Annotated in this window: 50 protein-coding genes (1 of these 50 cut by a window edge); 24 read left to right on the forward strand and 26 right to left on the reverse strand. The window is 68.9% G+C overall.

Annotation, left to right across the window (positions count from 1 at the left end):
- The 5 genes from ACWDTS_RS04235 to ACWDTS_RS04255 form a co-directional block, all read right to left on the reverse strand.
- Positions 1-323: the beginning of an SMP-30/gluconolactonase/LRE family protein gene (locus ACWDTS_RS04235; protein WP_450117641.1), read on the reverse strand. Its footprint begins 625 nt before the window's first position; the window shows 323 of its 948 coding nt (coding positions 1-323); the start codon lies at positions 321-323; its stop codon lies beyond the left edge, outside the window.
- A gap of 212 nt (positions 324-535) precedes the next feature.
- On the reverse strand, positions 536-1,270 hold the full coding sequence (locus ACWDTS_RS04240) for an ABC transporter ATP-binding protein (protein ID WP_450111640.1): 735 nt from the start codon (positions 1,268-1,270) through the stop codon (positions 536-538).
- Positions 1,267-4,056, reverse strand: coding sequence for an ABC transporter permease subunit (locus ACWDTS_RS04245; protein ID WP_450117642.1), 2,790 nt, complete (start codon positions 4,054-4,056; stop codon positions 1,267-1,269). Before ACWDTS_RS04245 ends, ACWDTS_RS04240 begins: the two co-directional genes overlap by 4 nt.
- 28 nt (positions 4,057-4,084) lie before the next feature.
- Positions 4,085-5,326: an ABC transporter substrate-binding protein gene (locus ACWDTS_RS04250; protein WP_450117643.1), complete on the reverse strand. Its 1,242-nt coding sequence runs from the start codon at positions 5,324-5,326 to the stop codon at positions 4,085-4,087.
- A gap of 426 nt (positions 5,327-5,752) precedes the next feature.
- Positions 5,753-7,219: an FAD-dependent oxidoreductase gene (locus tag ACWDTS_RS04255; protein ID WP_450117644.1), complete on the reverse strand. Its 1,467-nt coding sequence runs from the start codon at positions 7,217-7,219 to the stop codon at positions 5,753-5,755.
- 228 nt (positions 7,220-7,447) lie between these two features.
- Here ACWDTS_RS04255 and ACWDTS_RS04260 point away from each other — a divergent pair, with 228 nt between their 5' ends.
- The 4 genes from ACWDTS_RS04260 to ACWDTS_RS04275 all read left to right on the forward strand — a co-directional run bounded on the left by ACWDTS_RS04260 (position 7,448) and on the right by ACWDTS_RS04275 (position 11,064).
- Complete coding sequence (locus ACWDTS_RS04260) at positions 7,448-8,932, forward strand: MFS transporter (protein WP_450117645.1); 1,485 nt, start codon at positions 7,448-7,450, stop codon at positions 8,930-8,932.
- 225 nt (positions 8,933-9,157) lie between these two features.
- Positions 9,158-9,505: a hypothetical protein gene (locus tag ACWDTS_RS04265; RefSeq protein ID WP_197252057.1), complete on the forward strand. Its 348-nt coding sequence runs from the start codon at positions 9,158-9,160 to the stop codon at positions 9,503-9,505.
- The gene (locus ACWDTS_RS04270) at positions 9,498-10,166 is read left to right on the forward strand and encodes a Dabb family protein (RefSeq protein ID WP_450117646.1); all 669 of its coding nucleotides are present in this window, start codon (positions 9,498-9,500) and stop codon (positions 10,164-10,166) included. Before ACWDTS_RS04265 ends, ACWDTS_RS04270 begins: the two co-directional genes overlap by 8 nt.
- A 136-nt stretch (positions 10,167-10,302) precedes the next feature.
- Positions 10,303-11,064 carry an IclR family transcriptional regulator gene (locus tag ACWDTS_RS04275; protein WP_450117647.1) on the forward strand — a complete coding sequence of 254 codons (762 nt, stop codon included), beginning with the start codon at positions 10,303-10,305 and terminating at the stop codon, positions 11,062-11,064.
- Positions 11,065-11,070: 6 nt separating this feature from the next.
- Here ACWDTS_RS04275 and ACWDTS_RS04280 read toward each other — a convergent pair whose 3' ends face one another.
- Entirely contained in the window at positions 11,071-11,703 is a 633-nt protein-coding gene (locus ACWDTS_RS04280) for a PadR family transcriptional regulator (protein WP_450117710.1), read from the reverse strand.
- Between the two features lie 199 nt (positions 11,704-11,902).
- On the opposite strand from ACWDTS_RS04280, the gene ACWDTS_RS04285 reads away from it, so the two are divergent.
- Both ACWDTS_RS04285 and ACWDTS_RS04290 read left to right on the forward strand, forming a co-directional pair.
- A complete protein-coding gene (locus ACWDTS_RS04285; protein WP_450117648.1) occupies positions 11,903-12,292 on the forward strand; it encodes a nuclear transport factor 2 family protein in 390 nt (129 codons plus the stop codon).
- 55 nt (positions 12,293-12,347) lie between these two features.
- Entirely contained in the window at positions 12,348-13,538 is a 1,191-nt protein-coding gene (locus ACWDTS_RS04290; protein ID WP_450117649.1) for an NADH:flavin oxidoreductase, read from the forward strand.
- Between the two features lie 129 nt (positions 13,539-13,667).
- Here the strand turns inward: ACWDTS_RS04290 and ACWDTS_RS04295 are convergent, their stop codons facing one another.
- Entirely contained in the window at positions 13,668-13,826 is a 159-nt protein-coding gene (locus ACWDTS_RS04295; protein ID WP_450111646.1) for a hypothetical protein, read from the reverse strand.
- Positions 13,827-14,058: 232 nt separating this feature from the next.
- Here ACWDTS_RS04295 and ACWDTS_RS04300 point away from each other — a divergent pair, with 232 nt between their 5' ends.
- Genes ACWDTS_RS04300 through bphC form a run of 3 tightly spaced genes read left to right on the forward strand, consistent with a single transcriptional unit; the run spans position 14,059 to position 17,377 of the window.
- Positions 14,059-15,222 carry a Rieske 2Fe-2S domain-containing protein gene (locus ACWDTS_RS04300; protein WP_450111647.1) on the forward strand — a complete coding sequence of 388 codons (1,164 nt, stop codon included), beginning with the start codon at positions 14,059-14,061 and terminating at the stop codon, positions 15,220-15,222.
- A gap of 38 nt (positions 15,223-15,260) precedes the next feature.
- Positions 15,261-16,442, forward strand: coding sequence for an acyl-CoA dehydrogenase family protein (locus ACWDTS_RS04305; protein ID WP_248672901.1), 1,182 nt, complete (start codon positions 15,261-15,263; stop codon positions 16,440-16,442).
- Between the two features lie 26 nt (positions 16,443-16,468).
- On the forward strand, positions 16,469-17,377 hold the full coding sequence (gene bphC / locus ACWDTS_RS04310; protein ID WP_450117650.1) for a biphenyl-2,3-diol 1,2-dioxygenase: 909 nt from the start codon (positions 16,469-16,471) through the stop codon (positions 17,375-17,377).
- Positions 17,378-17,563: 186 nt separating this feature from the next.
- Here bphC and ACWDTS_RS04315 read toward each other — a convergent pair whose 3' ends face one another.
- Entirely contained in the window at positions 17,564-18,016 is a 453-nt protein-coding gene (locus tag ACWDTS_RS04315; RefSeq protein WP_450117651.1) for a hypothetical protein, read from the reverse strand.
- An 84-nt stretch (positions 18,017-18,100) separates the two neighbouring features.
- Positions 18,101-18,499 (reverse strand): lipopolysaccharide assembly protein LapA domain-containing protein, encoded by a 399-nt coding sequence (locus ACWDTS_RS04320; RefSeq protein WP_248672898.1) that lies wholly within the window; start codon positions 18,497-18,499, stop codon positions 18,101-18,103.
- A 112-nt stretch (positions 18,500-18,611) separates the two neighbouring features.
- Between ACWDTS_RS04320 and ACWDTS_RS04325 the strand changes: the two genes are divergently transcribed.
- From ACWDTS_RS04325 to ACWDTS_RS04340, 4 genes are all read left to right on the forward strand, one after another.
- On the forward strand, positions 18,612-19,124 hold the full coding sequence (locus tag ACWDTS_RS04325) for a DUF6790 family protein (protein WP_248672897.1): 513 nt from the start codon (positions 18,612-18,614) through the stop codon (positions 19,122-19,124).
- A 166-nt stretch (positions 19,125-19,290) separates the two neighbouring features.
- Positions 19,291-19,563, forward strand: coding sequence for a hypothetical protein (locus tag ACWDTS_RS04330; RefSeq protein ID WP_248672896.1), 273 nt, complete (start codon positions 19,291-19,293; stop codon positions 19,561-19,563).
- Between the two features lie 39 nt (positions 19,564-19,602).
- Positions 19,603-20,097 (forward strand): flavin reductase family protein, encoded by a 495-nt coding sequence (locus ACWDTS_RS04335; protein ID WP_197252083.1) that lies wholly within the window; start codon positions 19,603-19,605, stop codon positions 20,095-20,097.
- Between the two features lie 100 nt (positions 20,098-20,197).
- Positions 20,198-21,187, forward strand: a complete 990-nt coding sequence (locus ACWDTS_RS04340; RefSeq protein ID WP_248672895.1) for an LLM class flavin-dependent oxidoreductase — start codon at positions 20,198-20,200, stop codon at positions 21,185-21,187.
- Positions 21,188-21,204: 17 nt separating this feature from the next.
- Here ACWDTS_RS04340 and atzF read toward each other — a convergent pair whose 3' ends face one another.
- Genes atzF through ACWDTS_RS04365 form a run of 5 tightly spaced genes read right to left on the reverse strand, consistent with a single transcriptional unit; the run spans position 21,205 to position 27,971 of the window.
- On the reverse strand, positions 21,205-22,911 hold the full coding sequence (gene atzF / locus ACWDTS_RS04345; RefSeq protein ID WP_450108437.1) for an allophanate hydrolase: 1,707 nt from the start codon (positions 22,909-22,911) through the stop codon (positions 21,205-21,207).
- Positions 22,908-24,914, reverse strand: coding sequence for a 5-oxoprolinase/urea amidolyase family protein (locus ACWDTS_RS04350; RefSeq protein WP_197252067.1), 2,007 nt, complete (start codon positions 24,912-24,914; stop codon positions 22,908-22,910). Before ACWDTS_RS04350 ends, atzF begins: the two co-directional genes overlap by 4 nt.
- 3 nt (positions 24,915-24,917) lie before the next feature.
- Positions 24,918-25,565, reverse strand: a complete 648-nt coding sequence (locus tag ACWDTS_RS04355; protein ID WP_197252068.1) for an urea amidolyase associated protein UAAP2 — start codon at positions 25,563-25,565, stop codon at positions 24,918-24,920.
- Positions 25,562-26,410 (reverse strand): urea amidolyase associated protein UAAP1, encoded by an 849-nt coding sequence (locus tag ACWDTS_RS04360; RefSeq protein ID WP_450117652.1) that lies wholly within the window; start codon positions 26,408-26,410, stop codon positions 25,562-25,564. Before ACWDTS_RS04360 ends, ACWDTS_RS04355 begins: the two co-directional genes overlap by 4 nt.
- A gap of 25 nt (positions 26,411-26,435) precedes the next feature.
- Positions 26,436-27,971, reverse strand: coding sequence for an amino acid permease (locus tag ACWDTS_RS04365; protein ID WP_450117653.1), 1,536 nt, complete (start codon positions 27,969-27,971; stop codon positions 26,436-26,438).
- 143 nt (positions 27,972-28,114) lie between these two features.
- Here ACWDTS_RS04365 and ACWDTS_RS04370 point away from each other — a divergent pair, with 143 nt between their 5' ends.
- From ACWDTS_RS04370 to ACWDTS_RS04380, 3 genes are read left to right on the forward strand one after another with little or no spacing between them, the layout of a single operon-like run.
- Entirely contained in the window at positions 28,115-29,023 is a 909-nt protein-coding gene (locus ACWDTS_RS04370) for a putative nucleotidyltransferase substrate binding domain-containing protein (RefSeq protein ID WP_197252071.1), read from the forward strand.
- Positions 29,020-29,799 (forward strand): Fic family protein, encoded by a 780-nt coding sequence (locus tag ACWDTS_RS04375; protein ID WP_450117654.1) that lies wholly within the window; start codon positions 29,020-29,022, stop codon positions 29,797-29,799. Before ACWDTS_RS04370 ends, ACWDTS_RS04375 begins: the two co-directional genes overlap by 4 nt.
- The gene (locus ACWDTS_RS04380) at positions 29,796-30,494 is read left to right on the forward strand and encodes a TetR/AcrR family transcriptional regulator (RefSeq protein ID WP_450108432.1); all 699 of its coding nucleotides are present in this window, start codon (positions 29,796-29,798) and stop codon (positions 30,492-30,494) included. Before ACWDTS_RS04375 ends, ACWDTS_RS04380 begins: the two co-directional genes overlap by 4 nt.
- A 52-nt stretch (positions 30,495-30,546) precedes the next feature.
- Here ACWDTS_RS04380 and ACWDTS_RS04385 read toward each other — a convergent pair whose 3' ends face one another.
- Complete coding sequence (locus tag ACWDTS_RS04385) at positions 30,547-31,335, reverse strand: IclR family transcriptional regulator (RefSeq protein ID WP_248672886.1); 789 nt, start codon at positions 31,333-31,335, stop codon at positions 30,547-30,549.
- 246 nt (positions 31,336-31,581) lie between these two features.
- On the opposite strand from ACWDTS_RS04385, the gene ACWDTS_RS04390 reads away from it, so the two are divergent.
- Positions 31,582-32,190: a TetR/AcrR family transcriptional regulator gene (locus ACWDTS_RS04390; RefSeq protein ID WP_450117655.1), complete on the forward strand. Its 609-nt coding sequence runs from the start codon at positions 31,582-31,584 to the stop codon at positions 32,188-32,190.
- Between the two features lie 29 nt (positions 32,191-32,219).
- Here the strand turns inward: ACWDTS_RS04390 and ACWDTS_RS04395 are convergent, their stop codons facing one another.
- Genes ACWDTS_RS04395 through ACWDTS_RS04405 form a run of 3 tightly spaced genes read right to left on the reverse strand, consistent with a single transcriptional unit; the run spans position 32,220 to position 35,471 of the window.
- A complete protein-coding gene (locus tag ACWDTS_RS04395) occupies positions 32,220-33,050 on the reverse strand; it encodes a mycofactocin-coupled SDR family oxidoreductase (protein ID WP_248672884.1) in 831 nt (276 codons plus the stop codon).
- Position 33,051: 1 nt separating this feature from the next.
- Positions 33,052-33,840: a mycofactocin-coupled SDR family oxidoreductase gene (locus ACWDTS_RS04400; RefSeq protein ID WP_450108447.1), complete on the reverse strand. Its 789-nt coding sequence runs from the start codon at positions 33,838-33,840 to the stop codon at positions 33,052-33,054.
- A gap of 8 nt (positions 33,841-33,848) precedes the next feature.
- A complete protein-coding gene (locus ACWDTS_RS04405) occupies positions 33,849-35,471 on the reverse strand; it encodes a flavin-containing monooxygenase (RefSeq protein WP_450108429.1) in 1,623 nt (540 codons plus the stop codon).
- A 318-nt stretch (positions 35,472-35,789) separates the two neighbouring features.
- Here ACWDTS_RS04405 and gabT point away from each other — a divergent pair, with 318 nt between their 5' ends.
- Positions 35,790-37,139, forward strand: a complete 1,350-nt coding sequence (gene gabT / locus ACWDTS_RS04410; protein ID WP_450108428.1) for a 4-aminobutyrate--2-oxoglutarate transaminase — start codon at positions 35,790-35,792, stop codon at positions 37,137-37,139.
- A gap of 83 nt (positions 37,140-37,222) precedes the next feature.
- On the opposite strand, the gene ACWDTS_RS04415 is transcribed toward gabT, so the two are convergent.
- From ACWDTS_RS04415 to dnaK, 4 genes are read right to left on the reverse strand one after another with little or no spacing between them, the layout of a single operon-like run.
- Positions 37,223-37,630, reverse strand: a complete 408-nt coding sequence (locus ACWDTS_RS04415; RefSeq protein WP_197252087.1) for a heat shock protein transcriptional repressor HspR — start codon at positions 37,628-37,630, stop codon at positions 37,223-37,225.
- Positions 37,630-38,793, reverse strand: a complete 1,164-nt coding sequence (dnaJ, locus tag ACWDTS_RS04420) for a molecular chaperone DnaJ (RefSeq protein ID WP_248672882.1) — start codon at positions 38,791-38,793, stop codon at positions 37,630-37,632. Before dnaJ ends, ACWDTS_RS04415 begins: the two co-directional genes overlap by 1 nt.
- Before the next feature lie 35 nt (positions 38,794-38,828).
- Entirely contained in the window at positions 38,829-39,467 is a 639-nt protein-coding gene (gene grpE / locus ACWDTS_RS04425; RefSeq protein WP_197250939.1) for a nucleotide exchange factor GrpE, read from the reverse strand.
- Complete coding sequence (dnaK, locus tag ACWDTS_RS04430; RefSeq protein WP_197250938.1) at positions 39,464-41,305, reverse strand: molecular chaperone DnaK; 1,842 nt, start codon at positions 41,303-41,305, stop codon at positions 39,464-39,466. The genes grpE and dnaK overlap by 4 nt, the downstream gene beginning before the upstream one ends.
- 397 nt (positions 41,306-41,702) lie before the next feature.
- Between dnaK and ACWDTS_RS04435 the strand changes: the two genes are divergently transcribed.
- Positions 41,703-42,686 carry a hypothetical protein gene (locus ACWDTS_RS04435; RefSeq protein ID WP_450108427.1) on the forward strand — a complete coding sequence of 328 codons (984 nt, stop codon included), beginning with the start codon at positions 41,703-41,705 and terminating at the stop codon, positions 42,684-42,686.
- A 49-nt stretch (positions 42,687-42,735) separates the two neighbouring features.
- Here the strand turns inward: ACWDTS_RS04435 and ACWDTS_RS04440 are convergent, their stop codons facing one another.
- The 3 genes from ACWDTS_RS04440 to ACWDTS_RS04450 are packed head-to-tail and all read right to left on the reverse strand — an operon-like array spanning position 42,736 to position 47,656.
- Complete coding sequence (locus tag ACWDTS_RS04440; protein WP_450108426.1) at positions 42,736-44,187, reverse strand: dynamin family protein; 1,452 nt, start codon at positions 44,185-44,187, stop codon at positions 42,736-42,738.
- Positions 44,184-45,995 carry a dynamin family protein gene (locus ACWDTS_RS04445; RefSeq protein ID WP_450108425.1) on the reverse strand — a complete coding sequence of 604 codons (1,812 nt, stop codon included), beginning with the start codon at positions 45,993-45,995 and terminating at the stop codon, positions 44,184-44,186. The genes ACWDTS_RS04440 and ACWDTS_RS04445 overlap by 4 nt, the downstream gene beginning before the upstream one ends.
- A gap of 56 nt (positions 45,996-46,051) precedes the next feature.
- On the reverse strand, positions 46,052-47,656 hold the full coding sequence (locus ACWDTS_RS04450; protein WP_450108424.1) for an IniB N-terminal domain-containing protein: 1,605 nt from the start codon (positions 47,654-47,656) through the stop codon (positions 46,052-46,054).
- Positions 47,657-47,886: 230 nt separating this feature from the next.
- Between ACWDTS_RS04450 and ACWDTS_RS04455 the strand changes: the two genes are divergently transcribed.
- From ACWDTS_RS04455 to ACWDTS_RS04475, 5 genes are all read left to right on the forward strand, one after another.
- Entirely contained in the window at positions 47,887-49,656 is a 1,770-nt protein-coding gene (locus ACWDTS_RS04455) for an Hsp70 family protein (protein WP_450108423.1), read from the forward strand.
- 8 nt (positions 49,657-49,664) lie between these two features.
- On the forward strand, positions 49,665-52,088 hold the full coding sequence (locus ACWDTS_RS04460; protein ID WP_450117656.1) for a LuxR C-terminal-related transcriptional regulator: 2,424 nt from the start codon (positions 49,665-49,667) through the stop codon (positions 52,086-52,088).
- Positions 52,079-53,695, forward strand: a complete 1,617-nt coding sequence (locus ACWDTS_RS04465; protein ID WP_450117657.1) for a hypothetical protein — start codon at positions 52,079-52,081, stop codon at positions 53,693-53,695. The genes ACWDTS_RS04460 and ACWDTS_RS04465 overlap by 10 nt, the downstream gene beginning before the upstream one ends.
- Before the next feature lie 66 nt (positions 53,696-53,761).
- On the forward strand, positions 53,762-55,078 hold the full coding sequence (locus tag ACWDTS_RS04470) for a S1 family peptidase (RefSeq protein WP_450117658.1): 1,317 nt from the start codon (positions 53,762-53,764) through the stop codon (positions 55,076-55,078).
- Positions 55,079-55,242: 164 nt separating this feature from the next.
- Positions 55,243-56,535, forward strand: coding sequence for a S1 family peptidase (locus tag ACWDTS_RS04475; protein WP_450117659.1), 1,293 nt, complete (start codon positions 55,243-55,245; stop codon positions 56,533-56,535).
- A gap of 76 nt (positions 56,536-56,611) precedes the next feature.
- On the opposite strand, the gene ACWDTS_RS04480 is transcribed toward ACWDTS_RS04475, so the two are convergent.
- Positions 56,612-57,109 (reverse strand): hypothetical protein, encoded by a 498-nt coding sequence (locus tag ACWDTS_RS04480; RefSeq protein ID WP_450117660.1) that lies wholly within the window; start codon positions 57,107-57,109, stop codon positions 56,612-56,614.
- Positions 57,110-57,178 lie beyond the last annotated feature (69 nt).

Genomic DNA, 57,178 nt, shown 5'->3' on the forward strand with positions numbered 1-57,178 from the left:
CCGTTCCCGCCGTGGACGAGGACGAGCTTTTCGTGCATCGAGACGACGATCAGCCGGCCGTCCGGGAGCCAACCGAATCCGCCCAGGACGATCGGCACCTCGGTTCCGGCGCGGCGGCCGGTCGCATCCACGACCACCGCCACATTGCCCTCGGCATCAACGGTTTTCAGGGTCGCGGTGTACATGTCGGAGAACCAGAGGATGCCGTCGTGCCAGCGCGGGCACTCCGGCCATGAGAAGCCGCCCGCGATCTTGCGGGGTTCGATGACACGCGCACCAGCCGCGGCGACGGCGGCGGCGGTATCGGCAACTACGTCGGTCATGTCGGGCCTTCCGGTAAGGGCGTGCGGGCGCAGGGTCCACGAGCAGTAGCGCCGGCCCGATGAATACGGGCCCGGGCCGTGAACTGCGTCACATCAACTTTCATCACGGACGATAGGGTCAGGAAATGTGCGGCGGATGAGTGCCTCCCGCTGAATGGTCACCATCCTCGATGCCGACTCCGGGTCGAGGCCCGACCATGGGATCGGGCTTCTCAGATCCCGGCGTGCGGGCGGGACGACGACCCGAGATAGGCACGTTCGATCCGGTCGGGTTCGGTTCGGAGCGCCTCCGCCGAATCGGTCAGTGCCACGGTGCCGTGCACCAGCACAGCGGCACGGTCGGCGACACCGAGAGCAAGGTGGACGTGCTGCTCGACGAGTACCACCGACATTCCCTCCTCGGTGGCCAGCCTGCGAAGCACCGCCAGGATTTCGTCGACGACGACGGGCGCCAACCCCATGCTCAGCTCGTCGATGAGCAGTACCTTCGGACGCTGCAGGATCGCGCGTCCGATCGCGAGCATCTGCTGCTCGCCGCCCGACAGCCGGCCGGCAGCGACTCCGAGCCGCTTCTCCAGGGCCGGGAAGTACTCGAGCACCTCGTCGAGTGCTCGGCGTCGACGTCGCCGATCGCGGACCGCCAGACGCAGGTTGTCGGTTGTCGTCAATCCCCGGAACAGCGCACGGTCGTCGGAGACCAGAACCAGCCCCGACAACACCGCCTCGCGTGGGCGACCGCCGCCGACGGTCAGGTCGTCGACGACGACCTCGCCATCGAATCGGGGCAACAGACCGGCCAGGGACAGCAGCAGCGTGGTCTTGCCTGCGCCGTTCGGGCCGAGCAGGCTCAGGATCTGCCCACGGTCCACCTCCAGGCTCACGTCCCGGACGCAGGGACGGCCGGAAACGTAACCGGTCGACAGATTCCTGATCGTCAATCCGTTCACGAGTTCGCCTCCTGTGTTTCGTCGATGCGTGCGGCAGCGAGCTCGGGGACAGCTTCGAGAGCGGGATCCACGTCGCGGGCAGGGGCGCCGAGGTATGCGCTGATCACCCGCTCGTCGGACCGAATCTCGTCCGGTGGCCCACATGCCACGACCCTTCCCAGGTCGAGGACGACGACGCGGTCACAGATGGTGAGCACCAATTCCATGTCGTGTTCGACGAGCAGGATCGATGTTCCGGCATTGCGGGCATCGACAAGCCGTTCACCGAGCCGACGGCTCTCCGCGCCGTCGAGCCCCGCTGCCGGTTCGTCGAGCAACGCGACCTTCGGCGACGAGACGAGGACACGCGCGACAGAGACGAGCTGACGCTGTCCCTGAGAGAGGGTCGATACCTCGGCGTCTGCGACGTCTCCGAGTCCGACCGTGTCCAGGACTGCCCGTACTCGGTCCGCTGTGTCGTGGTCGGATCCCGATCTGGCCGCGCCCACCGTCACGTTCTCGGCGACGGACAGGTCGTCGTACAGTTCCACGTCCTGGAAACTGCGGCCGAGTCCCAGCCTGCTGCGCCGATGCGGCCGCAGGCCCCCGATGTCCGTGCCGTCCAGAACGACCGTGCCGCTCGCAGGCGCGAAACCGGTGATCGCGTCGACGACGGTGGTTTTCCCCGCGCCGTTCGGACCTATGAGACCGACGATCTCCCCTGCACAAACGTCGAAGGTCACGTCCGATGCCGCTTGCACCGCCCCGTAGTGCACGCTCAGATCCCGTACCGACAGAATCGGTTCGCCCACGACGGGCGAGGACGACCGCACCGCTGCGGTGGCTGTTCCCTCTACGGGGACCGGGCCCGAGGACGACTTCCTCAGGGTGGGCAGGGGGATCCGGGGCAATTTGCCTGCGATCCCGTCCGGATTGAACATGATGGTGACGATGAGCAGGATGCCGCTGATCACCGCGTAGTACTCGCCGAGGTTCAGGAACCGGTCGACGAAAAGGTACAGAACGCCGCCCGGCGCAATGAGTCCGGCGAGGACGGCACCGGTGACGGAGGTGATCCCCGCGATGTACATGACGGCGAACAAGGTGATACCGAGGAAGACGGTGAACGGTTCCGGTGTCGCCAACGTCTGCTGGTACGCCATGAGGGAACCGGCGAGGCCGGCGAGGAACGCACCGATCGCGAAGGCCGCCAGTTTGGTGCGCGGAACGTTGATCCCCGACGCCGCCGCGGAACGCTCGTTCGCCCGGACCGCCAGCATGTCGGTCCCGAGCCTGCTGCGCCGAACCCACGCGACGCCGAGGGCGGCCGCAACGAGCACGGACAGGCACATCAGACCGAATGCGAGACGCGGATAGTCTTCTCCCGCACCGATTCCGAGGTCGAATCCGAACAGTCGGGGGGTGTCGACCGGAGCACCCGCGACGCCGCCGTTGAGTTGCGGGTTCCGGAACCAGAATGCTTCGAGGAACACTGCCAGCGCCAGGGTGACGACGGTCAGCGGCAGTCCCCGCACCCGCAGGGCCGGCAGACCGATCACAATGCCGATGACCGTCGCGAACAGTGCGCCGATCAGCGGCGCGAAGGGGAACGGTATTCCGAGGTGGGTGTTCAGAACACTGATCGAGTAGGCGCCGACGCCCGCGAGTGTCAATTGCGCCAGGGAAACCTGTCCCGTGTACCCGGTGACGACGACCTGGGACAGAGCGATCACCGCGAAGATGATGCTGCTGACGATCGCGGCGCGATAGCTGCCGCCGGTGACCAGCATCGCGACCACAGCGACCGCGACGGCCGGAATCGCCGGCGCGAGAATCCGATCGGGGCGCGGGGCGTGGCCGAGTCGCTGCCGGACGACGCTGCCGCGGTCGGGTAGCGGCCGCCCCTTGACGACCAGGAATACGAGAATCAACAGCAGCGGGATGGCCTCGGCCATACCCGCGTGCGGAAACCAGTCGAAGGTGACCTGCAGGTTCGTCATTTCCGCCTGCAACGAGCCGATCGCGATGCCCGCTGCGACGGTCAGCCAGATCGAGCTGAAGTTCCCGACGAGCGTCGCTGCGAGTGCGGGGACGATGAACATCGAGTAGGCAACGGGATTCAGTGCAACGATCGGAGCTATGAGAATTCCGCCGAGGCCGGCGACGACCGACGACAGCGCCCAGTTGCTGAACGCGATCCGATCCGGCGACAACCCCGTCAGGTAGGCACCCTTCTCCGACTCGGCCGCCGCCTCCGTCGCGATTCCGAAGCGGGTGAAGCGGAACACCAGCGCAGCCAGAACCGCGATCGCGACGACTGCGACGGCAAGCCAGATCCGGTCCGTCGGAGCTTGACGAGAACCGATGGTAATGCTGTCGAGCGCGAATATCGGTTCGACGGCGACGATCTCGGTGCCCACCCGAAGCGCGATCACAGCCTGGAGCACGATCATCAGTCCGATGGATGCCACCGCTTTGGCGATCACCGGTGCCGTGCGCATCGGCCGGAAGATCAATGCGTAGAACAGAACCCCCAGCAGAGCCGCGACTGCCAACGACACGGCCATGGCCGGTGCCACCCCGAGCGGTCGACCGAGGTCGATCGTTCGGGGCAGCCCCGGGATCGGGACCATCAGCTCACCCGTGCGCAGCAGCGCGTACGTATAGGCGGTGTAGAGGGCCACGGCTCCGGTGGCGAAGTTGACGACGCCGGAACTCTTGAACGTCATCACGAGTGCCAGTCCGATTGCGGCGTACACGGCTCCGTTGCCGAGACCCAGCACGAGATAGGCGAGATGGTCGGTCATGAAATTTCCTTCTGGGGATACGGATCCGTCAGCCGGTGACCGTGAGGTTCACGGGGATGCCCTGATCGTTGATCTCACCGATCAGCATCTGTCCGGAGCAGATCGACGGCATCATCGGGAACGCAGTTCCGTTGCATGTGAAGGTGATTCCGCCACCGGCAGGCATCTCGACGTTCGCAGCGGTACGCAGAGCCTTCTGGATCGACGCGGCGTTCACCTCACCCGAGATGCTGGATGCTGCACCGGCGAGGGCCATCACCGTCTGGTAGCCGGTCGAGCCGTAGCCGGTCGGCGACAGGTCGGGGGCGTACTCGGCGAAGATCGACCGGAACAGCACCGTATCGGGCCGGTCGGACAACGCATCCGTGGCGGTGATACCGATGTTGCCTTCGATCGTGTCGATACCGATCGCCTTGACGACATTTTCGTCGAGGCAGGTCGGGATCAGCACCTTCTTCACCGTCGGCGCGGTCGTCTGAACTGCCTTGAGCACCGAGGTACAGGTGGCTGCATCGCCGATGAAGCTCACGCCGTCGGGGTTGCTCGTCAGCCCGGCCGCGACGACAGGCGTGGGATCCGGTGTACCGAGCGGCACCGGTACCACCTCGAGCTCGACCCCGAACCCCTGGAAGATCGGCTTGCCCATCTGGTCGATCATGCCTGCGATGCCACCGCCGTCACTGGCGAACATCGTGAACTTCGACATACCCTCCTGCTGCGCCGCGGTCGCGGCCGCCGTCAACGTCCCGGGCAGGCCTGCGGACAGTGCCGCGACCTCCGGCGACATCAGTTCGACGGCCGAGACGCCGTTGAGAGTCACGTACGGGATCCCCGCACCGATGACGATCGGAACGATCGCCGGCCCCTGGGAGGTTCCGGGAGAAAGGACCGCGGCAACCTTCTGCTCGACGAACTGGTTCGCGCAAGCGGTCGCCGACGTCGGCTCTTCCTGCTGCTTGCACACCACGAGCTCGATCGGACGACCCGCGAGCCCACCGCCGTTGTTGTTGAGATATTCGACCGCGGCCTCCGCACCTTCGCGCATCTCCGGCAGCGACACCGCCGCACCACCCTCGGTGGAGACGAACCCGATCTTCACCGCCTCGCCGGTCGCCGGATTGCTCGGCAACGCGGATGTCGTACCGGCCGCTGCGCTCCCTCCGTCCGATTCGTCGCCGGCACATGCAGCAGTTCCCAGCATTCCGGCAAGCAGTAGAGCGCTCGCACCGGCAACGGTCCGCAACCGCCGATTCCGACCGCGTGGATTCATAACGTGACTCCTTCACCGAGGACGACTATGGAGGCGAGCGTGGTACCGGGCACATCGAGTACTGAAAGTGAGGTACATCACGTCACATCCGGGTGCTGAATTATGTGAGCGCGAAGCTCTCCGGCGGAGGGGGGCCTCCCATTGAACGGGATATTCGATCAGAGGGAACCGAGAGCTTCGCCGATGACCGAGAGAGATAGGCACACCGCGATATTCGCGGACACCCCAGAGGGCACCCTTTCGAGACCCCAGCACCATCGCGCCACGAAAAATGTTGCCTTATACAGAATCTCGCGATAACCATCGCTGTCATCACCGAGAGTATGTGAAATCCCCTGCCGTGGACAGCACCGAATCGCGGAGCCTCACAACGACGTACGTTGCAGAACTCCGCGATTCGGTGGAGTCGCGTTCGGATCGGCTCTCCTATCTGCGTGCAGCGCTCATACCGGCGCGACGCCCGAAGAAGCTACCGTCACCCAGGCTGGCGCCACTGGCGTAACCACCGGCACATACGCCGGCGGTGCATCGTCCGGCGGCGAAGAGCCCGGGAATCGGCTCCCCCGAAACATGGAGTACTTCCGAGTCGACACTGGTCTTCAAGCCTCCCAAGGGAAATCCAGCCGTCATTCCACGCAGATCGAATGCGGCAATCGGCGTTCGGATGGGCCGCACCCACTTCGCATCCTTGGAGAACAGCGGATCGGCCCCGTCCGCCGCATGGGCGTTGTAGACGTTCACTGTCGAGGTCAAGGCACCGGCCGGCAGTCCCATTTCCGCCTCGAGCTCCTCGGCGGATTCGCATACCCAGGTCGGTTCCGGCCGCCTTGCAGTACCTGTGGCGTCCGGCCCCATCACCTCGTCGTACGCCTGCTGATCGATGATCAGGAAGGCCTCGTTGTTCTGACGGAACAGCATCGCCTGCCCGATCCTGCCCGGGTAGGTGTCCTCCGCGATGAATCTCTGCCCGTGTGCGTTGACGAGGATCCCCCGGACCATCAACTGCGGTGCGGCGTGAACGGCAACCTCCGCAGCGTCCATGTGTGCCGTGGCGGCGCCCAATGCCTGCCCTATCCGGATGGCCCGACCGTCGTGGGCCTCGATCGCGGCGCCCGGCCGCCCCACGAGGACAGGTGCGTGATCGCGCACCATCGCCTCGTCGAAGGCGAAACTTCCCATGGCCAGGACGACGCCGCGACGGGCACGAACGGTGATCGTCCGGCCGTACCGTCGCGCGACCACACCTGTGACCGCCCCACCCTCGTCCACGACCACGGTCTGGACCCGGACGTCGTATTCGGCTTTCACACCCAGCTTCTCGGCCGTCTCGACCAGCGGCTTCATCAGCATGTACCCACCGCCACGTTCCCCGGTCTTCTTGTTGTCCATCCGGGGAAGATGCCCGCGCGGTGCCGGAGGAATCAGGTCCTTGAACGGTGCCGCGTTCTCTCCCCCGGAGTACATCAGCCCTTCGTCGTGCGCCGGCTCCCATCCGGGCTCGCCCCAGAACTCCTCCTTGAACGGAACGCCTGCGTCGACCAGCCAGTTGTAGTGTTCGACGCTGCCTTCGCAGTAGGCATCGATCTTCTCGTCATCTGTGGCCGGACCGAGTGCGGCCTTCATGAACGCCTTCATGTTCTCGACCGTGTCGTCGAACCCGCACGCCTTCTGGAGCGGTGTCCCACCACCGAGATAGATGAATCCACCTGCCATCGAGGCGGCACCGCCCCAGCCTCCCGACCGTTCGAGCACGAGCACCTCGGCGCCCGCACGGGCGGCCTCGATCGCTGCTGCGGCACCTGCGATTCCGTATCCTGCAACGACGACGTCGGCCTCGAGATCCCAATCTGTGATCTCGGATTCGAGGACGGGACGAACCGTTTCGGCAAGCATCTGAATCTCCTCGGGTCTCGCGGACACTGCGGCCGCAAGGTCTCACCGTCCCGGCACCCGACGGGAGCATTCCTCCCACTGAGTGGTCCAAACGGGCAGCGATCGAGGCAACGACCGCAGACACTCGCCCCGGCACATGCTCCGCACCTCGTTGTGCGTGACCGATCACAACGGCTTCGCCGCGTCGGGCGGCGAAGCCGTATTCACCTCGTCCCAGGAGAACAATCGATGTCCGATCCCTCACTCCGGTTGCCGACCGGTCCGATCGACGGTTCCGCAGTATCGAGATCGACGGTCCTGATCATCACCGCGCTCGTCCTCGCGGAATGCTTGAGTGCCTTCGAGGCCGGCATGATCTTCATCGCACTGCCACGGTTCAGCGAGATCTTCGAGGCGCCTGCGTCCACGACCGGGTGGGCCGTGACCGCCTACATGCTCGTGGCGGCAACGACCGCTCTCGTCGGTGGCCGGCTCGGAGACATGTACGGGCGGAAGAAGGTCCTCATCCTCGTGATGCTGGTGTCCACCCTCGGTTCGGCGATCAGCGTCTTCGGTGACTCGATGGGGGCGATCATCGTCGGCCGCGGTGTGCAGGGTGCCGCCGGCGCGATTCTTCCGCTCTGCTACGGCATCGCCCGTGAAGCGCTGCCGGCCGGCAAGGTCTCTCTCGCGGTCGGATTCATCAGCGGTGCCGCGCTTCTCGCGGGATCGGGGGGTTCGCTGATCGCAGGGCTCCTGCTCGACGTGGCGGATTGGCACATGATCTTCGTCTTCGCGGCGGTTCTCGCCGTTGTGGCCTCCATCGTCGCTGCGTTCGCGCTTCCGGGCTCCCACACTCCTGCCGAGCTACCGAGCTTCGACTACATCGGCGCTGCTCTGCTGACGCCGGGTCTCACCGCTCTCCTTTTCGGCATCACGCAAGGACCGAAGTGGGGCTGGACGAGTATCGGGGTCGTCGGACTGATCGTCATCGGCATCGGTGTTCTCGCGGTGTGGACCGTCTGGGAGATGCGCCGGCGCGAACCCCTCGTCGATCTGCGGGTGCTGACGAACAGGCAGATGTCGCTGAACCTGATCGGACTCTCGGTGCTGGCTCTCGGTCCCGTCGGGGCGGTGCAGATCGTCACGCCGATGATCCTGCAGTCTCCGACGTCGCTGCCCGTCGGACTCGGCATGTCGGCAACCGTGACGGGGCTCGTGGCCGGCATCGGCGCGATTGTGGGATTCGGCGCCTCTCCGATAGCCGGGGTGGTCGCCGGTCGATGGGGCGGTAGGACCGTCTTCTTCATCGGCGCCGTCCTGTTCGCCGTCGCCAACCTGATGATCTACTTCGGCCACAAGTCGTTGCCGGTGATGATGGGTGTTTTCGCCGTCGCCGCCGTCGCAACGGCATTCGCCTACACCGGATACCCGAAGATCGTCATCGAATCCGTCCCCGAGGAGGTCACGAGCGTCACGACAGGCGTCTTGTCCACTGCGCGGCAAGCGTTCTCCGCCGTGGGGGTGGCCATCGTGTCGGTCATGCTCTCCCTGTGGACCGTGCCCGGAACGACCGCGCCCGCCCTGTCGGCGTTCGATCTGGCTGTGGGGTGGTTCATCGCGTGCTCGCTCGTCGTGGCCGTCGTCTGCCTGTTCATCGCTCGGCCGAAGCAGACGGATGGTGCCGAGGAAAGTGCACCCGAAAACGCCGAGCCCTCGGCAGCTTCCGCTTGATGCACCTCCCCCATGTCCCCGAACCTTGACGATCGTACGGCCGAGGATCTCGATGTTCGAGTAAATATGTTGCACAGCAGTCGAAGTCACAGGGGACGCGGCTTCCACGCGGAGGGCGGGGCACGCACGGAATTCGGTGCGTGCCCCGCCCTCCGCCTACGGACTTCTCCCGCGAAGTGGGAGAAGGCCCTCCCCAGCGCTTTCGACGGCCGTAGCGTCCGCGGTATGGCAGACGAGACGATATACGTGATCGACCGAGTGGTCACCAAACCAGGATGTGCGCGACGATTTGTGGAGGCGTATGTCGCAGAGTACGTTCCGGGTGGCCGCCGACGGGGCATGACACTCGACCGGATTCTCGTCAGCCCGCCGGTGTGGTTCGACGACGATTCCAATACCGTCACCATCACCTGGACCGTCGACGGTGTCCACTCGTGGTGGGAGATGACCCGTCAGAGCCGCCGCGACCCCGGCCTCGGCGAGTGGTGGTCGGGCATGGACGAACTGATCGTGGAGCGTTCCCGGACCATGGCTGCTCACGCCGACGACGTCGAGGGATTGAACGATGTATAACGTGACCCGCGTCGTCCACTTCGACGCCACCGCCGATTTCTCGGATCGCGCCGAGTACACCGCGAACGTCCGGCTCGCAGTGAAGGAACTCGGGGCACTGCGCCGACTCGTGTCCCCGACCCTGCCGGGTGTGATCAACGGCGGAGACCTGCTGGTACATCTCCGGTTTGCGTCGGCGGACGAGGCGGCCGGTGCGATCGAGACCCTGGACGCGACCCTCGGCTCACCCGTCGTCGCGCGACTGGACGGCGTGCAGTACCACCCGGGTCGGGCCCAGTCGCGTCCGGACGCATCCCGGACCGTCTACCGCGCGCTCCTGCTGCGCGTCGCTCCCGGCACACCGGAAGCGACCATCGAGCGATTCGAGCGCGACCTGCTGAAGATGCCCGGGTACATCGAGTCGATAGTCTCCTGGCGCCTCAGCCGTGTGGAGGACTCGGTGGGTCCCACCGCCTGGACCCATGTATGGGAGCAGGAGTTCTCCGACCACGCCTCTCTCATGGGCCAGTATCTCGACCATCCGATCCATTGGGGCGTGGTGGACCGCTGGTTCGACCCCGAGGGCACGGAGGTCGTGGTACGCGATCGCGTGTGTCACACGTTCTGCGCACTCGACGGCGCCGTCCTCGATCCGGGAAGCGACGGCGGCCCGAGCGACTAGAGGTGGCGGCCGCCGTCGGATACTCCACCCGGCCCAGATCAGTGACCTGCTTCACAACGCCGATTTCGTGTGGCACTATTCCTAATCGAAACACCCACGTAGAAGCGTCAGCGGCGCCTCGGCTGTAGGAGTATCCATGGCGATCCAGGTCGGAGCCGACCACACGACCCCCAGCGCAGTACTCGACCGCGTCGGCCTCTTGCTCGACGCGTTCGACGGTGCCGGCCGGCTCACACTCACCCAGATCGTGCATCGAACGGGCCTACCCCGCTCGTCGGCCCATCGCATGCTCGAACGGCTGGTTTCGATGCGATGGCTCCACCGCGAGGGACGCGACTACACCCTGGGATTGCGTTTGATGGAACTCGGCTCGCTGGCCGTCCACCAGGACCGGCTGCACGCCATCGCTCTACCTCATCTGCAGGAACTGCAACGCCTCACCGGTTTCGTCGTACACCTCGCCGTCCTCGACGGCGACGATGTCGTCTACATCGAGAAGCTCGGTGGACGGCTGATGTCCGCCGTTCCCACGCGCATCGGCGGTCGACGACCGGCGCACAGCACAGCGCTCGGCAAGGCACTACTCGCCTACACAGGCACCCCCGGTCACGACTACGACGACGTTCGCGAGAACGGGATCGCCTTCGAAAAAGAGGAATCCCTGACGGGATTCGGGTGCATCGCGGTTCCGATCGGCCCGATCGGCTCCGCGGTTGCCGCGGTGTCGGTGTGCGGCCCGTTGCCGCATCTGCGCTTCGACCATCGGCTGACATCCCCCGTCCGGATGACGGCCACCGCCATCTGGCGCACGCTCGACCGGAATCACGTCACTCCGACGCTTCAGCGTCGCCGGCATCTGCATCCGACTGCCGATGCGCGCCAACCGCAGTACGCCTGAACGCGTCTAATTTTCGTCGGAGACAGCCTCGCCGCGCTCGACCGCGGCGGGGCCGTCCGACATGCCTCTCCAGCTACCGGGAGTCCGCGGGCGAGGTATCCCGAACCCGTCGACGTCGCTGCTCGCGAAACGTGCTGCCGCGGCGTCGATGTCGTCGAGGAGCTGTCGGGACAGATCGATCTCGGCCCGGAAGTAGCGCTCTGCCCACCGCAGGCTCATCTGCGAGAATGCCCAGCCCGGTTCACGATCGGAGTGATCCGCGTGCTCACCGGCTCGGCGCAACTTGTCTTCGAGATTCACGATATGGTCGCGCACGATGGCCTTCAGCTGCTCCGGATCGTTCAGATGTCCCATGTACATCCGGAGCATGACGCCGTGCTTGAGCACGGGAATCTCCACCGGCGCCTCACGCGACCACGTCCGCACCGCTCGGATGCCGGCCTCGGTGATCGCGTAGACACGCCGGCCTCGGGTTCCGGGTTCGCTCACCACACGGGATTGCACGAATCCGAGCGTTTCGAGCTTCTTGAGTTCCGCATAGACCTGACTGACCGAAGGGCTCCAGTAGTAGAAGCCGATACTCCAATCCGCCCACTTCTTCAGATCATTGCCGGTCAGTTCCTCCCCGAACGAGAGCATCCCGAGCACGGCCCAGCTCGTCGCGGGTAATGCGGGATATCGCTCGGCATCGGTATCGGACACCACGAAAGCGTAACAACGACGATGGACGACGTCGGGCCGCAATCTCCCGCTGCGTGGGAAGGGGACCGTTCATCCAGGACCGCCCCGGATAGCGTCGGCGAATCCATCCCATCCTCGCGACGTCACAGGAGCAATCATGACAACTTCCGAGGCAGCCGACCTGACGGAGCGCATTCGTGCGACCGTGAATGCCTATCTCGCAGCGGTGGCTTCCGGCCGCGCCGCCGAGGTCGCCGCGCTGTACGCCGACGACGCCGTCCTCGAGGACCCGGTCGGCAGCGAGCCGCGCGTCGGACGTGCAGCGATCACCGACTTCTACAAGGGCATCGAGAGCACCGAGAACACGACCGAACTGCTCACGCTCCGGATCAGCGGACCGAATGCCGCGTTCCATTTCCGCGTCACCACGAAGGCCGGAGCCCGGACGTACGTAATCGAGCCGATCGACGTGATGACATTCGACGATCGCGGTCGGATCACCGGCATGCGCGCCTTCTGGGCGCCGACCGACATGGTTCAGCGCTGATCTGCAACGAGCCAGCGCAGTTGTCCCGCCGCCGACCGCTCGACCAGGAGTCCCCATGACCACCCGTGACATCCCCGACGTGCTCGCGCCCGCGACGTTGGGTCCGATCACGCTGCGCAATCGCATCATCAAGGCAGCCACGTTCGAAGCCGCCACGCCCGGCGCGCTCGTCTCCGACGATCTCATCGAGTACCACCGCCGACCCGCAGCGGGCGGCGTCGGTATGACCACGGTTGCGTACTGCGCCGTGGCACCGGAAGGCCGAACGGAGGCGAACCAGATCTGGATGCGCCCGGACGCGGTGCCCGGACTGCGGCGCCTGACCGATGCGATCCATGCCGAGGGCGCTGCCGCCTCGGCCCAGATCGGCCACGCCGGTCCCGTGGCCAACGAGGCCAGCAACGGACTGCCCGCGCTCGGGCCGTCGAGGCAGTTCAATCCGCTCGGGATGCGCACCGTCCACGCGGCGACACTCGGCGACATCGAACGGATCCGTCTGGCCCACGGGAATGCGGCCCGCCTCGCCGTCGAATCCGGCTTCGACGCAGTCGAAATCCACTTCGGCCACAACTATTTCGCAAGTTCGTTCCTGAGTCCGAAGATCAACCGGAGAGACGACGCGTACGGCGGGTCGCTGGCGAACCGCGCCCGCCTGGTGCGGGAGACGGCCCGTACTGTGCGGGACGCAGTCGGCGGGAAGATCGCCATCCTGGCGAAGCTGAACATGGACGACGGTGTTCCGGGCGGGTTCTGGCTCGATGAAGCCGTCCAGGTGGCGCAGTGGCTCGAGGAGGACGGCTCGCTCGATGCCATCGAGCTCACCGTGGGCAGCTCCTTGTTGAACTCGATGTATCTGTTCAAGGGTGACGTTCCCCTGCGCGAATTCGCGGCGGCGATGCGCGAGCCTGTGCGTACCGGCATGAAGCTGGTCGGCAAACACTTCCTCAAGTCCTATCCCTACCGGGACCTGTTCATGCTGGAACAGGCACGACAGGTCCGCGCAGCGGTGAAACTGCCGCTCGTGTTGCTCGGCGGGGTCACCGACCGGGCCGGAATGGACACGGCCATGGCCGAAGGCTTCGAGTTCGTCGCGATGGCACGGGCGTTGCTCCGCGAACCGGACCTGGTCAATCGGATCGCCGCCGAACCGGAGCATCGATCACTCTGCATCCACTGCAACAAGTGCATGCCCACCATCTTCACCGGTACCCGGTGTGTCCTGGACGGGTCCGTACCCGTGCACTGACCCGAGCCCGTTCGGGGCCGGAGAATTCGAATCTCCGGCCCCGGACGGCTTCACAGCCGCCCGCAATGCAATGACACCTCTCGGTCACCGAGAGCCCTGTTCGTCGCGGGTGAGGAAGACCGAACTGCGTCACGGGGTGCTGTCGTGACCCCCGTGCCGTTTCATGGGGGCCACGAATGCGGCTCGGCTGTACATCCGCCGGGCGCTCTCCAGCATCGCCGGGTCGGTGGCCTGCCGCCACCGTTCCTCGACGAGTTCGTCGGTGATGAGCGAACGGTCGTAGACCATCGAGTGCAGGCAGGTGATGAGGCGTTCGGGAATACGAGGATGTGGGTGCGGAAGTGCTGCGCAAGCCGACGGTGGCACAGCGCTCCACCGCCGGTGAAGGCGACCTCCCGCGTGGCGGGACGCGAGACCGGTCCGGCAGAAAGTGTTCCGCGTGGCGGGACGATCCCTGTTTCGCCGTTCCCGCGGTCACCCACCATGACCGGCATCACTCCCATCCGGTCCGGAGGTCACCATGACGCAGACCAGCACCACCCCCGACGACGAGATCCGCTCGATCGAGGCCGACGCCGCGCCCGACCGCTACGCCCGCGGCTGGCACTGCCTCGGCCTGGCACGCACCTACCGCGACGGTAAGCCGCACCAGGTCGACGCGTTCGGTACCAGCCTCGTCGTGTTCGCCGACAGCGCGGGCGAACTGAAGGTCCTCGACGCCTACTGCCGGCACATGGGCGGCAATCTCGCACAGGGCGAGATCAAGGGCGATTCCGTCGCATGCCCGTTCCACGACTGGCGCTGGGGCGGCAACGGTCGCTGCACCGGGATCCCGTACGCGCGCCGCGTCCCGCCGCTCGCCAAGACCCGCGCGTGGATCACGCTCGAGCGCAATCAGCAGCTGTTCGTGTGGCACGACCCCGAGGGCAACCCGCCGCCGGAGCACGTCACCATCCCCGAGATCGAGGGCGCCGGCACCGACGAATGGTCGGACTGGTCGTGGAACTCGGTACTCATCGAGGGCTCGCACTGCCGCGAGATCATCGACAACGTCGTGGACATGGCGCACTTCTTCTACGTCCACCTGAGTGTGCCGCGCTCGTTCGAGAACATCTTCGAAGGCCACATCGCCACGCAGAACATGTCGTTCACGCAGCGCCACGACGTCGAGCTCGACCTCGACTTCGGTGCTTCCGACAATGTGTCGCGGTCGGAGGCGTCGTACTACGGCCCGTCCTACATGATCGACAAGCTGTGGAGCGAGACCGAGGCAGGAACCGTCGAGACGGTGCTGATCAACTGCCACTACCCGGTCACCCCGAACTCGTTCGTGCTGCAGTACGGCGTCATGGTCAAGCGCCTGCCCGGCATGTCCGCCGAGGAGGCGAACGGCATGGCCGCGTACTTCGGCAGCGGCACGGAGAAGACGTTCGAGCAGGACGTCGAGATCTGGAAGAACAAGGCCAAGATCGACAACCCGCTGCTGTGCGACGAGGACGGCCCGGTCTACCAGCTGCGCCGCTGGTACCAGCAGTTCTACGTCGACGTCGCCGATGTCACCGAGGACATGACCAACCGGTTCGAATTCGTCATCGACACCACCAGGTCGGCAGTCCACTGGGAGAAGGAGATGGCCGAGAACATCTCTGCCCGATCCGATTCCCTCAACGAGCCGGTCGCCTGAACGGCCGGCCCCGATACCCGAACCCGAGGAATACGACCATGAGTTACGAAGTACGCAAGCAGATCGACGCGATGGCGGACGAGCTGTTCACCGAGGGCATCGAAGCCGATCGTATCGGGCGTCTGGCCGACGGCACCGCGAAGCGGATGAAGGAGGCCGGCTCGATTCGCATGCTGCAACCGAAGGAGCACGGCGGCTTCGAATCCCACCCGCGCGAGTTCGCCGAGACCGTCATGCGCACCGCGGCGCTCAATCCGTCCGCGGGATGGATCCACGGCATCGTCGGTGTGCATCCGTGGCAGCTGGCGTTCGCGGATCCCCGCGTGCAGCAGGAGGTCTGGGGCGAGGACCAGGACACGTGGATGGCCTCGCCGTACATGCCGGCCGGCATGTGCATCCCGGTCGACGGAGGTTACAAGTTCTCCGGCCGCTGGCAGTTCTCCTCCGGAACCGACCACTGCGACTGGGCGTTCCTCGGCGCGATGGCGTGCAACGCGGACGGCAGCGTGGAGATGCCGCCCCGCATGCTGCACGTGATCATCCCCCGCAGCGACTACGAGATCGTCGAGGACTCGTGGGACGTGGTGGGCCTGCGCGGAACCGGCTCGAAGGACGTGGTGGTGCAGGACGCGTTCGTCCCCGACTACCGGGTGATGGACTGCGACGAGGTCATCGACGGCACCGCAGCCCGCAACTACGGCCGCACCGAGACGCTGTACCTGATGCCGTGGTCGAACATGTTCCCGCTCGGCATCACGTCCGCCACCATCGGCATCTGCGAGGGCCTGGTGCTGCACGCCGACGAATACCAGTCGGCCCGGATCAACCCGCAGGGCACGGCCGTCAAGGACGACCCGTACACACTGTTCGCGATCGGCGAGGCCGTCGCCGACCTGCGCGCCGCACGGGACACCTTGCTGGCCAACGTCGATCGCATGTGGGATCTCGTCGACTCGGGGAAGACCCCGACGTTCGAGCAGCGTGCCGCGGGACGGCAGACGCAGGTGCAGGCGGCATGGCGGGCCGTGAACGCGATCGACCGCATCTACCCGCGGTGCGGCGGCAATGCGTTGCGCATGGACAAGCCGATGCAGCGGTTCTGGCGCGACGCACACGCCGGCCTGCACCACGCGATTCACGTGCCCGGCACCGTGTTCCACGCCGCCTCGCTGAGCCGTCTCGGGGTCGAGCCCGAGGGCCCGCTGCGGGCGATGATCTGACCACACGAGAAGCATTCGGAGAGAAGATGAGCGATATCAGAGCGCTGGGCTACGTCAAGATCCGGACGAACGACATGGACCGCTGGCGCACGTTCGCCTTCGACGTCCTGGGGTTCGCCGAGGGCAGCGGCCCCGACCCGGAGGCGCTGTATCTGCGCACCGACGAACGCCGGGCGCGGCTCGTCGTGGTGCCGGGTGAGACCGATCGGATCGTCGACATCGGCTGGGAGGTCCGCGATCACGCGGCGCTGCTGCGGGTGCAGAGCGCTGTCGAGGCCGCCGGTATCGCGGTGAAGCCGCTGTCGGTGGAGGAGGCGGACGCCCGCAGCGTGGAGGAGGTCATCGCGTTCCAGGATCCGTCGGGTGTGTCCGTCGAGGTGTTCCACGGCGCGGTGCTCGACCACAGCCCGGTGGTCACCCCGCACGGTGCCCGATTCGTCACCGGCGCAATGGGTCTCGGTCACGTGGTGCTTCCCGTGACGACACCGGACGCGACGTTCGAGTTCTACACCGAGGTGCTCGGGTTCCTGCCGCGCGGCGCGTTCCGGCTGCCGGCGCCCCCGGAGTTCGGCCCGATGCGCATCCGGTTCCTCGGCGTGAACGAGCGGCACCACAGCCTCGCGCTCATGCCCGTGCCCGCCGGCAAGGATCCCGGTCTCATCCACATCATGGTGGAGGTGGACACCCTCGACGCGGTCGGCCAGGCTCTCGACCGGGTGATGCGTGACGGCTACTCGGTGTCGTCGACGCTGGGCCGGCACACCAACGACAAGATGGTCTCGTTCTACGTGCGGGCCCCCGGCGGCTGGGATATCGAGTTCGGCACCGACGGGATGCGTGTCGACGAGCGGTTCTACACCGCCGAGGAGATCACCGCCGACAGTTACTGGGGTCACGACTGGTCCGGGAGCGAACCGCTCGGCGTGATGTCCTGACACCCGATCCGGCGCCGCTCCGCACGACCTCGTGCGGAGCGGCGCCGTCTTCGTGATCGGCTTCCCGGAGCGGAGTGGGTATGTCCCTGGGCAGCCGCGTCCAGCGGACCGCCTGAGCGGTCCGGCACAGCGACGACTGCAGTCCGTCCGACCGGAGTGCGGGCACTCGCCGGCCCGGTGAGTGGCCTATTGCTGATCTTCGGCTCTGGTCACACCGCTCTGGTGCGCCGGACCCGTGCCCCGAGCGGATTCCTCCGTCTGCGGGGCCTGATCGGCCGGTTGCTCGTCGGCAGGCGACGCGGTCGCGCCGCGGGGAGTCTCTTCCGGATTCGGGGCCAACGGTTGCGACGTGTCGACATGTTCGTCGTGTTCCGGCCGGCCTTCCGCGGTCGAGGCGGTGCGCCCTTCGTACGGCGGGACGGCCGGTTCGGCGTCGCCGGGAGGGACCGATTCCCCACCGCCCGTGCCTGCGGACGCGTCGTCGGCTCCGCCGGTCTGCATTTCCTCCTGGTCGAACGACCCGGCAGGCCGATCGGCCGGTCCACCGCCTGCTGCGTCCGCTCCGGTGTCACGCGACCCCTTCGGGCCGCGCTCGGATTGCGGTTCTTCCTGCAAGTGCTGTCCCGGTTCGGTGCCCATGATTCCTCCTCACCTCGACCCCATGACAGAGATGCCCGGTGCGGGCGAACCCAAACAGGGCCGGGTTCTATACAGGGCAGGGTTCTATTCGATGAGCTGACGTTGCCGGTTGGCGGCTCGCCGGATCTGAAGGATGCGCACGGCACCGGCGAGGGCGATGATCGCGGCTCCGGCGAGCGCGGCGAAGAGTAGTGCCACGCCGAGGGGGAGGGTGAAGTCCCATGCGAACAGCTCGAGGGTGGCCTCGTCGAGGTTCTGCAGGATGAACACCAGCAGCAACAGCAGAACGACGATGCCGACGACCAACCCGGTCCAGATCGTGCCGGTACGGGTGCCTTTGATGCCTTTGCGGCGGGCGACGTCCTCGATCAATCCCGGATCGGGTTCGACGGGCGCGGGCGTCGCAGGCAGCTCGGGATCCGGGGATCGACGCGATTCGGATCCGTATCCGTCGTTGGACGGCCCGTTCATGGCGGTGCTCATGCTCTCGGATACCCGCGACCGCTCGACATACACGATGATCTGTTCAGGTGCTTTCCCCCTTCGACGACCGGAACCCTCCGTAAAATGAGCCGGCGGACGCGGGGAGGACCTGATGCCGACAATTGTTCTGGTGATCATCGCGCTGATCGGGGCGTTCATCCATTCCCGACGGCGCCGCCACGATGCCGGTCCGGCGACGACGATCGACATCTTCCTCGTATGGTGGCTCGCCGTCGCCGTCGGCGTCAGCTCGGTCGTCGGCGCCGGATACCACCTGCTAGACGGCCCTGCGACTGCGGAACTGATCGGATACACACGCGGTGACGGCGGGTTCCAGTTCGAGAACGCGATGGGTGATCTGGCGATCGGCATCGCAGGCATCATGTGCATCTGGTTCCGCGGCTACTTCTGGCTGGCGACCCTCACCGTCATGTCCGTCCAGTACCTCGGCGACGCCGCCGGTCACTTCTACTACTGGATTGCCGAGGGCAACACCAAGCCCGGCAACATCGGCCCGCCTCTGTGGTTCGACATCATCCTCCCGGTCGTGGGATGGGTGTTGTACGCGCTGTCACGCGCGCGGAACGGGGACGCGGCGCCGCACCGCACCTCGGTCGCGGCCTGAGGCTGCGCACCCAGCATCACCTCGTGACGGCCTGATCCCGCTGCCAAGGCTTGCTCCCACCTGCACCGATGTCCCGCCACGCGGGACATCGCCGTGTCCACGGAACGGTTCCCGGGCTAGCGTCCGAGGAACACTGCGACCACCGACCTGAACGGGAGCAGCCTCCATGCAGTCCGTCACCTGCCGCACGTGCGGCAATCGTGTCCTGGCCGAGAAGAACGGCACGTTCCACACCAACATCCAGTGGCTCACCGACGACACGTCGCGGCGGTGTGCCCGGATCGGCTCCGACGCACCGCGCCGCACCTGTCCCGACCTGCACGACACCGTCGATGCCCTTGCCGTTTCCGGGGTCCTTCCGGTCACCGAGCGTGCAGATCCGAGACCCGCCCACATGCCCGCTGTCCGGGAGCACCCTGGCCGTCCGGATCCGCGATAGCGGACACTGGTCCCGAAGCCGACACCCGATTGGAGCAACATGACCGCAGAACACGCAGTGCTGGATCCACGCCGGATGCGCGACGTGATGGGCAACTTCTGCACGGGAGTCACCGTCATCACCGCCCTCGACGGCGACGAGCCGCTCGGCTTCGCGTGCCAGTCGTTCACGTCCGTGTCGCTGGACCCGCCGCTGGTGTCGTTCTGCCCGGCCCGCACGTCGACGACATGGCCGAAGATCCGCGAGATCGGCACGTTCTCGATCAACGTCCTGTCCGCCAGCCAGCGCACCCTGTGCGCGGCGTTCGCCGTCAGCGGCGGCAACAAGTTCCGCGGCGTGGAGTGGACTCCGGGCGACAACGGCGCACCCGCCCTCGAGGGTGCGATCGCGCGGGTGGAGGCGACCATCGAGGCCGAGCACGACGCCGGTGACCACACGATCGTCGTGGCCCGCGTAACCGGCCTGACCTCGCTCCACAGCGGCGGACCGCTGCTGTTCTACCGCGGCACCTACGGTCACTTCGACGAGATGTGACCCGGTCGGCGGCCCGGCAGGAATAGCCGCCGGCGCCGCCGTGTTGTCGCTGAAGGTGTGCCCGGCTGCCGATCCCGGGCCCTGACGCGAAGGATCACCGGTGACCGTTCCCCTCTCCATCCTCGACCTGGCGCACATCGGCAAGGGCGAGACCGCGCGGGACAGCTTCGCCGCGAGCGTGCGGATGGCGCAGCTCGCCGAGAAGTGGGGCTACCGGCGCATCTGGTACGCCGAGCATCACAACATGCCGTCGATCGCGTCGTCGGCGACGAGCGTGCTGATCGCGCACATCGCGGCGCACACGTCGTCGATCCGGCTCGGCGCCGGTGGCGTCATGCTGCCGAACCATTCGCCGCTGACCATCGCCGAGCAGTTCGGCACCCTCGAGTCGCTGCATCCCGGCCGCATCGATCTGGGTCTGGGCCGCGCGCCGGGCAGCGATCAGAACACCATGCGCGCGCTGCGGCGTGATCCGTCGTCGGCGGACAGCTTCCCGCAGGACGTGCTCGAACTGCAGGGTTATCTGCGGGGGCAGAGCCGCATTCCGGGTGTCGACGCGATCCCCGGCAAGGGCACCGATGTGCCGCTCTACATTCTCGGGTCGTCCCTGTTCGGCGCGAAACTCGCCGCGCTGCTGGGTCTTCCGTACGGCTTCGCGTCCCACTTCGCGCCGCAGGCGCTCGAGGACGCGGTCGCGCTGTACCGGCGCGAGTTCCAGCCGTCCGAACAGCTCGCCGAGCCCTATGTCATCGCCGGTGTCGGGGTGATCGCCGCCGACACCACCGAGGAGGCCCGGCAACTGTTCGAGGCCACCAAACGCAACCGCGTCGTGCAGATGGTCGGCCGGGGTCGCAGCTTCACCGACGAGGAGATCGAGCTGCTACTCGACTCCCCCGCCGGCCGGCAGGTGACGCAGATGCTGCACTACACCGCCGTCGGCAACCCCACCGAGGTCCGCGAATACCTGGACGCGTTCACCGAGCGCGCCCGGGCCGACGAACTGATCGTGGTGTCGTCGGCGCCGGGCCGCACCGCCTGGCTGCGCTCCCTCGAGCTGCTCGCCGAGGTCAGCGGGCTCGTCCCCGCCTGACCCTCGTCTCTTTTCGGCTACACGAGGGCCGCGGCGAGGTGGGTGCGCCAGGACCCAGCGGCGGTGATGTCGGGAGCCGCGGACGCGGCGTCGTCGCCGCAGACGAACCCGGTCTCCCACGTGCCGTCGGCCAGCTGCACCGACCCGAGCCCCATCGGGGCGGGCAGCGCCGCCAGGAAGCGGCCGAGCGCCGCGGGTGAGCACACCCACCGCTCCCCTTCCAGCGACGCCCCGCCGTCGGCGCAGCGCACCACCGCAGGCTTCGGCGGCTGCGTGGGCAACGCGGTCATCCGGTACTCCGGTGCCGTCGAGACCGGTCCGGCCCAGCGGGCACCGAGCGCGGTGAGCTGACCGGCGAGCGGCTGGTCGTGCAGGTGCGCACCGAACACGATCAACGGAAACGCCTGCGCCCCGGCCTGTTCCGGCCACGACGGCGATGACGGGTCGCGCGGCGTCCCGGTCAGGCGTGCCGCCACGTCGGCCGCGACCGCGTCGTGCCCGGCCGGCGCGAGCACCGTCACGCCGAACTGTGCTGTGCTGCCGTCGCTTTCGACGACCTCACCGGCCGGGACCGCGACCCCGCACAGGTCGAACAGATTGCAGAAGTTCGTGTAGGTCCCCAGCCGCGAGTTGACCCCGACCGGGTCCGCCGCAACCTCGGCGATCGTCGGGTGGAACGGCGCGGTCGGCACCAGCAGCGCCGCGCAGTCACCCCACACGGTCATCGCCCGGTCTCGCAGCGCGGCGAGTTTCGCGCGGTCACGCAGCAGGTCGACGGCGGAGAACCGGGCCGCACCCCGCACGATCCCGGCGACCACCGGATCGAGCCCCGTCTCCTGGTCGCCGTAATCGGCGGCCTCGACGAACTCACCGACCGCATCCCACCGCTGCGCGACGAGCGCCCCGTCGTACAGCAGCCGGGCTGCGGCGAGGAAGTCGTCGAGGTCGATCTCGACGATCGTGAACCCGGCCGCTCGTGCCTGCTCGACGGCTGCGGCGAACGCGGCGCGCCACCGTTCGTCGAGTTCCGGAAGATCGCGGGGCACCGCGAGCGCGGCACCGGGCGCCGCGGCCAGCGGCACGTCCGCCGGCCACGACCGGCCGCCGGGGGCAGTCGCCATGATCGCGACCGCGCGTTCGGCGGACGGAAGGTCGCGGGCGAAGATCGTCACGCAGTCGTACTCGGCGCAGGCCGGCACCACCCCCGTGGTCGCGACCGCCCCGACCGTCGGTTTGATCCCGACGATCCCCTGGAACGCGGCCGGGACCCGGCCGGAACCGGCGGTGTCGGTGCCGATCGCGATGTCCACGATCCCGAGCGCGACCGCGACCGCGGACCCGGACGACGACCCGCCGGAGACGTACTCGGGCCGCCGCGCGTCGCGGACCGCCCCGTACGGGCTGCGGGTTCCGACGAGCCCGGTGGCGAACTGGTCGAGGTTGGTCTTGCCGACGACGACGGCGCCGGCCGCCCGCAGTGCCGCGACCGCGGCGGCATCGGCGTCGGGGACGTAGCTGTAGCCGGGGCAGGCGGCGGTCGTGGGCAGGCCCGCGACGTCGACGTTGTCCTTCACGGCCAGCAGGACGCCCGCGAGTTCCCCACCGCGACGCAATGATTCGGCGTACTCGGCGGTGACATCGGCTTCGTCGCGCAGGTGCACGAACACCTCGGGGCGATCCGCCTCGCGCAGTCGCGCGTAGGCCTGTGTCACACGGTCGGTCATGCTGCCGCCTTTCCGAGTCGGGTGCCGCGGGAGAGTTCGCCGTCCGCTTCCCAGCGGGCGCGTTCCTCGTCGCGGGCCGCTTCCATTGTCGCGCGAACCGCACCGATCGAGTCGGCTTCGCGCTCGAGGAACGCGAGGTGCTCGGCGAGGGAGAATTCGCCCTCGGTGATGTCGACGCGGCCGCGTCCGGCGGCGGTGTCGGCGCGCAGGTCGAGCAGTTCCTCGGCGGAGACGGGGTACCAGGAGATGCGGTCGAAGAACCGCAGCAGCCACGGGTGTTCGGGTTCGAATCCGCCTGCGCCCTCGGGGAATCGGTGGTTCCACACCTGGGTGGTGCGGCCCACGAACTGGTAGCCGCCGGGGCCTTCCATCCCGTAGATGCACAGGTAGGCGCCGCCGATGCCGACCGCGTTCTCCGGGGTCCAGGTGCGGGCCGGGTTGTATTTGGTGGTGACGAGCCGGTGCCGGGGATCGAGCGGGGTCGCCACGGGCGCACCGAGATACACGTCGCCGAGACCGAGCACGAGGTAGGACGCGTCGTACACGGTCTTGTACACGTCGTCGACCGAATCCAGGCCGTTCATGCGGCGGATGAACTCGATGTTCCACGGGCACCACGGGGCATCGGCGCGCACTCCGTGCATGTAACGTTCGGTGGCCAGTCGCGTGGACGGGTCGTCCCAGCTCAGCGGCAGCCGCACGGTGCGACTGGGGACGACGAGCCGGTCCGCGGCGGGCAGCGCCGCCTCCGTCTCGAGCACGGCACCGAGCACCGAGCGGGTGTTCGTCACCGTCGGATCGAATTTCACTTGCAGGGAACGGATTCCGGGGGTCAGATCGACGAGGCCGCGCAGCCCGGCCTGCTCGAGGGCGGTCTGCAGCGCGTGCACGCGGGCACGCAGCACCAGGTCCAGCGACATGGTGCCGTACTCGACGAGGATGTTGTCGTCGCCGCTGCGTCGCACCGTCACCGATGTGGTGCCGTCCGCGGTCGCGCCGCGGTGCAGCACACCGTCGTCGCCGTCGCCGATACCGCCGACGACGGGCACCGCCGCGCGGCGGGCGGGTCCGAACACCTTGGGCGAGGCGACGTTCGCGGCGCGCACCGGGACGAAGCGCAGCCTGTCGCCGGGAGCGAGCTGCCCCATCTTCCAGCGGTCGGCGGTGACGACGGTGACCGGGCAGACGAAGCCGCCGAGGCTCGGTCCGTCGGGGCCGAGCAGGATCGGGGTGTCGCCGGTGAAGTCGAGGGCACCGACCGTGTAGGGGGTGTCGTGGATGTTCGACGGGTGCAGGCCCGCTTCCCCGCCGTCGGGTCGCGCCCACGTGGGCTTGGGTCCGATGAGGCGGACGCCGGTGCGGTCGGAGTTGTGGTGGACGGCGTACGCGGTGCCGTAGAGGGTGTCGATGTCCTTGCGGGTGAAGAACTCCGGCGCTCCGTGCGGCCCTTCGGTGACCGCGATGGTCCAGTCGTGGCCGATCGCGGGGATCTCCTCGGCGGTGAGGCGCCGCGGCGTTCCGGTGGACGTACCGAGCGGCAGCGCGTCGCCGTCGGCGAGCACCCGCCCGGAGACGCCGCCGAACTTGCCGAGGGTGAACGTCGCCCCGGACCCGAGGTAGGGGTCGACGTCGATGCCGCCGGCGACGGCGATGTAGACGCGCAGACCTGCACCGGTGACGGCGCCGACGTCGAGGACCCCGCCCGCCGGGACGGTGACCGGTGTCCACTGCGGGACGGGACGGCCGTCGACGGTGACCGTGGCGGCCGCGCCGGTGACCGCGACCGTGGTCTCGGCGTCGAAGCGCAGGCGCGGGCCGGCCATGGTGGCCTCGAGTCCGGCGGTGCCCTCGTCGTTGCCGACCGCGAGGTTCGCGAGACGGAACGACAGGTCGTCCATCGGACCGGACGGCGGGACGCCGATCTTCCAGTAGCCGACGCGTCCGGGCCAGTCCTGGACGGTGGTGAGCGGTCCGGGACGCAGGACGGTGCAGGTCGCGCTCATGGGTCAGGCCTCCGGTCGGGTGACGATCATCTGCACGGCGGTGGGGTCGAATCCGTTGCAGGGGTTGTTGATCTGCGGGCAGTTGGACACGAGCACGAGGGTGTCGATCTCGGCGCGCAGCGCGAGCCGGCGACCGGGTGCGGACAGTCCGTCGACGATGCCGAGGGTGCCGTCCGGGTCGACCGGCACGTTCATGAAGAAGTTGACGTTGCCGACCAGATCCCGTTTGCCCAGGCCGTATTTCGCGCCCTCGGCGAGAAAGTTCTCGACGCACGCGTGCTGGTGGCGGGTGTGGTGGCCGTAGCGCAGGGTGTTCGATTCCTGCGAGCAGGCCCCGCCGATGGTGTCGTGGTTGCCGACCTCGTCGGCGACGATCGTCATCATCGGGTTGCCCTCCTGGTCGCGGATCACCGATCCGGTGGTCAGGAACAGCGAGCGCTGCGCGGTGATGGTGGCCTGGGCGCTGTAGCGGATCGTGGTGTCCGCGGCGCCGTAGAACAGGGTGTCGACGGCCTGGTTGCCGTACAGGTCGACGATGGTGAGCACGTCACCGGCGGCGACGATCGCCGACCACGGGCCGCGGGGCGCGACCGTCTCGTCGAGGATCACGGTGCCGGGGACGAGGGGTGCGGGGGCGGTGGTGGCGGTCATGCGAGATTCCCTTCGGTCGGCAGGGCGGCGGCGTGGACGTCTTCGGTGTTGCGGTGCGCGCGGTCGTATTCGGGCCCGATCTCGGCGGCGCGGGCGGCGAGTGCGGCGAGGTCGGCGGGCGCGCGCCAGGCGAGCAGTTCGATCGTGGTGGTGTCGAAGGTGGGCGATTCGTCGAGGGGGTGCGCGGTGTTCGCGACCGCGACGATCAGCGGAAGGTGGAGCAGCAGTTCGACACTCGCACCCGGTCCGGCGTTGCCGGTGGGAACCAGGGTGCCGTCCTCGTCGGCCCGCACCCCGTGGAAGAACGAGACGGTCGGGGCGACGTCGCGGGGACCGAGGCCGTGCTTGAGGGCGGCGAGGGTGAGCAGTTCCCGTCCGGCCGGGGAGCCGGAGTGCACCGAGCCGTCGCCGTAGCGGGCGGTGTTGCCGACGGCGGTGGTGGTGCCGCACAGCGCGTCGTGTCGGCCGGACGTGTCGGCGACGATCGTCGCGAGGACGCGGCCCTGGTCGTCGAGGAGGGGGTGGTCGACGCCGAGGTACGCCTGCCACGGCACCTTGACGGTGTCGGCGACGTTGAGCCGCTCCCAGGGGGCGTCGGCGCGCCAGAGCATCAGGTGGGCGCAGCCGCGGCCGTCGAGGTCGGTCAGCCGCAGCCGGGTGCCGCGGGCGAGCACCTTGGAGGTGTAGCGGCCGCCGGGCACGGTCTCGGCCCACACCAGTGCGTCGGCGTCGACTCCGGCCGGCGGGTTCGGCCAGGCGGAGGCGGGGACGATGGGCATGGGGCCGTCGTGCTGCCCGGCCTGGGAGCGGGCGTGGTCGCGGGCTGCGGTGGTGGTGGCGGTCATGGTGACTCCTGGGGAAAGCGGGCGGTCAGAGCGAGCGGACGGGGCGCGGGTGGGTCCGGCCGCGGGGGAAGCACAGGATGCCGAGGGCGACGATCGCGACGATGGAGATCGGTCCGGCCCAGCGCAGGATCGGGGTGTCGCCCGCCGGATCGAAGATCTCGGCGCGCGGCCACGACAGGTTCACGACCATCACCAGCCCGTAGAGCACGGCCAGGGCGTTGACGAGCACACCCCAGCGGCCCAGGGAGAACAGGGGGCGGCCCTCGGCGTCGGTGCCGCCGTCGCCGGAGACCCAGCCGCCGGTCAGCCGCCGGTACAGCATCGGGGCGGTCACCAGCAGGTAGGCGAGGTAGATCGCGATGATGCACACGCTGGCCAGGGTCGAGAAGATCGCCGAGTTACCGACGTTGAGCAGCAGCACCGCGACGCAGGCGAGGCCGACGACGATGGACGGGGCGATGGGGGTGCCGGTGCGGCGGTTGACGCTCGCGAGGGTCTTGGAGAACGGGAGGCGTTCGTCGCGGGCCATCGAGAACATCAAGCGGGACGCGGCGGTCTGGATCGCGAGGGTGCAGATGAGGATCGCGATGGCGACGTCGACGAGCAGCACGGTGCCCCACGGCGAGGACAGCACGGTGTCGAGCACGTACGGCAGGCCTTCGGCGGCGAGACGGCCGTCGGTGAGGCTGGGTGCGGCCATGAGCGCGCCGAGGATCATGAGGCCGCCACCGAGTGCGGACACGCTCAGCGCCATGCGGATGGTGCGCGGGGCGACGCGGCGGGGGTCGCGGGTCTCCTCGGCGAGCTCACCGGCGGAGCCGAACCCGACCATGACGTAGGCGGCCATCAGGCCGGAGGCGATCCACGCCCATCCGTAGCCGCTCTGACCTGCGTGGATGCCCGTGTCGAAGACGACCTGGGGGCCGCGCTGTGCGTGGGTGAAGAAGACGCCGATGACTGCGATGACACCGACGATCTCGCAGATGACGCCGATGGTGTTGACCCGCGCCATCCAGCGCACCCCGACGCAGTTGATCGTGGTGGTGACGACGAGCAGGACGGTGCCGAGCAGGACGGCGTTGGCGGCGCCGCTGGCCGAGGTGAGCGAGGTGTCGTCGCCGATGATCTGGAAGCCGGACCACACGGTCGGCAGCACGACCTGCAGGGCGATCGCGGCGGCGGAGGCGGTGACGATCTGCGCGAGGATCATGAACCAGCCGCCGAACCAGCCGAGCACCTCGCCGCCGAGGCGGCGGGACCACTGGTAGATCGCACCGGAGAGCGGGTAGCGGGCGGCGAGTTCGGCGAAGCACAGGGCGACGAGGAACTGGCCGGCGAACACGACGGGCCAGGTCCAGAAGAAGGCGGGTCCGGCGAACCCGAAGCCGAGGCCGAACAGCTGGAAGATCGTGGTGAGGATCGAGACGAACGAGAATCCCGCCGCGAACGAGGCGAACTTCCCGAGGGAGCGGTGGAGCTGCTGTTCGTAGCCGAATTCGGCGAGATCTACTGCGTCGCCGCCTTTTTCGGGGGGCGCTGCGGCGGGCGTCGTCAATGCCATGGTGTCCTCGATTCGCGCAACCGTCAAAACCTGTCGGGTGACAGTTTTAGGTGCGCTCATTCCTGCGCGGTGACGGCAATGTTTCGAATGGGCTACCTGTGTTGCGAACGTGTGACACGGCGTCGGTGTGTCACTATCGCTGCATGCCGACCACCACCGACCACGCGCGCCTGCGCTCCGAATTCGCCCGCGGGGCAACGTCTGAGCACATCGCGGCCGAATGGTCGCGGCTCTGCGTCGACGAACTGCGCACCGCCCTCGACGGGCGCACCGACGTTCAGGTGTGGGTCACCGGCAGCCTCGGCCGCGGCGAGGCACTGCCGGGATCCGACCTCGATGCCCTGGCCGTCACCGCGACCCCCGACGACGGTTTCGACGCCGCCGCCCTGCGCGTACCCGGGGTCATCGTCGACCCGAACGGAGCCACCCCGCTGCAACGACGACTGCGCCGCACCCCGGACGAATGGCGCGCCGCGATCACCCGTTGGGCCGCCAACCCGCTCGAGGACCGTGGCATCGTCATGATCGGACTGCTCGCCGACGCACGCCCGGTCGGTGACCGTCCCGACCCCGATCTGAGCGAGGTGCTCGCCGCGGCGATACGCACCCATCCGCGTTGCCTGAACGCGGTGCTGTCCGACGCGCTCTCCCACCGGCCGCACGTGCGTCCGGCGTTTCCGCTGGTCTCCGCCCCGAACGTCGACCTCAAGCAGGACCTGCTGACCCCCGTGCGCAAGATCGCGCGCTGGGCGGCACTCGCGGGCGGGACCGGCGGGCACGCCACCGGGGAGCGACTGACCGCGGCCCGGCCCGGCGAGTACCTCGAGGCCGACGAGATCGCCGACCTGCAGCGTTGCCACCACGAGATCCTCGACATCGTCACGCGCCGCGCTCTCTCCGGCCCCGGCATCGACGGCCCCGAGCCCCTGACCGGGTTCCGTCCCTCCGAGCGCGCCACCATCCGGTGGGTCTCGCGCACGGTCGCCGGCATCCAGCGCGTCCTCGACTATCGACTGTCCGCGTCGTCGTTCACCCGCCCGGACGGGCCGTGAACGCCGAGTACGCCGTCGCGCAGGCGATACACGCTCAGGAACTCGAAGGGTGGCGACCCGACGACGACGCCCGCGCCGCCCTCACCGCGTTCGCGACCGGGGTGCTGGGGCGCGGCGAGTACATCGCCGCCGCGGTCGCGGCGGCACGCGCGCTCGACCCGAGCGAGCAGCGACCCCGGCTGCTGCGCCGCTACCGCCCCTACTACGTGCGCGGAACATCCTTGCTGCGCAACGGAATCGGACTCGCCAATCCGGCAGCGCTGGCGGAGGCCGAGCATCGCGTGTGCGCAGCGCGGATCGCCGAGATCCACCTGGGGGCGGTCGTGCCGGACGTTCCGCTCGTCGCGTCGATCCACCAGCACCTGTTCGGCGACGTCTATCCGTGGGCCGGGCAGCAGCGCATCGTCGACCTGCGCAAGGCCGACGCGAGGTTCCTGCCGGTTCCGCATCTCGCAGCGCGCACGGCGGCACTCGAGGCCGGCGCCGCCACCCTCTGCCCCACCGAATTCACCTCGTCCGCAGCATCTCTCGTTTCTGATCTCGTTGCAGTGCACCCGTTCCGGGAGGGGAACGGCCGCACCGCGACGACCCTGCTCGCCGTCCTCGCCCGCCGCGCCGGACTGCCGTTCGATCTGCGCCGCATCGACCGCACCGCGTGGATGGATGCCTCGCGGGCAGCGATGGCCGCCGCAGACAGCGATCACCGGGTCCCCGCCGCGCCGTTCGTGCCGGTCGTCGAACGGGTGGTCGGGATGTGGCAGAGTGAGGCATCGTGACCGGACCCGGACGACCGCGCCTCGTGGAGAGCCGACGCCCCGGCGCGTCGGGTCGCGAGGAAATCCTCGATGCCGCAGGCGAATTGTTCGTCACGCGGGGTTTCGCCGCGACCTCGACACGCGCGATCGCCGACTCGGTGGGGATCCGGCAGGCGTCGCTCTACCACCACTTCCCCACCAAGGAATCGATTCTCGCGGCGCTGCTCGATTCGACGGTCGAGCCGTCGCTGCGGTACGCGCGCACCCTCGCCGAGCTGGGCGGCGATCCCGCGCTGCTGCTGTGGGCCCTGACGGCGGGCGACTCGTGGAATCTACTGACGGACCGGTCCAATCTGGGCCGGCTGTACCTGATTCCGGAGGCGGATGCGCCGGGCTTGTCCGCGTTCCACGCCAAGCGTCGCGAATTGCACGGCATCTACCGGACTCTCGCGGCGCAGGTCGTCGCGGACCCTAAGGATCCGCGGTGCGCCCTGCCGGTGCGGGTCACCGAATCGGTGATCGCGATCCGCGCGGACGACCCGACGATCGCCGCCCCCGCCGACGGCCCGTTGCCGGCGTCGGCGGGACTCGTCGCCGACAGCGCGCTGCGCATCCTGGGCATCGAACCGACCGACACACTCCGGGCGGCCGGCACCGAACTGGTGGCCGCCCATCGCCACGCCGCCCCATCCCCGGGCGACGACCGGCCGGAGTGAAGGTCTCCGTCGCTCGGTCGGACAAACCTGCTCCTCACCGTCGGGCCGCCGGTCAGAGCCCGACGGCAGCGTAGGCCGGGGAAACCCGGCGATCGCCTTTCTCGCCCGTCGGGTGCGCGCCGCCCCGCCACTCTTGCGGCGGACGCCCGGCTCCGCGCTGCGCCGCATCCCAGATCGCGCGTCCGGTCTGCCGGAGCAGGGAGACGATCTCGGTCGAGCGCATCTGTTCGGTGGGGCCCCATACGCTCAGCGCGGTCGTCGCGTAGCCGGGAGGACCGATCTGGACCGCGTAGGCGACGGAATCCCGCACGATGCTGCCGCGGCTGACACACACTCCGCGTTCACGGATCTCACGCAGTTCCCTGCGCAGGTCCGCCGCCGAACCGGAGTTCGGCCGCGGCGAACCCGGGTTGCCGGGAAGGTGATCGAGGAGCTCGTCCTCGGGAAGGCACGCGAGGAGCATCCTGCCCGCCGCCGTCAGGTGGGCGGGCTGGGTGATGCCGGGACGGCGAGGCGCCGCCCAATCCGTCCAGATTCCCTCGGTGTAGACGATGTCGGAGCCGGAAAGCGTCGCGAGGTACACGCTGGCACCGGTGGCTCTGCCGAGCCGGTTCATGTACGGCAACGCGACCCGGTGCACGGCGTCCTTGTCGAGCGCATGACTGCCGATGTCGAACAGCCGCATTCCGACGCGGTACTCGAAGCCGGTTCGGTCGAGCGCGCCCAACTCCGACAGACGCGTGAGCAACCGATGCACGGACGATCGCGGCACACCGGTTCGACGCGAGACCTGCGCCAGCGTCAAGGATTCACCACCCGAGAAGGCCTCGAGTACGGACATGATGCGATCGACCATGGCAATGGGTGACTCGGCACGATTCGACGACTGCAAGACAACCTCCAACGTGGCACAAACTGCCTTGATTGGCAGATTATGCCACCATGTGACTACACTCACAACAGTGCAGTCGAGATCTCTCCGGCGCACCCGTCGCGAAGCCCGGACCGCCTACCGCCGGCGAGGACACGGGAGAATTCACATCGATCACCCCGATCCTGTCGTCGACGATCACGAGAAAGGCGCGCCATGCCGAAGAGACGAGCGAGCACTCTGGCCGAGCGCCGGTATGCCGACGTGCGGTTTGCGATAGCGACGGCTGCTCGGGACTTGTTCCTCGAGAACAACTCGACCTCCGTGACCGTCGACGCCATCGCACAGCAGGCGGGGGTGTCGGTACGGACCTTCCACCGCCACTTCGCAGCGAAGGAAGACGTCGTGTCCCCCTTGTTCGAACGGTCCGCCGAGAGCCTGGTCGAGCAGTTCGATGCCCGCCCCGGCGGCAACGACGTCGTCGCCGTGATCGTGGGTGCGCTCACCGCCGAACTCGCCGACGACGCCGGCGGCTGGCGTCAACTGCTCCAGCTCCTCATGGCCTCACCCGAGTACCGCCTCCGCTGGGAATACACCGAGGACCGGCTCATCGACAGTCTCGCCGACCTGCTCGCCCGCTCCTCGATCTACGCCGACGACCGCTTCCTTCGCCGCCTCGTCGCCCAGATGATCTTCACCGCCTCCCGCGCGGCATACATGGAGTGGCTCTTCGGTGCCGAGCAGCCTCGCATCGAGGACCTGCGCGCCCTCCACATCCATGCCTTGACACCGCTGATCGAAGGGTGGCGTCCCCGCCGCGCCTGACGGTTCACCCCTGCAGACGATTCGTCGGGTCAGCGCTGCGTGCTGCCCGCATCCACCGGAAGCGCCACCGACGTGATGTACCGGGCTTCGTCCGAGGCCAGGAACAGCGACGCGTTGGCGACGTCCACGGGTTCGACCCACGGGATCGGCAGCATGTTCATCGTCCTGGCGGCCTCGGCGAACTCGTCGAGCGTGGGCTCGTCCCTGTCGGGTCGGAACACCTTGCGCACCGAGGGATTCTGGATCATCGTCGTGTTCACGTTGGTCGGATGCACCGTGTTCACACGGATCCCGTACTGCGCGACCTCCCCCGACAGGGCCCGCATCAGGCCGACCACGCCGTGCTTGGCCGCGGTGTAGTGGGACACTCCGACCAAACCCCTTAGTCCCGCAATGGAACTGGTGATGACGATCGATCCTCCCCCACGTGCGATCAGGTGCTCCACCGTCGCGGTGCAGGTGTGCCACACCCCGGTCAGGTTCACGTCGAGCATCGTCTGCCATGCCGTGTCGTCGAGCTCGAGGGAGGGTGCCGACGACGTGATTCCCGCTGTCGCACAGACGATATCGATTCCCCCGAACGCCTCCACGCCGCGATCTGCCACCTCCCGCAGCGCCTCGAGGTCGCGCACGTCCGCGATGTACGGATCGGCCTTGCGACCGAGAGCCCGCACCTGCGACACGGTTTCCTCGAGATCTTCCCGCGTCGACGGTGGAGTCGACACCGTCTCGGTCGGTCCACACAGATCGACGGCAACGATGTCGGCGCCTTCCTGTGCGAAGCGCACGGCCTGTGCACGTCCGATGCCCCGGGCCGCGCCCGTGATCAGCGCGACCTTGCCGTCCAAACGTCCACTCATCTCAAACCTTCTGGGTCAGACCGGCATCGACGACGAGTTGCGTGCCGGTGATGTAACGGGAGTCCTCGCTCGCCAGGAAGAGCACCGCATTGCTCACGTCCACCGGGTCCACCCACGGAACCGGCAGCAGATTGCGGGACGCGAGCACAGCGGCCGCATCGGCCTCGGTCGGGTTGTCCACGTCCGGGCACAATCTCGAGAACACCCGGCTGTTGATGATCATCGGAGTGCGCACCGACCCGGGGTGCACCGTGTTGACCCGGATCGACCGGGAACCGAGCTCGTTCGCCAGCGTGCGCGCAAGACCGATCACGGCATGCTTGGCCGCCGAATAGTGCGCCGCGGACGGAATCGCTTTGATACCCGCCGTGGAACTGACGAGAATCACCGACCCGCCACCCGCGAAATGCGCGACACCCGCCCGGACCGTGTTCCACGTGCCGGTGAGGTTCACGTCCAGCGACCGACGCCACGTCTGCGGGTCGATCGTCCACGACGGGCCGGGGACGTCGTACACCCCCGCGTTCGCGACCACCACGTCGAGACCCCCGAGCACGTTCGCTCCCCGGTCGACGGCCGCCCGCAACGCCGCCGTGTCCCGGATGTCGGCGGTCTCCGCGACGCAGGTTCGTCCGGTGGCACGGACCGCCTCTGCGGTGGCGTCGAGTTCGTGGCGCGTGTCCTCGAGGTCGAGCGCGAGCACGTCGGCCCCCGCCTGCGCCAGGGTCACGCAATGACTTCTGCCCATGCCTCCTGCCGCGCCGGTGACCAGAACACGCGAACCTGCCATCTTCTGCACTACAACACCTTTCGTGCCGGGCCGCCGAGCGCGAATCCCTTGTAACCCGCCTCGGCGACCTCGTCGAGGATCTGGCCGTACGCTGCGAATCCGCCGATGAACGGCATGAACACCCTCGGCTTACCGGGGATGTTGGCCCCCAGGTACCACGAGTTCGCCGAAGGGAACAGCGTTGTCGATGCCCGCTCGTTCAATTCGGCGACCCACGCGTCGACCGCATCCGAGTCGGCTTCGATGGTCGCGGCTCCCCGCTCGTCGATGTACTCGATGCAATCGACGATCCAGTCGAGGTGCTGCTCCGAGGTGAGCACCATGTTCGCCAGCGGTCCCGGGCTACCGGGACCGTTGACCAGGAACATGTTCGGGAATCCGTTCACCCCCAGCCCGAGGTAGGTACGAGGGCCGGCCGCCCATTCGTCGACCAGACGCCGGTTGTCGCGACCTCGGATGTCGATCCGGCTCAACGCGCCGGTCATGGCATCGAAACCGGTTGCATAGACGATGATGTCGAGATCGTACTGTCCGCCGGTGGTCGCGATACCGGATTCGGTGATCCGATCGATCGGGGTGCGCTCGAGATCGACGAGGGTCACGTTGTCGCGGTTGAAGGTTGCGAAATAGCCGGAATCCGTGACGATCCTCTTCGTCCCGATCGGATGATCGTCGGGAATCAGCGTCGCGGCGAGCTCCGGATCGGTCACGATCTGCCGGATCTTGTTCTCCCAGTACACACGGGCGGTGTCGTTGGCCTCGAGATCGGTCAGCTGATCGGGGAACGCCTTGCTGAACAGGACTCCGCCACGGTTCCACCACTCGTCGTAGATCCGGGTGCGTTCCTCGTCGGTGACATCGAGCGCGCCGTGGGGGTACGGGGTGAACGGCGAACCGCCCCCGCTGAGTCTGGACAGGCGGCGTCGCTCCGCGTAGGTCGCCTTGATTTCGCGCATGGTCTCGGCATCGAAGGGACGATTGCCCGCCGGGATCGAATAGTTGGCTGTGCGCTGGAAGACGTACAGATGATCGGCTTCCTCCGCGATGAGCGGAATCGACTGCATCCCGGATGATCCCGTCCCGATGACCCCGACACGCTTACCGGCGAAGTCGACCACGTCGTGCGGCCAGCTACCGGTGTGGTACGCCTCGCCCCGGAAGTCCTCACGGCCCGGAATGTCGGGAAGGTTGGTGGCAGAAAGACATCCGGTGGCGAAGATGCAGTATCGGCCGGTGGTGACCTCACCGTCGTCGGTACGGATCCGCCACACCGAGTCGGCCTCGTCGAATTCCGCCGAGACCACCCGCGTCGAGAACCGGAAGTGACGCCACAGATCGAACCTGTCGGCGACGTGCTCGAGATAGGCGAGGATTTCCGGCTGCGTCGCAAACCGTTCCGACCAGGTCCATTCCTGTTGCAGGTCGTCGTCGAACGAGAACGAGTAGTCGACGCTCTCCACGTCGCAGCGAGCGCCCGGATACCGGTTGTGGTACCACGTGCCCCCGACTCCTCCCGCCGACTCGAACCCCTGGACCGTCAATCCGTGCCGGCACAACGTGTGCGCGGCATACATTCCGGCGACACCTGCACCGACAATCACCACGTCGACCGCGGCGCTCTTGCTGTTCACGATGGGACACCTCTTTCGAATCCGGCCGATACACGCCGGCAGGGGGACCGTGCTCGTGCCGAGACACTAGGAGCGCCTGTATCGGGGCCGAAACCGATCCTCCCGGCCAGCGGTCGCCCTGGCGGAGGCGCCGCTCCGGTCGACGTCGCATGTTGCGCATTCTCCGGCTCCGACCCGGTCTGCGCCGATATCGTCGAGGTCACCGGTATCGCTGCGGCCCACGTCGGCTACGAACTGTCGCCGGCGGTGGCCGCGGCACAGCGGCTCCGACCCGAACACGCACAACACACCTGCAGCACCGACCGAGGAACGCCCGTCATGAACCTCGCATACCGACTTCCCCAGCGGCGAAGCCTCCGCACTCCCCTGCCGGGGCCCCGCTCGACGGAACTGACCGAACGGCGCCGGCAGGCGGTCGGTGCCGGGGTGGGATCGTCCGTGCCGGTCTACGTCGCCGACGCGGACGGCGGCGTCATCGTCGACGTCGACGGGAACTCCCTGATCGACCTCGGTGCCGGAATCGCCGTCACCAGCGTCGGTGCGTCCGATCCGGCTGTCGTGGAGGCAGTTCGGGAACAGGCCGGGCGATTCACCCACACCTGTTTCATGGTCACCCCGTACGAGGGGTACATCGAGGTCGCCGAGCGGCTCGCGGAACTGACCCCCGGTGACCATCCCAAGCGCACGGTGCTGTTCAACAGCGGCGCCGAAGCGGTCGAGAACGCGGTGAAGATCGCCCGCATCGCCACCGGGCGCGACGCCGTCGTGGTGTTCGATCACGCCTACCACGGCCGCACGAACCTGACGATGGCGATGACTGCGAAGAACATGCCGTACAAGCACGGTTTCGGTCCGTTCGCGCCCGAGGTGTACCGGGTGCCGATGTCCTATCCCTTCCGGGAAGGCCTCGGATACGACGGCACCCCGGTCACAGGTGAGCAGGCCGCGCGCCGCGCCGTCACGCTGATCGAGAAGCAGGTGGGCGCGGAGAACGTCGCGGCGATCGTGATCGAACCGATCCAGGGAGAGGGCGGATTCATCGTGCCCGCACCCGGTTTCCTTCCGGCACTGGCCGATTGGACACGCAACCACGGTGTCGTGTTCGTGGCCGACGAGGTGCAGACCGGCTTCGCCCGCACCGGTAGCTGGTTCGCCTGCGAGCACGAACAGGTGGTGCCCGACCTGATGACCCTCGCCAAGGGCATCGCGGGCGGCCTGCCGCTCGCGGCGGTCACCGGGCGCGCCGACCTGCTCGACGCCGTGCACCCCGGCGGACTCGGCGGTACCTACGGCGGCAATCCGATCGCGTGCGCGGCGGCGCTCGCGACACTGGCCCGGATGCGTGATCTCGACCTGCCTGCCCGCGCCCGGCACATCGCCGACATCGCGGTGCCGCGATTGCAGGCGCTGGCCGACGAATGCGACATCGTCGGGGAGGTGCGCGGGCGCGGGGCGATGCTCGCGATCGAGTTCGTGATGCCCGGAAGTCGCGAACCCAACCCGGTCGCGACCGCTGCGGTCGCCGCGGCCGCGCTCGCGCAGGGCGTCGTGCTGCTCACGTGCGGCACCTACAGCAACGTGATCCGACTGCTGCCGCCGCTGGTGATCCCCGACGAACTGCTCGTCGAGGCGCTCGATGTGCTCGAGGACGCAGTCCGGGCGGTGTAACCCTCTCCGACGCAGACGGGAACCGTCCCCCGGTCGAGCCGAGTGTCGGTTCCCGTCAATCGGATTCGGTAGTGTCCCGGAGGTCAGGAGTCGCGCTGGTGGCGCGGCTTCCACACCACGAGGGCGTTGCTGCGCGGAATCGGGACGAGGTCACGGCGCGCGCTGCGCAGCTGCTCGACCTCGGCGGTCAGTTCCGCGACGCGCTGCTGTAGAGCCTCGACCTGGTTGGTCAGTTCGATGACGCGCTTGATGCCCGCCAGGTTCACGCCCTCGTCCTGCGACAGGCGCTGGACCTCACGCAGCAGTTCGACGTCGCGCGGCGAGTACCGGCGACCGCCACCGCTGGTGCGGTGCGGCGTGACCAGGCCGAGCCGGTCGTAGTTGCGCAACGTCTGCGCGTGCATCCCGGCCAGTTCCGCCGCCACGGAAATGACGTACACGCGGGCGTCCGGGTCGCCGGAATGACCACGCGGCTGCCTCGGTTCCGACATCATGCACCTGCCCATCCCTCACGCGGATCGAAGCCGCTGTTCTTTTCGGCATGCAGATAGACACGCAGGGCGTCGATGGCCTGGTCGTCCAGATGCTGCGGGATCGCGACCTTGACGGTGACCAGCAGGTCGCCGGCGCCACCGCTGCGCTTGGGTACGCCGCGGCCGCGCACGCGCAGCACGCGTCCGTCGGCCGTGCCCGGGGGGATCTTCAGACCCACGCGACCGTCGAGGGTCGGCACCGACACGGTCGCCCCGAGAACGAGTTCGCCGTAGCTGACCGGCAATACGAGGGTCAGGTCGTCGCCGTCACGGCCGAACACCTTGTCGGGACGCACGTGCACGGTGACGAACAGGTCGCCCGACGGCGCGCCGCGCAGTCCCGCCTCGCCCTGCCCGGCGAGCCGGATCCGGGAACCGTCCTTGATGCCCGGGGGCACTCGCACGGTGATGGTGCGGGTCCGGTTCTGGATGCCCGTGCCACGGCAGTCCTTGCACGGGCTGTCGATGATCGACCCGGTGCCGCGGCAGTCGTCGCACGGCTCCGAGAAGCCGAACGCACCCTGGTTGCGCGAGACGATCCCGCTGCCGTTGCAGTACGGGCACACCCGCGGGCTCGTGCCCGGCTCGGCGCCGCTGCCGTGGCAGGTGGTGCACGGCGCGGGGCTGGTCATGCGCAACGGCACGGTGACGCCCTGCACCGCGTCGCGGAAGTCGAGAGTCGTCTCGGTTTCGACGTCGCCGCCGCGGCGGGGACGCGTGCGGGTCGTGCCGCCGGCACCGCCACGGTTGAACAGGCCACCGAACAGGTCGCCCAGTCCGCTGTCGGCCGCGCCACCGCCGAACAAGTCGCCGATGTCGAAGTTGGTGCTGGTGAAGCCGCCACCGGCACCGGGATGGAAGCCGCCGAACCCACCGCCGCCGGACGCGAACAGCCGCCGCGTCTCGTCGTACTCCTTGCGCTTGGCGGGGTCGGACAGCACGGCGTTCGCTTCGCTGACCGCCTTGAAACGTTCCTCGGCGGCAGCGTCGCCCGGGTTGGCGTCGGGATGCAGATCCCGCGCCAGCTTCCGGTACGCCTTCTTGATGTCGTCCTGCGACGCGTCGGGGGAGACGCCCAGGTCCTTGTAGAAGTCCTTCTCGATCCACTCCCGCTGGCTCACCGGGCGCCTCCTCCTCTCGCAGTACTTGTTGTTTCTTACTCGGTGCCCGACTCCTCCGGCGGCGTTTGCGCCGGAGTGTCGGTCGGCTCGCCGTCGGCCACGGTCACCATCGCGTGCCGCAGCACACGGTCGCCGAGCCGGTACCCCTTGCGGAGGACCGCCCCGAGGACGGGATTGTTCCCGTCGCCTTCCATCTGAACCGCTTCGTGCAGATCCGGCTCGAACGGATCACCCTCCGCACCGAACGACTCGAGGCCGAGGCCGGTGAGAATGCCGACGAGCTTGTCGCTCAGGGCCTTCATCGGTCCGGTCTCGAGGTCGCCGTGCGCGCGGGCCCGATCCAGGTCGTCGACCAGGTCGAGGAACTGGCCGACCACCGACGCCTTGGCGCCTTCGATCGCAGCTACCTTCTCCCGCTCGATCCGACGCCGGTAGTTGGCGTACTCGGCCGTGACGCGCTGCAGATCCGCAGTGCGCTCGGCGAGTTCGGCCGTTTCCGGCGACGGTTCGGCGGTCAGTGCGGCTTCGTCTCCTGCGGCAGGAGCCGGCGACTCGGATTCCACTTCGACGACCTGCGCTTCGGCGTCTGCTTCGCGCACCTCGAAGGTCTCCGGGTCGATCCGTCGCTTGTCGGTGACGGTCACCGGTTCCTGCTCGCGCTTGTCGGCACTCACTTCTTGTCCGTATCGCTCGGTTCGTCGACGACCTCGGCGTCGACGACGTCGTCGGCACCGGCGGCCGCACCGTCACCGGCAGCGGCACCATCGGCACCCTGGGCCTCGTAGATCGCCTGGCCGAGGGCCTGCGACTCGGTCGCAAGCTTCTCGACTGCGGCCTTGACCGCGGCGATGTCGGAACCGGCGAGAGCGTCGTTGGCTTCCTTGATGGCAGCCTCGACCTTCGTCTTGACGTCGGCCGGCACCTTGTCCTCGTTGTCCTTGATGAACTTCTCGGTCTGGTGCACGAGCGACTCGGCCTGGTTGCGGACCTCGGCCTCCTCGCGACGCTTCCGGTCCTCCTCCGCGTGCGCCTCGGCGTCCTTGATCATGCGGTCGATCTCTTCCTTGGAGAGGCCGGAGCCTTCCTGGATCTTGATCGTGTTCTCCTTGCCGGTGCCCTTGTCGCGGGCGGTGACGTGCACGATGCCGTTGGCGTCGATGTCGAAGGTCACCTCGATCTGCGGGACACCGCGCGGAGCCGGGGCGATGCCGCCGAGCTCGAAGGAGCCGAGCAGCTTGTTGTGCGCGGCGATCTCGCGCTCGCCCTGGAAGACCTGGATCTGCACGGACGGCTGGTTGTCGTCGGCCGTGGTGAAGGTCTCGGACCTCTTGGTCGGGATGGTGGTGTTGCGCTCGATGAGCTTGGTCATCACGCCACCCTTGGTCTCGATGCCGAGGGACAGCGGGGTGACGTCGAGGAGCAGCACGTCCTTGACCTCGCCCTTGAGGACACCGGCCTGCAGGGCGGCGCCGACGGCGACGACCTCGTCCGGGTTCACGCCCTTGTTGGGCTCGCGGCCACCGGTCAGCTCGCGGACCAGGTCGGTGACGGCGGGCATACGGGTCGAGCCGCCGACGAGGACGACATGGTCGATGTCGCTGACCGAGATGCCTGCGTCCTTGATGACCTGCTGGAACGGAGCGCGGGTGCGTTCGAGGAGATCGCTGGTGATCTTCTGGAACTCGGCGCGGGTGAGCTGCTCGTCGAGGAACAGCGGGTTCTTGTCCGCGTCGACCGTGATGTAGGGCAGGTTGATGGAGGTGCTCTGCGAGCTGGACAGCTCGATCTTCGCCTTCTCCGCAGCCTCACGCAGACGCTGCAGGGCCATCTTGTCCTTGGTCAGGTCGATGCCGTTCTGCGCCTTGAACTTGTCGACGAGCCAATTGACGATGCGCTCGTCCCAGTCGTCGCCACCGAGGTGGTTGTCGCCGGAGGTCGCGCGGACCTCGACGACGCCGTCGCCGATCTCCAGGAGGGACACGTCGAACGTGCCGCCACCGAGGTCGAAGACGAGGATGGTCTGTTCCTTCTCGCCCTTGTCGAGGCCGTATGCGAGGGCCGCGGCGGTGGGCTCGTTGACGATGCGCAGGACGTTGAGACCGGCGATGGTGCCGGCTTCCTTGGTGGCCTGACGCTGTGCGTCGTTGAAGTACGCGGGGACGGTGATGACGGCGTCGGTGATGTCCTCACCGAGGTACGCCTCGGCGTCGCGCTTCAGCTTCATCAGGATGCGCGCGCTGATCTCCTGCGGCGTGTACTTCTTGTCGTCGATGGTGACGGTCCAGTCGGTGCCGATGTGGCGCTTGACGGAACGGATGGTGCGGTCGACGTTGGTGACCGCCTGGTTCTTGGCGGGCTGACCCACCAGAACTTCGCCGTTCTTCGCAAACGCGACGACCGACGGAGTGGTACGGGAGCCCTCGGAGTTCGCGACCACCACGGGCTCGCCGCCTTCCAGAACGGAAACGACCGAGTTGGTGGTTCCGAGGTCGATGCCGACCGCACGAGCCATAATTCTCCTCCAATGTCTCGCCGCGACACCTCGTTGCATCGCGGACCTTCATGCCCTAACCCTGAGCCTGTTCGACTCAAGTGAGCGAAGCCGACTCAAGCTTGCACCCGCACCGAGACTGGAGTCAAGCCCAAGTTGAGTCTGGCACGCTCAGGTTTGTCGATGGGTTTAACCGCAACCGTCACGTATTTGTTCCAGTGCGTGACGCGGATCACCCCTAGCCCCCGCCAGCCGCGCAACCGCCAGACAGCAGCGCGCGGCATGCATCGCGCCGCTGTCTCCCCCGTCGGCGGCTGCGGCGACGGGGTTATCCACAGGCGCCTATTCGATCCACAGATTTGGGCAATTCGCCATCGGAGCGTCCCGAATCACCGAGATCACGGCCACGCTGACCGGCATGACCGATCCGACACCGATCTACCGATCCGATCTTCTCGCCTCCGGCATCACCCCCGACGAACTGCGGCAGGCATTGCGCAGTGGCGCTCTCACTCCGGTCGCGCCCGGTGCGTACCTTCGCCGCTCCGAGGCCGACGCACTCGACGACGACGCCAAGCACCGTGTCCGAGCGCGATGCGTGCAGCACACGCTCGGCTGGGACGCGGTGCTCAGCCACGTCACCGCCGCACTGTTCCACGGAGCCGACCTGTGGAACCCCGACCTGTCCCGCATACACATCACCCGCGACCGGAGGTCTGGTGGACGACGGACGGACAACCTCCACGTCCATCCGGCGCCGATCGCGCGCGAGGAGATATTCGTCGTCGGCGCGGCCGCGGTCACCTCACCCGCGCGCACGATCGTCGACCTCGCCCGGTCTCTGACCGTCGACGAGGCGGTGATCGCCGGGGATTCGTTGCTGCGACGGTATCCGTCCGCTCTCGTGGGAATTCCGGCCGCGCTCGACGGTGCTGCCCTGCGCGCCGGGGTCGCGTCGGCGCGACGCGTCGTCGACTTTCTCGACGGACGCAGCGAAAGCGCCGGCGAATCCCTCGGCCGCCTCCGGCTCCGTTCGGCCGGAATCCCCGAACCGAGCCTGCAACGCGAGTTGTTCACACCCGACGGCACCTTCGTCGCCCGCGTCGACTTCTTCTGGGAAGAACTCGGCATCGTCGGCGAATTCGACGGTATGGGTAAGTACGGCGCCGGGGATCCTGCGTCGACGGCAGAGTCCGTCCGCCAGGAAAAGCTGCGCGAGGACGCAATTCGCGGCCTGGGATTCGAGGTCGTGCGGTGGACGTGGGCGGAGCTGTTCCGCTTCGACGTCGTCGCGGATCGCTTCGCGCGAGCCGTCGAGCGCTCCCGCCACCCGCACCCGCCGACGGCGAAGACACCGGCGCGATGCATGCCGCGCGCCGCAGTCCGCCCGGCGCGCGGCTGAAACCCGTGCCCAGTGCGCAGCTGAAACCGGAACCTGGCGCGCGGGTGCATCAGACGCCGGCGAGCACACCTTCCGCACTGCGCACCGCGACCGATGCGGCCCGTGCGGTGAACGGGTCCAGCAGCGGGTGCTCGGCCCGCGCGCGCCACGCACGAACCGCCGCGACGCCCGCGGCACGGACCTGGGGGGCGGGGGCGTCGTCGGGCAATCCCAGTCGTTGCCGCGGCTCGATCCCGAAACCCCCGACGAGGCGCTGCAGCTCGAACAGCTCCTCGTCGTCGAGCGCGACGGGACGCGAGCGCAACCGGCCGAGCAGGCGCAGTTCCACGAACCCGTGTCCATCGGCGAGTTCACGTTGCACCGACGCGAGCAGGTGCCGGTCGCCGCACGCACGCAGCACCCGCCCGAGCGACAGCAGCGCCGAATGGGTCTTGAGCTGATCGGCGCGCTGCCCGAACTGGACGTCGATCACCTGCCGCAGCTCGTCGAGCCCGCTGCGCGCGAGCAGTTCCGCGGCGAGCGTCGGGGAGTCACGGACCCCCAGCTGCACGAGCGCGACGGCCATCCGGATGCCGAAGAGCCCGAACCGGTCCGCGAGCTGCGCGCGCAACTCGGGGTCGACGGGCAGTGGCATGTCCGGACGCGAGAAGCGGTCGACGGACAGCATCGCCGCCTGCAGATCGGCGGCCGAGACGCCGGCGAGCGCCTCGAATGCGGCGAATTCGCGTTGGCGCAGGGTTCGCGCACCGAGCGCGAGCAGGCCCGCGACCGGAACGACCGCCTGACACAGCCCGGTGCGTTCGAGTTCCCCGGCGAAGCGGGACGCGACGTCCTTCGCCGACATCATCGCGTCGGCGCGGCCGGCACCGATCTCGTCGGCCCGGGAGACGACACCGATCACCCCGAGCGGCCCGGACTCCCCACCGACGTGGCGGCCGATGCGGTCGAGGAACTGCACGTCGGCGGCACCGAGGGTGCGCATCAGGTAGACGACGGCGTCGGCGCCGGAGGCCGCGTCGTCCGGGGTGAGCAGGTCCAGCGTGCGGGCCGAGACGTCCTGCGAGAGCGACGAGGTGCCGGGTGTGTCGATGATGGTGGTCTGCTGCAGTGCCCTCGCGGGCCACTCGACGTCGATTCCGTCGATGCGGTCGGCGGTCAGATCCCCCAGGTCGAACGTGAGCCGGCCGTCCCGGCGCTGGAGCGGCACCGGCCGCGACCGGTCTCCGTCGTAGCGGGCGGTCACCGAGGGCGTGGCCCCGTTGCGGTACCAGGTGACCACGCGGGTGCACTCGGTCGCGTCGGTGGGGGCGATGTCCTGGCCGACCAGGGCGTTGAGGAGGGTGGACTTTCCCGCCTTGAGGGAGCCTGCCAGTGCCACCCGCAGCGGTTGCGCCAGCCGCGCTTCGCATTCTGCCAGTTGCGATGCGACCCGCGGGTCCCGGCCGTAGACCGCCCGTGCCTCGGCGATCAAATACGCGGCTGCGCCCGGTACTGCACTCATGCTTGCGCTCCCGCCAGTTCGCGTGCCCGATCCCTCAGGGCGACAAGTGTCTTCAGGGTTTCCTCGAGTTCGGTGATGCGCCCTTGCCGCTGTTGTTGTTCCACCGTCGCGGCCTCCTGCGCCGCGCGCAGCGACTCCGACACCGATCGCAGTGTCTGGTCAGCGAGTTCGGTGAAGTGGTCGCGCAGTTGCCGCTGGATCGACCGCAACCGATCCTTCGATTCCTTGCCGACCTGGAAGCCGACGTCGTCGGTGAATCGCCGGATCGCGGTCTTCGCGTCGAGACGTCGTTTCGCGATGCGGGCCTGCTTGTCGTCGCGATATGCCTTGGTGCCGAGCACGACTCCGGCGCCGATCGACACCGGATTGATCAGTGCCATACCCATGAACGTGGTGACGAGGCCGAACATGAGGACGCCACCGTAGGAGCCCTTCATTCCGACCAGCATCTTCTGGCCCGGTCCGATCCGGCCGGGGTCGAGATCCTCGAGGGGATCGACCGGTTCGAACAGCGAATCCAGGTCGGCGAGATGCAGGTTCGGCAACCGCGTCGCCCCGTCGGCGGCGAACAGGTCGGCGACCGTCGCGGCGAGGGCGGTCGACCGTTCGTGCGCCCACACGAAGTTGTCCCCGACGGATTCCGCGACCTGTTCGGCGAGCCATTGCCCGAGCCGCGGCCACTCCTTTCCGGGGTCGCATTCGTCGACCGCGGCCTCGGCGAGGCGGGTGACGTGCCGCAACCGGTCCCGCAGATCGTGTTCGATGTCGGCGGCCAGATCGGTGATGCCGTCGGCGAGGGTCTGCTGCCAACGGGCCGCGCGGGCGCGCAGGGCCTCGGCCGCCGTTTTCGCGCGGACGAGGTCCTCGACGGCGGCGGCCCCGGCGTCCGGGTCGCGCAGCGCCGCGAGTTCCCCGGCTACCCCCAGTGCGACGTGGTCGACGACGCCCGCGACGTCCTGCGCGACCGCGCGCCGGTCGGCATCGGCACCGCGGGCGAGGACCCGGTCGCGCAGGTGGTCGTAGACGGCCGCGAACCCCGACTCCCTGTGCAGCGATTCGTCGTCGAGGCGTAGCGCGTGCTCGCGCAGCAGCGACGACACCGGCAGCAGTGGGACGTCGAGGTCGGCGCGCTGCAGGTGGGTGCGGTCGGCGTCGACGATCGCCCGCCAGTGCGGATACAGGTCGGTCTTGGTGACGAGCACCGCGACCGCCGGGCACAGCGTCCGGACCTGCCGCAGGAAGCTCACTTCCGGCGCGGTGAACTCCTGGCTCGCGTCCGAGACCACGAACACCGCGTCGGCGGACGAGAGCAGCGTGAGGGTCGCCGACGTGTGCGGGTTGGTGTGCCCGCCGACACCCGGGGTGTCGACGAAGACGAGTCCGTCGGCGAGCAGCGGGCTCGGCACGTTCACCTCGAGCCGCCGGATCTCGTGTCCGTCCGCGTGGGCGCTGCGCAGTTCGGTGAGCGGGATCGGAACCCGCTCCGGGTCCGCGCCCGGTTCGGCGACCACCAGTGCGGCCGATGCCTCGGCCGCGTGCTGGACGAGGGTCGGGACCGCGGTCGTCTCGTCGTCACCCACCGCGCACACGTCGAGCCCGAGCAGCGCGTTCACGAAGCGGCTCTTGCCCTGGCCGAGCGACCCCACCACGACGACCCGCAGCCGCGGATCGACCACCCGCGTGCGGGTCGCGGCGAGCCTGGCGGCGAGGTCGGCGCGGCCCGCGGCGCAGGTGTGTTCGGTTGCCTCGTCGACGAGTTCGGCGAGTGTGGCGCGACGGCTCGCGGGGTCGACCGGTGTGTTCTGCATGATGCTGCGTCGGCTCGCCTTCTGTTGTCGATCGAGGGTGATTATGACGGCCCGGCTCAGTTCAGGAGGTCGTCGATGTCGACGGAATCCGGGCCGACCTGGCTCGATCCGCCGACGATCAGGCCGTTGCCGCCGAGCGAGGAGTCGAATAGACCGCCGGTGCCTGCGGCGTTGCCGAACACGTCGCCCGGGTCGAGCGACGACCACACGTCCGCCGCGCCCTGGACCCCGCCGGACAGCGAAGTCCCGAGGTCCGCGGCACCCTGCAGTCCCGCTCCCAGGCCGGCGCCGAGATCGACGCCGAGGTCCGCTGCTCCCCCGACGGCACCCGAAACTCCGGCACCGAGGTCCGCGGCACCCGTCACTGCGCCGTCGACGGCTCCGGACACTCCACCGGCCAGACCGGCCGCGGCGTCGGCCGCCCCGGACACGGCACCGTCGACCGCACCGGACACCGCCCCGGTGAGCTGACCACCGGCCTCTGCCGCGGTGTCGACCGCAACCAGGCTGTCGGCGACGAGCCCGCCCGTTACATCCGCACCGGCCGCCAGGCCGCCGCCGAGGGTGGTGGAGAGCTGCGCGCCGAGATCGGCGGCCACGTCGGCACCGACCGACACACCGGTCGCCAGGTCACCGCCCAGCCCGGCCCCGGCCTCGCCACCGACCTGCAGCACCGAGTCGACCGCAGCCGACAGGTCGGCAGCTGCACCCACACCGGCGGACACATCCACACCGCCGGACAGATCGGCGCCGAGGTCGAGGGCGGAGCCGACGGCACCGCCGAGCGAGCCACCCAGTTCCGCTCCGGCCCCGAGCGCGCCTGCCAGTGCGGTACCGACCGCGACGCCGAGGTCCGCGCCGCCGCCCACCGCGGCGTCGACCGCGGTGGAGAAGTCGCCGCCGGCGGACAGTGCCGTGTCGAGCAGGCCCCCGAGGGCAAGGCCCACCTGGCCGCCGAGGTCGCCACCGACCCCGAAGACCGCCTCGAGGGTGGCGCCGAGATCGGCACCGGCAGCCACGCCCCCGGCCGCACCGAGAGCGGCGTCCAGCGCGGCACCCAGGTCCGCGGCGACGCTTCCGTCGAGTCCGAGACCACCGGCGAGTGCGCCCGAGACCGCCGCACCGAGGTCGGTGGCCACTCCTCCGCCGAGGCCCAGCGTGGTGTCGAGGACGGATCCGACAGCTGCACCCAACTCGACGCCGGCCTGCCCGCCCACCTGCAGGACCGCTTCGAGAGCGGTGGCCAGCTCACTCACCGCACCGATGTCGAGACCGGTGTCGAGGTGCAGATCGCCGTCCGCCTCGGATTCGGCCTCCGCCCCGAGACCGAGGCCGAGACCACCACCCAGGCCGCCACCGAGACCGGCACCCAGACCGAGCCCGGCACCGGCAGCGGCGCCCAGCCCGGCGCCACCCACGAGACCGGCGGCGGCAGTGCCGGCGATCGTGCCGGCCCCGCTCAGAGCGGCGGTCAGGTCGGCGGCCGATCCCGCGAAGAGACCGGTGTCGGCGACCAGCGGCGCGACCGCGACGATGTCGGCGTGGCACACGTCGGTCAGCCCGGCCTCGGCGAGCACCAGGTCGGGGTTCTCGCAGTAACGGGCCAGGGCGTCCTCGTCGCGGAACAGGGCGAGGATGAAGTCGAGCACAGCGTTGGACATCGCGATCTCCTTGAGCGTTCGGGGCTGATTTCGAACGTAGGAACCCCCGGCCCCCGCACCCAAGGGGGTCGGCACCCCCACCTGCCTGCGTCGGTACATTAGGGGCTCGAGCGGCAATAGGGGCCGGGCCCCACCATTCGGACGCCCCGCTAACGAAAGGCAGCCGCGAAACGACATATCCGGTCGACCCGGCGGAGCCGTCCCGCCACGAATTTCGTCAGGAGCGACCGATGACAGCAGGACTGGGCGTCACGATCGGATGGGCGAACGCGGTGGCTGCCGCCATCGTGCCCGAACGACCGGACGATCCGACGGTCCTGCGCCGCCCCACCGTCGTGCGCCTGCACGACGACGGCACCGCCGAACTGGGCCACGAGACGGGCACGCGGGTCTTCACCGACTTCGTGCACAGAGTCGGAGACCCCGTCGGCATCCTGTCCGAGGACGGCACCTCGGTCACCGGCGAGGACCTCACCGCGACCGCGGTGTCCTGCCTGCTCCACGCGTCTCCGCCGCACGGGGCTGCGACGGTGACCTACCCGGCCACGTGGCCCGAGCACACCGTCGACGCGCTGCGCGGGGCACTCGACCGCGCGGGTCTGCACTGGGCGACGCTGATGCCCGAACCGGTGGCTGCGGTGCACTGGCTCCGGTCGGCGCACGGTCCGCTCGGCGACGAGGTCGTCGTGGTCTACGACCTGGGTGCGCACACCCTCGACGTCGCGGTGCTCCGCACCGGCGCCGAACCCGAGGTGCTGGGCCGCCCGCTGTCGACCGACGAGGTGAGCGGCGACGTGCTCGATCACCTCGTGACCACCCATGTGCTCGATGCCGTCGGCGACGTCGACCTCGACCCGTTCGAGCCGGCCACCGTGGAGGCGCTCACCGAGCTGCGGGCCCGGTGCCGCGCGGCGAAGGAGGAGTTGTCGGCGGATACCGACGCCGTCGTCGCGGTCGATCTGCCGGGTGTCCGACGCGATGTGCGGCTGGTACGTGACGAGGTCGAGGAACTCGCGCGGGGTCCGGTGCGAGATTCGCTGCCGCTGATCTCCGAGGCGCTGCGCGGCGCCGACATCGACCCGTCCGATGTGAGCCGCGTTCTGCTCGTCGGTGGCGGATCCTCCATACCCCTTGTCGCCGAATCGATTTCGTTCGAACTCGGCCTGCCGGTCACGGTCGCACCCCAGCCCGCCGACACCGCGGCGACCGGTGCGGCGCTCGACGCGGCGCACAGGCTCGCGGACCCGGCTGCCGCCACACCGGAGCCGATCCGCCCGGCCGACGACGCGTCCACGACAGAACTGTCCGTGGTGGTCCCGCCCGCCGCGTTCACCCGCCCGGCGGTCACGCCACGGGAGCCCGTCCAACCGCTGCGATCCAAGGCACGCAGGTTCGCGCTGATCGGCGCGGCCGCCGCCGCGATCGTGGTCATCACCGGCGGCGGACTCGCGGTCGGCACGCTGACGGCAAGCACCGGCGAGGCCGGCGCCGAGTCCGCGCCGACCGAGGTCGCGACCGGCGCGCCCACCACGCCGGACCAGCCGACCACCACGCCGGTTAGTGCACCCGCGGAAAGAACCCACCCCGCCGCGACCGCCGCGACCCCGGCAACGCCCGGCTCGACCGTGCAGGTCCAGCCCGCAACCGCGGCCCCCGGCGGTCCGCAGGCTCCGGGCTCGCCCGCGCCCGCGGCCCCCGGCGAACCGGCACCCGAGCAACCCGCCACGCAGCAACCCGCCACACAGCAACCCGCGCAACAGCCGCCCGCCCCGGCACCCACGACGACACAGCCCCCGGCGCAACCCCCGGCCGCACCCTCGCAGCCGAGCGGTGCCGGTGTCGGCCAGGCCGCCGAAGGCATCGGCAACGGCGTCGGCGGGGCCGTCGAGGGCGTCGGCAACGGTCTCGGCGGAGTGGTCGAGGGCGTCGGCAACGGTCTCGGCGGGGTCGTCGAAGGCACCGGGAACGCGGTCGGCGGCCTGCTCGGCGGCGGAAACTGACAGCGCGGATGAGTTCGCCGACACTCCCCCGCGCTGTGGTGCACGCGCTGACCGCCGATCCGCCGCGACTACTGGTCGTCGGCGGCGCCCACACCGGGAAAACGAAGCTGCTCAACGAGATCCGGCAAACGCTTCCGCACATCGTGGTCGTCGACGACGCGCATCGCCTGCCCGCAGACGAGATCCGGAACCTGGCCGATCGGATGATCCACGGGGATCACGGCATCGTCGTCGCCACGGAGCCGCGGCCCCACCGCGCGGAGATGCTGCAGCTGATGAGCACGGGTGCCGCGCACGCGTGCACCGTTGCGCTGCGGCCGCTCACCATTGAGGAAGCATTGCACCGGGCAACGGCCTTCGGGATCTCCGATCCGACGCTCGTACGCGCGGTCCTGTCCTTCACCGGCGGCGCGCGCGACCTCGCGGACGCGGCGTTCGCCGCAGTGCGGGAGGGCGCGGATCCGCGATCCGCTGCCGTGGACCGGGTGCGCACCCGGCTCGCCGGCAATCCCGGTCTCGCCGGAGCGCTGGCGCTGGTCGAGTTGGGCGGAGCCCCCGATCCTGCCGAACTCACCGCCGCGCTCGGCATAGATGCCGATCTCGCCCACGACCTGGCCGACGCCGCACACGCGAGCGGCCTCCTCACGACCGGTGGCGACGAACTGGTCCCGGCCGCCTCAGGTGTTCCCGCCGCGTCGCTGGGCCCGCACGGATTCCGGACCGTCGCCCAGGGACTGCTGTCGTGCCGCGTCGACCGCGACCTGCTGACCGTCCCGGTCGCGTCGCGTCTCGCAGCAGCCGGGCTCACCGACCCTCGGCTCGCCGATTACCTTGCAGCCCAAGCCGATTCGTCGGATCCGGCGGAGGCATCCACCCTGTACGCCGCGGCGGTGCGCGCCGGTGCCGACGCGGCGGACCTGGCACTGCGGCGCGCCGAAGTCGCCGCTGCGACCGGCGACCGGTCGACCGCCGCCGCCCTGACCGACGAGATTCTGGAACGCGCCGGCTCACTCGCCCCGGTAGATCTGGCCACTGCCGTCCGGATCGCCGCGACCGTCGCGGCCGGTGACGGCATGCTCGGCCGCAGCGCGGACCTGTACGAGTGGCTCGGCCCGGACCGGGCCGGGGCCGATGCGCCGATCGGGGCGGCGGTGCTGCTCGCCGCCGGCCGTCCCGAGGCCGCGATGCGCATGCTCGAGACCTCTGCCGCCGTCGCGCCCACGTCCTCGGCGGCCGCCGCGCGACTGCTCGCCGAGGGCCTGCGCGAATCGATCGGCGGTGACGGACGGGTCGCGATGAACGCACTCACCCGCGCGCTGTCGATGCGCGGGACGGCCCGCATCGCCGTGCAACCGGACACCGTGGAGGCGATCACGGCGCTGCTGTGCCTGCACTCCGGCGAGCTGACGCACGCGACGAACGTGCTGGCCCGGCACACCACGCTCACGGTCCGCCACGAACTGCTGGCGGCGTGGGCTGCGCTGCTCGGCGGCGACCTGTCCGCAGCGGCCACCGCGGCCGACGACCTGTCCGGCCGCGCGGTGCTCCAGCGCGACCGGCTGTTCCTGCACGGCCTGCGGGTCGGTGCCGCCCGGCGCAGCGGCGACTCCGGGCGCCTGCACGCCGAATGGAAGGCCGCGCAGGGCGTCGTCGCGGAGTACTCCGTCGACCTGCTGAGCCTGCTTCCCCTCGGCGAACTGTGGCTGGCCGCCGTCCGGGTCGGTGACGCACCGCGCATCTCACACCTGGTCGCGCAGGCCCGGGATCTGCTCACCGCGCTCGGCGAGCCCCCGCTGTGGGGTGCGGCGCTGCACTGGTACGGGGTGCAGGCGGCGATCGCGGCGGAGCGGCCGGACGAACTGCTGCCGCACGCCCGCGCCCTGGCGGTCGCCGCCGAGTCCACCGCGTACGCCGCCGCGCTGGCGCGGGCCGGGCAGGCATGGCTGCGGCTTCTGCAGAACGACGTCGACCCCGCCCGGGTGCGGACCGCCGCCGAATCGCTCGCGGCGATCGGACTGCCCTGGGACGGCGCACGGCTGGCCGGCGAGGCCGCGCTGCGGGCCGGCGACACCGCCGCGGCGACCGGATTGCTGCAGGTGGCGCGCGCGTTACGGCATCCGGCGACGACGACCGCCGATCCCGCCGCGACGTCCGCCGACACGGTGTCGCCGACGACCGGACCGTTGTCCGACCGCGAAGCACAGGTCGCCGACCTCGTGGTTTCCGGCCTGACCTATCGCGAGGTCGGTGCACGGCTGTACATTTCCGACAAGACCGTCGAACATCATGTGGCCAGGATCCGGCGCCGACTCGGTGCCGGTTCCCGCTCGGAGCTGATCTCCATGCTCCGGGCGATGGGGCACGGGGGCGACGGTCGCATTAGTACGAGTAGTAGCAGTGAGAAGAAGGGGGGAACTTCGGCATGTCCGTAGGCGTCGGCCTGCGCGTGGGCACCACCGTTTCATCGGTTGCCGTGACCTCCGCCGTCCCCGGTCAGCCGGGTCCCGCACCGATCGAACGTCGCAGTGCAGTGCACCTGCACCAGGACGGTACCGCGACCCTCGGCGAGATCGACCCGGTTCTCGATCAAGGGGCCAGTTCCTTCACCCACTTCCTGGAACACGTCGGCAACCAGGCCGGCATCCGCGCCGCGGACGGATCACTGTCCCGCGCCGAGGACCTGGTGGCGACCGCGATGGAATGCCTGCTGGCCGACGCCGCGCCGCTGATCGGCGACCGCGAGTACACCGTCGTCGCGACCCATCCGACGGACTGGGCGCCCTCGACCGTCGCGGTGCTGCGCAACGCTCTCGACTACGTCGGCCTGCGGCACGTGTCGCTCGTGTCCGACGCCGAGGCCGCCGCGGCCTGGTTCGAATCCCAGGTGTCGCGTCAGACCGGCCGTCTCGTCGCGGTCTATCACATCGACGACCTCGGTTCGACGGTCACGCTGGTCCGTGCCGGTATCGCCGCGGGCAAGCCCGTCCGGTTCGGGATCGCCGACGCACCGCCCGTCACGAAGCAGCTGTCGACGGCACTGGCCGGCTTCGGATGGCAGATGGCGAACCTCGATGCCGTCGTCGTCACCACCGACGAGAACGTTGACACCGCAGCAGCACAGCTCGTCGCGCAGTCCGTCAAGGCCGGGCTGGGAACGAGGTGCGCGCTCGCGCCGGATCCGCACCAGACGATGGTGCGCGGCGCTGCGCTCGCGGCCGCGGCCGGTTCCGTCGAATACCTCGGCTCGACGCAGATCATCCCGACGACCCGCACGAGTCTGCCGCGCAAGCAGACTCCGCAGGGCAACGGGTCCGCTCCGCGGCTCGTCGATCCCGACGCCACCACGGTGATCCCGAAGGTCGCGCCCCGCGAGCCGCACAGCGCGATGCCGACCGCGCAGCCTCCGAAGACCGATCGGGCCACCGCGTCGACGGCCCGTGCGGGCGACGTGGCGACGATCGCGCCGGACGAGGACTCGACCACGCGGCGTCCCTCGCCGATCCTGCTGGCCATCTGCGCCGCGGCGGTCGTGCTGCTGGCCGTGGTGGGTGTGCTCGTGCTGACGCAGCGTGACTCGGCCGCCGAGACCAATACGTCGGTGGCCGACCAGCGTGTCACCGCCACCATTCCGGAACTGCAGTCGCCGCGTCCCACGCCGGCGAAGACCAGCACCACGACGACCACCACGAGTGCGCCGCCGACGACGACCTCCGAAGCGGAGAGCACGACCACCGAGCCGGCCGCACCCGTGGTGGCCCCGGTCGACGACTCGACGGCCACGGCGGAACCGGCGGAGACCACGACCTCGCGTCAGTCGGAAGCGGTCACCACCACCACGGTGCCGGAGACCACGACCACCAGACCGGCCCCGGGTTGGCAGACCACCGAGGAGAAGCCCACGCGGAGCCGGGACCGGGACACCCCGACCCCGACCACCACGAGGCAGACCCCGACACCGACCACTACACAGAGCGAGCCAGGGGGATCGCCGGGTTCGGGTCCGGGTTCTCCCTCAACTCCCCCCGGGAACGATTCCTAGCCGAACCGCTCCCGTAGGCTGTTTCCGATCGTCGTAACCGCACATCGATCACAACGAAGGGCTTTCATGCGTCTCTCGCCGGCGTCGCGCGCCGCTGCACGTACCACTGCTCGCCGGCTGGCTGTCGCTGCCGCGTCGGCGCTGCTGCTGGTCGGTCCGTTCACTGCGACCGCTCAGGCGGACCCCGCGGACGAGCTTCCGGCCGAGTTGATCGAGGCGGTCCAGCGCGATCTGCAGATGTCTCCCGAGGAGTACCTCGAGCGGTCGGCCCGGGCGCAGGAACTCGGCGAGTACGCCCGTGGTTTCCGGTCCGAGCGTCCCGCGGACTTCGCGGGCGCGTGGATCAACCGCGACGGCGAGCCGGTCGTGGCGGTCACGAACTCCGATGCGGCCCGCAAGGCCGAGAGCGACGGCTACACCGCGACGGTCGCGCCGGTGTCCGCCGACGGTCTCGAGTCGGCGCTCGCCGAACTGAACCGCTGGGTCGCGGCCCTGCCGCGCGACGTGGCCGGTGTCGTGCAGTCCACCTCGATCGACGTGCTCAACAACCAGCTCGTCGTCGACGTCGTGAACACCCCCATCGGCCGTGCACTGAATCTCCCGTCGCTCATCGCGAACGTGCAGGTGCAGCTGACGCCGGGCCTGCCGCCGAACGATCCGGCGCCGCTCGGTGGCGACACATACATCACCGCGGACGGCGACGTGCGTTCCACGCCGCTCGATCGCATCGGCATCTGCTCGTTCGGGTTCAACGCGGTCGACTCCAACGGTGACGCGGTGAACGTCACCGCCGGCCACTGCGACGCGGTCGCCCGCCCGCAGGGTGGTTCCACGGTGTACCTGCCGAACCGCGAGAACATCGACGAGAGCACCCGCATCGGGGCGTTCACCCGTTCGTCGGTCGGCACCGACAGCCCCCTCGACTACGGGATCATCGGCTTCAACGAGGCCGGTGTCGACGCCGGGCTGAACCGGCCGGTGGTGCGCGGCGGCAACGGTTCGACGCTGACGGTCACCGGCACGGCGGTTCCGGTCGTCGGCGCCCCGGTGTGCAAGTCCGGGCAGTCGTCGTACTTCACGTGCGGAATTGTCTCCGCCGACCGCATCGAGACCCAGCTGGTCTACCCCGACGGCGACAGCACCACGATCCGCGGCTTCGCGACCACGGTGTGCACCCTCTCCGGTGACAGCGGCGGCGCGATCGTCACCGGCACCCTCGCGCTCGGCGTCATCAGCGGTTCGAACAGCGCCGGCGCCCCCGACTGTGTGGAGGCGAACCTGGTGCTCGCCCCGAACGGCGGCACGTCCAGCCTGGGCATTCCGATTCGCGACATCGAGAACGCGACGGGCACGCGGGTTCGAACCGCGGGCGAACCTGCCTGACCCGCTGCCCTCCACCCCGCTTCACCCCATATGATCTGACGCATCGACCGCCGCCCCGCGTTCGGGACGGCGGCTTTGCATAGAGCCAGACCAGACCGTGTAGACAGCAAGATCCCTGTAGTCGCCGAACCTGCACACGAGCAGGACCTATGAGGAAGGCATTCATGCGACGCTCCTTCGCACGTCGGGCAGCGGTGATCGGTTCGGCAGCACTGTTGCTGCTCGGCCCCACCATCGCCTCGGCGCAGGCCGAACCGGCCGACAAGCCCGCCGACCTGCCCATCGAGCTGGTCGACGCGCTTGCGCGCGACCTCGGCATCAGCCCCGAGCGGTTCATCGCCGATGCCGACCGCAGTCAGGAGCTCGCGCAGTTCGCGGCGACCGCCCGTGAGAAGTTCGCGGACGTGTTCGCCGGTGTCTGGCTCGACGAGCAGGGCACCCCGACGGTCGGTCTGGCCGACGGCGACGAGCACGACGCCGCGCGCGACGCCGCCGAGGACGAGGGATTCACCGTTCAGCCGGTCGAGCGCAGCGAAAACGAGCTGGAAAGCCTGTCGAAGCAACTGAACGACTGGCTCGACACCCAGCCGCCCGCGGTCGCCGATCTGGTGCGCGGCATCGCCATCGACCTCGTGCACAACGACGTCGTGGTGCGCGCCTCCGATGTCGCCGGCCTGCAGCTCCCCGACGCCCTTCAGGGCGCGCGTGTGCTGCTCGCCCCGGCCACCCTGGAACCGGAACTGCTGAAGCTCGAGCCGATCGCCGGGCTGGCCTCGGCCGATGCGCTGTTCGGCGGCGACGCCTACGCCGCGTTCGGCGCCGGCACCGGCCTGCGCTGCTCGCTCGGATTCAACGGTGTCGACGGCTCCGGCAGCCCGGTGAACATCACCGCAGGTCACTGCGACCCGAACCGCGCCCAGGCGGGCGGGCAGTACGCGTCCGAGGTCTTCCAGGCCATCGGTGACGGACTCGGCCAGAAGATCGGCACGTTCGAGAAGACCAGCCTCGACCACCGCGACTACGCACTGATCCGCCCGACCGCCGAGGCTCGCGGCCGGTTCGAGAACAACGGCGTGCGCGTTCCGCTCGCGGCACCGCTCGCCGTCACCGGCACCGCCGAGCCCGTCGTCGGCGCACCGGTGTGCAAGTCCGGTGTCCGCACCGGATACAGCTGCGGTGTCGTGACGGCCGCCAACCAGACCGTCGAGATCGGCCACCGGGTGCTCGACGGCGGCTTCTCCACCAACCTGTGCGCCCTGCAGGGCGACAGCGGCGGCACCCTGGTGACCGGCACCCTCGCCCTGGGCATCTCCAGCGCGTCGAACGTCGGGCAGTACCAGATGTGCGAGATCGCCGGCGTCGTCAGCGGCATCCTGGGCGAGAGCCCCGAGCTGTACGCGACCCCGATCTCCGCGATTCTCGCCGAGAACCCGGGCCTGAAGGTCCGCACCTGGTAACAGGTCCACACATCGAAAAGGCCGCCTCCCGGACGGGAGGCGGCCTTTTCGGTTCTCGGGTACCGAGCGGGAGCGCTCAGGAGCAAACCGGCGAGGTCAGCTGCGCGAGGGAGACGAAACCGCAGGCATTGTCCTTCGACAGCTTCCACACGCCGTCCTCGGCGACGAAGACGACGGTGCCCGGGTTCGGGTTGCCGCCGATGATCATGTCGATACCGGCGGTTGCGGTGCCGTCGCCGCCGTCGACCACATCGACGACGGTGATGACCGCGTCGTTCGCCTTCGCTGCGGCCGCCACCTGGTTGATGAGCTCCGGGTCCTGCTCGGCGCCCTGAACGAGCGGAATCTTCTGCTCGAGGGGCACCGTCTCGTCGAAGGCCATCGCCAGGGACGCGTTGAGCTCGGCGGCCGTCGGGACCGGCGGATACGCGGCAGCCTCGGTGGTGGCAGCGGTGGTGGTGGTGGTCGTCGAGGTGGCCGCCCCCTTGTCGTTGCTCTCGTCCGAGCCGCAGGCCGTCATGGTGAGTACGGCGGCAAGTGCCGCGGTCGCGACAGTCGTCTTCCCAAACTTCAAGTTCTTGTTCCTTTGCTTCCTTCGGTTCGAATCCGACAGCCCTGTGTGGGCGATTCCCCCTTGCGAACC

This window comes from Rhodococcus sp. NPDC003383 (genome assembly GCF_053589115.1).

What these genes read in the sequence shown, in the direction of transcription:
- ACWDTS_RS04245 (WP_450117642.1), bottom strand. Translation starts at nt 4,056, where the DNA reads ATGACCGACCATCTCGCCTATCTCGTGCTGGGTCTCGGCAACGGAGCC.
- ACWDTS_RS04250 (WP_450117643.1), bottom strand. Translation starts at nt 5,326, where the DNA reads ATGAATCCACGCGGTCGGAATCGGCGGTTGCGGACCGTTGCCGGTGCG.
- ACWDTS_RS04255 (WP_450117644.1), bottom strand. Translation starts at nt 7,219, where the DNA reads ATGCTTGCCGAAACGGTTCGTCCCGTCCTCGAATCCGAGATCACAGAT.
- ACWDTS_RS04260 (WP_450117645.1), top strand. Translation starts at nt 7,448, where the DNA reads ATGTCCGATCCCTCACTCCGGTTGCCGACCGGTCCGATCGACGGTTCC.
- ACWDTS_RS04265 (WP_197252057.1), top strand. Translation starts at nt 9,158, where the DNA reads ATGGCAGACGAGACGATATACGTGATCGACCGAGTGGTCACCAAACCA.
- ACWDTS_RS04270 (WP_450117646.1), top strand. Translation starts at nt 9,498, where the DNA reads ATGTATAACGTGACCCGCGTCGTCCACTTCGACGCCACCGCCGATTTC.
- ACWDTS_RS04275 (WP_450117647.1), top strand. Translation starts at nt 10,303, where the DNA reads ATGGCGATCCAGGTCGGAGCCGACCACACGACCCCCAGCGCAGTACTC.
- ACWDTS_RS04280 (WP_450117710.1), bottom strand. Translation starts at nt 11,703, where the DNA reads ATGCTCTCGTTCGGGGAGGAACTGACCGGCAATGATCTGAAGAAGTGG.
- ACWDTS_RS04285 (WP_450117648.1), top strand. Translation starts at nt 11,903, where the DNA reads ATGACAACTTCCGAGGCAGCCGACCTGACGGAGCGCATTCGTGCGACC.
- ACWDTS_RS04290 (WP_450117649.1), top strand. Translation starts at nt 12,348, where the DNA reads ATGACCACCCGTGACATCCCCGACGTGCTCGCGCCCGCGACGTTGGGT.
- ACWDTS_RS04295 (WP_450111646.1), bottom strand. Translation starts at nt 13,826, where the DNA reads ATGGTCTACGACCGTTCGCTCATCACCGACGAACTCGTCGAGGAACGG.
- ACWDTS_RS04300 (WP_450111647.1), top strand. Translation starts at nt 14,059, where the DNA reads ATGACGCAGACCAGCACCACCCCCGACGACGAGATCCGCTCGATCGAG.
- ACWDTS_RS04305 (WP_248672901.1), top strand. Translation starts at nt 15,261, where the DNA reads ATGAGTTACGAAGTACGCAAGCAGATCGACGCGATGGCGGACGAGCTG.
- bphC (WP_450117650.1), top strand. Translation starts at nt 16,469, where the DNA reads ATGAGCGATATCAGAGCGCTGGGCTACGTCAAGATCCGGACGAACGAC.
- ACWDTS_RS04315 (WP_450117651.1), bottom strand. Translation starts at nt 18,016, where the DNA reads ATGGGCACCGAACCGGGACAGCACTTGCAGGAAGAACCGCAATCCGAG.
- ACWDTS_RS04320 (WP_248672898.1), bottom strand. Translation starts at nt 18,499, where the DNA reads ATGAGCACCGCCATGAACGGGCCGTCCAACGACGGATACGGATCCGAA.
- ACWDTS_RS04325 (WP_248672897.1), top strand. Translation starts at nt 18,612, where the DNA reads ATGCCGACAATTGTTCTGGTGATCATCGCGCTGATCGGGGCGTTCATC.
- ACWDTS_RS04330 (WP_248672896.1), top strand. Translation starts at nt 19,291, where the DNA reads ATGCAGTCCGTCACCTGCCGCACGTGCGGCAATCGTGTCCTGGCCGAG.
- ACWDTS_RS04335 (WP_197252083.1), top strand. Translation starts at nt 19,603, where the DNA reads ATGACCGCAGAACACGCAGTGCTGGATCCACGCCGGATGCGCGACGTG.
- atzF (WP_450108437.1), bottom strand. Translation starts at nt 22,911, where the DNA reads ATGACCGACCGTGTGACACAGGCCTACGCGCGACTGCGCGAGGCGGAT.
- ACWDTS_RS04350 (WP_197252067.1), bottom strand. Translation starts at nt 24,914, where the DNA reads ATGAGCGCGACCTGCACCGTCCTGCGTCCCGGACCGCTCACCACCGTC.
- ACWDTS_RS04355 (WP_197252068.1), bottom strand. Translation starts at nt 25,565, where the DNA reads ATGACCGCCACCACCGCCCCCGCACCCCTCGTCCCCGGCACCGTGATC.
- ACWDTS_RS04360 (WP_450117652.1), bottom strand. Translation starts at nt 26,410, where the DNA reads ATGACCGCCACCACCACCGCAGCCCGCGACCACGCCCGCTCCCAGGCC.
- ACWDTS_RS04365 (WP_450117653.1), bottom strand. Translation starts at nt 27,971, where the DNA reads ATGGCATTGACGACGCCCGCCGCAGCGCCCCCCGAAAAAGGCGGCGAC.
- ACWDTS_RS04370 (WP_197252071.1), top strand. Translation starts at nt 28,115, where the DNA reads ATGCCGACCACCACCGACCACGCGCGCCTGCGCTCCGAATTCGCCCGC.
- ACWDTS_RS04385 (WP_248672886.1), bottom strand. Translation starts at nt 31,335, where the DNA reads ATGTCCGTACTCGAGGCCTTCTCGGGTGGTGAATCCTTGACGCTGGCG.
- ACWDTS_RS04390 (WP_450117655.1), top strand. Translation starts at nt 31,582, where the DNA reads ATGCCGAAGAGACGAGCGAGCACTCTGGCCGAGCGCCGGTATGCCGAC.
- ACWDTS_RS04395 (WP_248672884.1), bottom strand. Translation starts at nt 33,050, where the DNA reads ATGAGTGGACGTTTGGACGGCAAGGTCGCGCTGATCACGGGCGCGGCC.
- ACWDTS_RS04400 (WP_450108447.1), bottom strand. Translation starts at nt 33,840, where the DNA reads ATGGCAGGTTCGCGTGTTCTGGTCACCGGCGCGGCAGGAGGCATGGGC.
- gabT (WP_450108428.1), top strand. Translation starts at nt 35,790, where the DNA reads ATGAACCTCGCATACCGACTTCCCCAGCGGCGAAGCCTCCGCACTCCC.
- ACWDTS_RS04415 (WP_197252087.1), bottom strand. Translation starts at nt 37,630, where the DNA reads ATGTCGGAACCGAGGCAGCCGCGTGGTCATTCCGGCGACCCGGACGCC.
- dnaK (WP_197250938.1), bottom strand. Translation starts at nt 41,305, where the DNA reads ATGGCTCGTGCGGTCGGCATCGACCTCGGAACCACCAACTCGGTCGTT.
- ACWDTS_RS04435 (WP_450108427.1), top strand. Translation starts at nt 41,703, where the DNA reads ATGACCGATCCGACACCGATCTACCGATCCGATCTTCTCGCCTCCGGC.
- ACWDTS_RS04440 (WP_450108426.1), bottom strand. Translation starts at nt 44,187, where the DNA reads ATGAGTGCAGTACCGGGCGCAGCCGCGTATTTGATCGCCGAGGCACGG.
- ACWDTS_RS04445 (WP_450108425.1), bottom strand. Translation starts at nt 45,995, where the DNA reads ATGCAGAACACACCGGTCGACCCCGCGAGCCGTCGCGCCACACTCGCC.
- ACWDTS_RS04450 (WP_450108424.1), bottom strand. Translation starts at nt 47,656, where the DNA reads ATGTCCAACGCTGTGCTCGACTTCATCCTCGCCCTGTTCCGCGACGAG.
- ACWDTS_RS04455 (WP_450108423.1), top strand. Translation starts at nt 47,887, where the DNA reads ATGACAGCAGGACTGGGCGTCACGATCGGATGGGCGAACGCGGTGGCT.
- ACWDTS_RS04460 (WP_450117656.1), top strand. Translation starts at nt 49,665, where the DNA reads ATGAGTTCGCCGACACTCCCCCGCGCTGTGGTGCACGCGCTGACCGCC.
- ACWDTS_RS04465 (WP_450117657.1), top strand. Translation starts at nt 52,079, where the DNA reads ATGTCCGTAGGCGTCGGCCTGCGCGTGGGCACCACCGTTTCATCGGTT.
- ACWDTS_RS04470 (WP_450117658.1), top strand. Translation starts at nt 53,762, where the DNA reads ATGCGTCTCTCGCCGGCGTCGCGCGCCGCTGCACGTACCACTGCTCGC.
- ACWDTS_RS04475 (WP_450117659.1), top strand. Translation starts at nt 55,243, where the DNA reads ATGCGACGCTCCTTCGCACGTCGGGCAGCGGTGATCGGTTCGGCAGCA.